This window comes from Trinickia sp. EG282A (assembly GCF_040965455.1).
In the GTDB taxonomy this organism is placed as follows: domain Bacteria; phylum Pseudomonadota; class Gammaproteobacteria; order Burkholderiales; family Burkholderiaceae; genus Trinickia; species Trinickia symbiotica.
In genome coordinates this window covers 1-57,315 of sequence record NZ_JBFRCC010000006.1, presented here as the reverse complement: position 1 = coordinate 57,315, position 57,315 = coordinate 1, and the positions used below count along the sequence as shown (strand labels likewise).

The window sequence follows — 57,315 nt, the reverse complement described above, 5'->3', positions numbered from 1 at the left end:
CAGCAAGTCCGCGATGACGTCGTAGCCGACGCCGAGCGTGCGCGGCTGACAATATCCTCCGATACCGACGACGATGGCCCCCAACGCCGGCCACCACATCCAATGGATCGGCAGCTTGTTGAAGGCATCCTCGACCTTGTAGAGCCACGACGACAATCCCCAGGAGAGCGCGCCGGCAATCAGTCCCGCGAACGCCGACGACACGAGGCCGATCGGGCCGAGCGGCATCGTATGCAGCGGAAACAAGGGGCCGCTGCCGAGCAGCATCGGCCGCGTGAATCCCGCAACGGAACAAGCAATGGCAACCGGCAAGAGGCTGCGGGGCCGCAACTCGAATAGCAAAAGCTCGATGGCGAGCAGCACCGCCGCGACTGGCGTTCCGAAGACCGCCGTCATACCGGCCACCGCCCCGGCAACCAGCAGCGTCTTCCTTTCCGCGCTCGACAAATGAAAGTATTGAGCGACGAGCGAACCGATCGCTCCACCCGTCATGATGATCGGGCCTTCAGCGCCGAACGGTCCGCCGCTGCCGATCGCGATCGCCGATGCGAGCGGCTTGAGCACCGCGACTTTCGGCGACATCTTGCTCTTTCCGAACAGAATCGCCTCGATGGCCTCGGGTATCCCGTGCCCCCGAATTTGCTCGGAGCCGAAGCGCGCGATCAATCCCACCAGCAGGCCGCCGATCACGGGCGCCAAAACGACGAGTTGCCCGAGCGTGTTCTCCGCCGGCGAATGGTTCGCCGTGGAAAACGTCTGGAAGAAGAACAGATTCGTGAAGAAGCGGATGAGATGCAACAAAAAATCGGCGGCCGCCGTGCTCAGCGCGCCACCGACGGCCGCAATGACACTAATGCGCAGGAGTCGGACATCCGTCGCGAAATCGCCCTTGTGCTCGCTCATGGTTCCCCTTGATTGCAGCCAACAATCTATTGCGCCCGGGGTGTATATATATCACAACATGATGTAATGAGCGAATCCGGTACCGTTGCTCACCGCAACTTCCGCCACAACGTCGTCTTGCTGATGCCGAGCGCCTTACAGGCAGCGTCGCGATCGCCATTGCATGCGGCCAGTACCGCGCGCGCTTCCCCGGCTTCGACGCTTCGACTGCGCTCACGCAGCGTTTGGCCGCGTTGCGGAGAAGCCGCGGAGGGATCGAAGAGTTCAGGCGCGATCGAACGCATGATTTCCCAACTGATCGGCGCAAATTCCGCTCCCGTAGACTCGGCATCGGCCAATTCGACGACGATCCGCTCGATCACATTCTGCAGCTCCCGCACGTTCCCGGGCCACCGGTACGCGTGCAACGGTTCCTCGATTTCAGCGAGCAACCGCATCGCCGCCTCACTGTCGAGTATGCGTCTTGCCAAGCGAGGCTCGCGATCCATCGCCTGCAGCAACAATTCGGCGGCGAGGGGCATGACATCGGCCGGCCGATCGCGCAACGGCGGTAACGCGATGCTGAGTATGTTCAGCCGGTAATAGAGATCCGCGCGGAAGGTCCCATCCGCGATGCTGTCCGTCAAGGCTCTGTGCGTCGCCGCCATCACGCGTACGTCGATTCGCGTCGGCTGTGTCGACCCCAACCGCAGCACCTCGCGCTCCTGCAACACGCGCAGCAATCGGCTCTGCAGCGGCAACGGCATCTCGCCGATTTCATCCAGAAAGAGCGTGCCCCGATGCGCGGCTTCGAGAAGCCCTGCTTTCCCGCCTCTGCGTGCCCCGGTAAATGCGCCCTCTTCGTACCCGAACAATTCGCTCTCGAGCAGCGCTTCGGGAAACGCCCCGCAGTTGATCGCAACGAACGGAAATTTGCGCCGGGCACTCAACCGATGCATGCTCTGCGCGACCATCTCCTTGCCGGTACCGCTTTCCCCGAGCACCAATACGGTCGCATCGGATTTAGCGTATCGCCGCACGAGCGTGCGCACGCGCTCCACGGGGGCGCTGCTTCCAATCAAATCCTCGAGGCTGTAGCGCGCCGAAAACTGATGTGTAAGCTGCTTCGATCGCAGCGTTCGGTCGAGCCGCTCGACGGCGCGCGACTCCTGGAACGTCAACACAGCGCCGCCTTGGCCTTCGTGGCCCGCAAGCGGCCCGCGATGAACGACATAGCTGACGCCGCGAATCGCGACGAGCGCGTCGCCATCCGCATCGGATAACGCACCGATCAGATCGGGCGCGACCTCCACGAGGGGTCTGCCGACGGCACGGGCCGAATCGAGGCCCAACGCCTCGGCGAGACGCCGATTGATCGCTTCGACGCGACCTTGCGCGTCGAGCGCGACGACGCCATCGCGCAAATGCTGCAGCAGATTGTCGATCTGCTGCCGACGCTTCGCTTCGCCACGCATCGCCTCGGCCACCTCGAGCGCTGTCTCGAACGATGAACGGATCGAAGCATGCGAGTACAGAAATACCGCGCCCATGCCCGCCGCGGCGGCGAGATCGGTGACGAGACCCGGCCCGACGACTACGCCGACGCCGCGCTCCTTGAGCTCGAGCACGCAAGCCTCGGCGTCCTGCACCGAACGGTACGACGCAAAGACAATATCGAGCCCGTAGGCGGCGACGAAGTTGCGGATCTCAGGTGGCGTGTCTCCCGGGCTCACCAACGCGATCGATTCCGCCTGACGCCGCGCGCGAGCGAGCGAATGCATGACGTCGAGCCCGGTCGGCGCGATTTGTACGACGGGTACGGCGACGCGCGTCTTCAGATAGGCCGCGTTCGACCCGCCAGCGACCACGACATCGGGCGAATGCGCCTCGGCCGCCTCGATCTCGCGAACCGCGTCGTCGTAGGCGCGCGAAATGATGCGCAAATCGGCTCGACTGTCGTATTCGCCGGCGATTTGGAAGAAAAGGTCGCGCAAACGGCTGATGCCGAAGGCCCAAACGACGGGCCGCGCACGGACGTCACGATCAGGGGCGTTCAAGGTAGGGGCGTTCATGGTCCTAAAGACGCCTCATTATGAGCGTTACATTTCATTTTTGAAATGTGAAATTTCGGTGATGAATTGAACGACTAACGTCAGGACTCGCGTTCTGCTTCTAAATCAAAGAGTTGCGGGGCGTTTTGCAAGGTGGCCCAGCGCTTGCATACGCCGGAGCGACTTCGCTAGCCCTAAGTTGGCCGGCGGCCGCACCGGCGCACGGCCGGCCGCGGCGCCAGCGGCCGCGACAATGAAACGAGTTCGACACTTCGGAGACGGAACGATGATGGAAGCAACGAAGGAAGCCCCGGCGGCGGCCCCCACTTTCAAGCCTAAGAAATCCGTCGCGCTTTCGGGCGTGACGGCCGGCAACACCGCGCTCTGCACGGTCGGGCGCACGGGCAACGATCTGCACTATCGCGGCTACGACATCCTCGATATCGCGACCACCTGCGAGTTCGAGGAGATTGCCTATCTGCTCGTGCACGAAAAGCTGCCGACGGCCGCCGAGCTCAGCGCCTACAAGACGAAGCTCAAAGCGCTGCGCGGGCTGCCCGCGAACGTGAAAGCGGCGCTCGAATGGGTGCCGGCGAGCGCCCATCCGATGGACGTCATGCGCACGGGCGTCTCTGTGCTCGGCACGGTCCTGCCCGAGAAGGACGACCACTCGGTCGCCGGCGCACGCGCGATCGCCGATCGCCTGATGGCCTCGCTCGGCTCGATGCTGCTCTACTGGTACCACTACTCGCACAACGGCCGGCGCATCGAAGTCGAAACCGACGACGATTCGATCGGCGGCCACTTCCTGCATCTGCTGCATGGCTGGGAGCCGCCCAAGGAGTGGGTGCAAGCGATGCACACGTCGCTGATCCTTTACGCCGAGCACGAGTTCAATGCCTCGACGTTCACGGGCCGCGTAATTGCCGGCACGGGCTCGGACATCTACTCGGCCCTCACGGGCGCGATCGGCGCGCTGCGTGGGCCGAAGCACGGCGGCGCGAACGAGGCTGCGTTCGAGATCCAGTCGCGCTACGCGACCCCCGACGAAGCGGAAGCCGATATTCGCCGCCGCGTCGAGAACAAAGAGGTGGTGATCGGCTTCGGCCATCCCGTCTACACCGTTGCCGATCCGCGCAACAAGGTGATCAAGGAAGTGGCGCGCAAGCTCTCGAAAGACGCGGGCGACATGAAGCTCTTCGCCATCGCCGAGCGACTAGAATCCGTGATGTGGGACCTGAAGAAGATGTTCCCGAACCTCGACTGGTTCAGCGCCGTGTCCTATCACCTGATGGGCGTGCCGACGGCGATGTTCACGCCGCTCTTCGTGATCTCGCGCACCTCCGGCTGGAGCGCGCACATCATCGAGCAGCGGATCGACAACAAGATCATCCGGCCGAGCGCCAATTACACCGGACCGGAAGACCTCGACTTCGTGCCGATCGGAAAACGTTGAGCGGCGCGGATAGGGGCAATCAACCCGCTATTCGACATGGTAAGGAGACAGCCATGACCGCCGAAATGTACGAGACAGGCCTCGATAAGAACGCGGCGAACTACACGGCGCTTACGCCGCTGAAGTTCATCGAGCGCAGCGCGGCGGTCTATCCTTCGCGCCTTGCCGTGGTGCACGGCAGTGTCAGGCGAACGTGGGCCGAGACCTATGCGCGCACGCGCCGCCTCGCCTCGGCGTTGAGCGCCCGCGGCATCGGCTTCGGCGACACCGTGGCCGTGATGCTGCCGAACACGCCGGCGATGGTCGAGGCACATTTCGGAGTCCCGATGATCGGCGCGGTCCTCAACACGCTGAACACGCGCCTCGACGCGGCCACGCTCGCGTTCATGCTGAACCACGGCGAAGCGAAGGCCGTATTCGTCGACCGGGAGTTTTCGGCGATCATGCGTACCGTACTGGCAGCCGTGGAGCGGCCGATCCTCGTCATCGATGTCGACGACCCGATGTACGACGGCTCCGGGGAGCGAATCGGCGAGATCGAATATGAAGCGCTGCTCGAAAGCGGAAATCCGGCCTTCGAATGGCAGCCGCCATCCGACGAATGGAACGCCATCAGCCTCAATTACACGTCGGGCACGACGGGCAATCCGAAAGGCGTCGTCTACCACCATCGCGGCGCCTATACGAACGCGATCAGCAACATCCTCGAATGGGACATGCCGAAGCACGCCGTCTATTTGTGGACGTTGCCGATGTTTCACTGCAACGGCTGGTGTTTTCCGTGGACCGTGGCCGCGCGCGCGGGCGTCAACGTCTGCCTCCGCAAGGTGGAGGCGAAGACGATCTTCGATCTCATTCGCAGCGAGCGCGTCACCCACTATTGCGGCGCACCGATCGTGCACAACATGCTCGTCAACGCGCCCGCGGAACTGAAGGCCGGCATCGATCATCGCGTGAATGCGATGGTGGCCGGCGCCGCACCGCCCGCCGCGCTGATCGAGAGCCTCGAGAAGCTCGGCTTCGAGCTGACGCACGTCTACGGCCTGACCGAGGTTTACGGCCCGGCCGCCGTATGCCCGCAGCAGGACGAGTGGAAGTCGCTCGACATCGGCGAGCGCGCACGCCTCAACGCGCGGCAGGGCGTCGCCTATCACCTGCAGGACGCCGTCGTCGTGCTCGATCGCGACACGATGATGCCCGTCCCCGCCGACGGCGAAACGATCGGCGAACTGATGTTTCGCGGCAACATCACGATGAAGGGCTACCTCAAGAATCCGGCAGCGACCGACGAAGCGTTCCGCGGCGGCTGGTTTCACTCGGGCGATCTTGGCGTGGTGTACCCGGACGGCTATATCCGCATCAAGGATCGGAGCAAGGACATCATCATCTCGGGCGGCGAGAACATTTCGAGCATCGAGGTCGAGGATGTGCTCTATCGCCACCCCGACGTTCTCGCCGTGGCCGTCGTCGCGAAGCCCGACGAGCGCTGGGGCGAGACACCTTGCGCGTTCGTCGAACTGAAGGCCGGGGCGACGGCCACGGCCGCGGACCTGATCGCGCATTGCAAGGCTCACCTGGCCGGCTTCAAGGTGCCGCGCGCAGTGGAATTCTGCGAACTGCCGAAAACGGCAACCGGCAAGATCCAGAAGTTCGAATTACGTAAGCGTGCCCGCTCCGTGGCCGCCATCGACGTTTGATACGGACGCTTTCCCTCTCACCCACTCCATGAACGAACACTATCGCAAGCCCCTGCCCGGCACCCGGTTCGATTTCTTCGATGCGCGCGCAGCCATCGACGCGATCTGGCCGGGGGCCTACGAAAAATTGCCGTATACGTCGCGCGTACTGGCCGAAAACCTCGTGCGCCGCTGCGAGCCGGAAACGCTCGAAGCCTCGCTCGCCCAACTCGTGGAACGGAGGCGCGACCTGGATTTCCCCTGGTATCCCGCGCGCGTCGTCTGCCATGACATTCTCGGCCAGACCGCCCTCGTCGATCTCGCGGGACTGCGCGACGCTATTGCAGCGCGCGGCGGCGATCCCTCGATGGTGAATCCTGTCGTGCCGACCCAGCTCGTCGTCGACCACTCGCTGGCCGTCGAGTGCGGCGGCTACGACAAGGATGCATTCGCAAAGAATCGCGCAATCGAAGAGCGACGCAACGAGGACCGCTTCCATTTCATCGATTGGACGAAAAAGGCTTTCCGTAACGTCGACGTGATTCCGCCGGGCAACGGCATCCTGCATCAGATCAATCTCGAGCGGATGAGCCCCGTGATCCAGGTGCGCGACGGCGTGGCGTTTCCGGATACGCTCGTCGGCACGGATTCGCATACGCCGATGGTCGATGCACTCGGCGTCATCGCGATCGGCGTGGGCGGGCTCGAAGCAGAAAGCGTCATGCTGGGCCGCGCGTCGTGGATGCGCCTGCCCGATATCGTCGGCGTCGAGCTGACCGGCAAGCGCGAGCCCGGCATCACCGCAACCGATATCGTGCTCGCCTTGACCGAGTTCCTGCGCAAGGAAAAAGTCGTTTCGTCGTATCTCGAGTTCCATGGCGAAGGCGCCGCGCGTCTCACGCTGGGCGATCGCGCGACGATTTCCAACATGGCGCCCGAGTATGGCGCGACGGCGGCGATGTTTCATATCGACGAACAGACCCTCGCCTATCTGAAGCTCACGGGACGCGACGATGCGCTCGTGAAGCTCGTCGAGATCTATGCGAAAGAGGCGGGCCTGTGGGCCGACAGCCTCCGGCACGCCGAATACGAGCGCGTCTTGCGGTTCGATCTTTCGTCGGTGACGCGCAATATCGCAGGACCGTCGAATCCGCATCGACGCGTGCCGACGTCCGAACTCGCCGCGCGCGGCATCAGCGGTGCGGTGGACAGCGAGCCCGGAAAAATGCCCGACGGGGCGGTCATCATCGCGGCCATCACGAGCTGCACCAATACGAACAACCCGCGGAACATGATCGCGGCCGGCCTGCTCGCGCGTAATGCCAACCGGCTCGGCCTCGCGCGCAAGCCCTGGGTCAAGAGCTCGCTCGCGCCCGGATCGAAAGCTGTGACGCTCTATCTCGAGGCAGCAGGCTTGTTGCCCGAGCTCGAGCAGCTGGGGTTCGGCGTCGTCGCGTATGCCTGCACTTCGTGCAACGGCATGTCGGGCGCGCTCGACCCGGCGATTCAGCGAGAGATCGTCGAGCGCGAGCTCTATGCGACCGCCGTGCTGTCGGGCAACCGCAACTTCGACGGGCGCATCCATCCGTACGCGAACCAGGCGTTCCTGGCCTCGCCTCCGCTCGTCGTCGCGTATGCGATCGCCGGCACGATCCGCTTCGACATCGAAAACGATGTGCTAGGCATCGGCCCCGACGGTACGCCGGTGACGCTGATGGACATCTGGCCCTCCGACGAAGAGATCGACGCCATTGTCGCCACCAGTGTGAAGCCCGAGCAATTTCGTCAGGTCTACGAACCCATGTTCGCCGTCTCCGCCGACGACGGCAAAACCGTCAGCCCGCTTTACGACTGGCGCGAGCGCAGCACTTATATCCGCCGCCCGCCGTACTGGGAGGGTGCGCTGGCCGGCGAGCGCACGCTTGCGGGCCTGCGTGCGCTCGCCGTGCTCGGCGACAACATCACGACCGATCATCTGTCTCCGTCGAATGCGATCCTCCCCGACAGCGCCGCCGGCGAGTACCTGGCGAAGATGGGCCTACCCGAAGAGGACTTCAACTCGTATGCGACGCACCGCGGTGACCACCTGACCGCGCAACGCGCCACGTTCGCCAACCCGACGCTGAAGAACGAGATGGTCGTCGAAGACGGCAAGGTGAAGGCCGGCTCGCTGGCTCGCATCGAGCCGGAAGGCAAAATCACCCGGATGTGGGAAGCGATCGAAACCTACATGTCGCGCAAGCAGCCGCTCATCGTCATCGCGGGCGCCGATTATGGCCAGGGCTCGTCGCGCGACTGGGCCGCGAAGGGCGTGCGGCTCGCGGGCGTCGAAGCGATCGTCGCCGAAGGGTTCGAGCGCATTCACCGGACCAATCTGGTCGGCATGGGCGTATTGCCGCTCGAGTTCAAGCCCGGCGTTAACCGCATCACACTCGGCATCGATGGCACCGAGACGTTCGATGTCGTCGGCGAGCGCCGCGCAAGAAGTGAAATGACGCTGGTTATCCGCCGCCGAAATGGCGAGCGCGTGGATGTTCCCGTCACCTGCCGACTCGATACGGCCGAAGAGGTGTCGATCTACGAAGCCGGCGGTGTGTTGCAACGCTTTGCCCAGGACTTTCTCGAATCGTCGCTTGCCGACCGGGACGCTGTCGGCTCGGCTTGAGGACCGCTCGCGGCGAGACAGTTTGCGGCTATAGGAGGCCTATCGCCGCTGTTTCCTAAGGACTACCGAATAATGACGTACCTTCCGCAGATCAGGATTCCCGCCACCTATATGCGCGGCGGCACCAGCAAAGGTGTCTTCTTCCGACTCGAGGATCTGCCTGAAAACGCGCGCATGCCCGGCGCCGCGCGCGACGCCCTCTTGCTGCGCGTCATCGGCAGCCCCGATCCGTATGGCAAGCACATCGACGGAATGGGAGGCGCCACGTCGAGCACGAGCAAGACCGTCATCGTCGGCAAGAGCAGCCGGCCCGATCACGATGTCGATTACTTGTTCGGCCAGGTATCGATCGACCGGCCGTTCGTGGATTGGAGCGGAAACTGCGGCAATCTGTCTGCGGCCGTCGGTCCGTTCGCGATCAGCGCTGGGCTCCTTGACGCCAGCCGCATTCAGCGCAACGGCACCGCCATCGTCAGGATCTGGCAGGCCAATATCGGCAAGACGATCGTCGCGCACGTGCCCATCGTGGACGGGAACGTGCAGGAGACGGGCGATTTCGAGCTCGACGGCGTCACGTTTCCAGCGGCGGAGATCCAGCTGGAGTTCATGGACCCCGCCGCCGACGAGGAAGGCGCGGGCGGCGCCATGTTCCCGACGGGAAACCTCGTCGACGATCTGGACGTACCGGGCATCGGCACCCTGAAGGCAACGATGATCAATGCGGGCATTCCGACGATTTTCGTGGACGCCGAGGCAATCGGGTATCGAGGCACTGAACTGCAGGACGCCATCAACGGCGATGCCGGGGCGCTGTTGAGGCTCGAGACGATCCGCGCCCACGGTGCGCTGCGAATGGGGCTCATCACTCAGCTCGATGAAATCGCGACGCGGCAGCACACGCCGAAAGTCGCGTTCGTCGCGCCGCCGGCCGATTATGTCGCATCGAGCGGCAAGGCGGTCCAAGCCGCCGATGTCGACCTGCTGGTACGAGCAGTCTCGATGGGCAAGCTCCATCACGCGATGATGGGTACGGCTGCCGTCGCGATCGCGACCGCGGCGGCGATTCCTGGCACCCTCGTCAATCTGGCGGCCGGCGGCGGAAAACGCGACGCAGTCCGCTTCGGCCACCCGTCGGGCACGCTGCGCGTCGGCGCCGAAGCTATGCTGCGCGACGGCGAATGGCTCGTCACGAAAGCGATCATGAGTCGCAGCGCACGCGTGCTAATGGAAGGCTGGGTACGGGTGCCCGACGTTCATCAGAACTCCTGACGACGATGAAGCTGGCTGCCGGCGCCGCATTCCTTGCCGGCAAGCGGATGAATGACGCATCGCGTCAACGTGGATAGGCGATGACCGCGCCTTCGACAGTGAGGCGCACTCTAACGCCCGTTGCCGGCACCTGATGGCCGGGCACGCGCGCACGCACCGTGGCTTCCATCGACGGATCCGAACGCTGGGCCAACCGCAAGCTCAGCGTGGCGTCGTGTCCATAGAAGGTGATTTCCTCGACGGTCGCTTCCACCGCGTCGCGATCCGCCTGGCCTTGCGAACTGACCGGTTCGACCTTGATCTGCTCGGGGCGCACCATGACGTCGACCGTCCCTGTTTCGACAGGCGCCATCAATCTGAGTCGGCCGAGATCGCACGCTACCTCCGCGCCGCTCGCCGTTCCCTGAAGCAGCACCGCCTCGCCGATGAACGAGGCAAGCTCGCGCGTGACAGGCCGCCGATACAGTTCGTCGGGTACCGCCGTCTGAATCATTCGACCGTTCCACAGCACGGCGACCTCGTGCCCCATCGAAAGCGCCTCCGATTGATCATGCGTGACAAGTACGGCCGTCGCCCCCGCGTGCGCAAGCGCGGCGGCGACGGCCTGCCTCGTTTCCGCGCGCAACGCCGCATCGAGCGACGAAAACGGCTCATCGAGCATGACGATTCTGGGCGACGGCGCCAGCGCGCGTGCAAGCGCGACGCGTTGTTGCTGCCCGCCTGACAACGCCTGGGGTGGTCTGGCGGCATACGAAGCCGGCAAGCCCACCAATTCGAGCAGCTCCGCAACGCGATCGCGCGTTCGACGTCTGGCATAGGGCAGGCCGAACACGATGTTTTCCGCCACCGAGAGATGCGGAAACAAAGAGCCCTCCTGCGAGACGTAACCGACGCGCCGCGCTTCGGGTCGCATGTGCATGCCCTCGCCCGCCACCCGCCGGTCGTCGATCGCGATGGTGCCGCTGTCCGCGCGCTCGAAACCGCAGACCGTGCGAAGCAGCGTCGTCTTTCCGCTGCCCGACGGGCCGAGAAGCGCCAACAACGCGCCGCTCCTCACGGACAGATCGACGCCGCGCAGCACGGCATGGCCCTCGAACGTCTTCCAGAGGCCCTGTATGGATAGATTGCTCATATTGTGTCGACGGCGTCGCGCGTCGCAAAGAGATGCCGCCGCCGCTGCCTGCCGATTATTGATCCCCGGTACGGACGCGCAGGGCTGAACGGCCGAGCGTCACGAACAGAAATGCCGAAGCGCCGAGCGAAATGATCACGAGCAGTGCCGCATAAGGTGCCGCGGCGGCGAAAGCCAGCGTCGACGTATCGCTCCAGACCTGCGTCGCGAGCGTATGCGTATCGAGCGGAGAAAGCAACAGTGTCGCGTTGAGCTCCGTGGAAACGGCGATGAACACCATCGTCGCGGCCGCGCCGAGGCCCGGGCTCGTCAGTGGGAACAACACTCGGCGCAACGTTCCCATCCACCCGAGCCCCAACGAGCGCGCCGTTTCTTCGAGTCTCGGCGGTAGCTGAGCGAGTGCCGCGCGCACGCTGACGAGCGCGAGCGGCAGGCACAGAATCGCATAGGCCACGATGAGCAGCGCCGTGCTCTGGTAGAGAGGCCTCAAGGCACGCACCGCAACCGATACGAGTGCGAGCGCGATGACGAGGCCCGGCACGCCCTGCGCGACGAAGACGATCCGCTCCAGCACGATCGCGAGCCGGCCGGGATATCGCACGAGCAGAAACGACAGCGGCAGCGCAAGCGCGGTCGTGACCAATGCCGCTGTCAGTCCGAAGCCGATCGACGCGCTCGCCGCGTCGAAAAGCAGTTGCGGCGACACGTCGACCGGCGTGATCGCCGCGTCGCCATGCTGCGTCAGCCAGTACCCTATCATGCCAAGCGGCACGCCGAGCGTGACGATACTGAGGAGTGCCAAGCAAGCGGCGACGAGCCACCGCCAACCTCGCAACGGATCTCGCGGCACCGCGCGCCGCGTGCCGCGGTCGATACGCGCATACCGCGCTTCGCCTCGCACGCGGAATTCGAGCGCAACGCACACGAGGCACAGCGCGATCAGCAGGCAGGCCAGCAATGCCGCTCCACTGCCGTCGAAGCTGGTTCGGTATTCCGCATAGATCTGTGTCGTAAACGTCCGAAAACGAAGCAGCGAGAAGGCGCCGAATTCGGACATCACGTTGAGCGCGACGAGCAGCATGCCGCCGAGCAAGGCCGGGCGAAGCTGCGGCAGCACCACGCGCGCGAACGTCGCGAAGCGTCCGCAGCCGAGCGAGCGTGCGGTCTCCTCGAGCGCCGGATCCATGCCGCGAAGCGCCGCGGCGACGGGCAAATAGACGAGCGGAAAGTAAGTCGACGTCACGACGAGCAGCGCGCCGGCGAAGTCCTGCAAATCGAGACTCAACGAGACCCAGGCGTAGCTCGTGATGAACGGCGGCATCGCGAGCGGCGCGACCATCAGTACGGCCCAGACCCGGCGGGCCGGCAGCGCCGTGCGCTCGACGAACCATGCCGCCGCGGTTCCGACGAGCGCCGCCGCGACGGTCGCCGTCACCGTGATCAACAGCGTGTTCGCGAGCAGTTCGCCGACGAGCGGCCTGAAGATCAGTTCGACCGCGTTGTCGAATCCGAAACTCGCCGCCCGCCAAACCGTGAACGCGAGCGGCAACAGCACGAGCAGCGCGGCGAATGCCGCGGCGAGCGTCACGAGGCGCGGCGCGTTCGGGCGCCCGCCGCGCGCGGCAGGGGGCGAAGGTGGCTCGACTAACGAAACCACGGTGTGCTCATCCAGACGAGGGCTACAGCAGACCCGCCTCTCGCAGCAGCTTGGCAGCCTGACTATCGTCGCCGAGCTGCTCGATCGTCAGCGCCGGCGGATCGAGTTCGTTGAACGGCTTCAGCATCGGATCGGGGGCGACGCCGGCGCGCAACGGATACTCGTAGCCGACGTGGCTTTGCGCCATCAATGTCTGGGCCTTCTGGCCGACGAGATACGCGAGGAAACGCTGGGCGCCGTCGGGATTGTGCGCCGTTTTGAGGACGGCGGCACCCGACACGTTCACGAGCGCGCCGATGTCGCCATGGCCGAAGTGATAGATCGCACTGCGCATCTTGCTTGCGCCCAGTTCCGTGTTCAACCGATCCCAATAATAGTTGTTGATCACGCCGGTCGCGACTGCGCCGCGATTGACCGCGGCCACCACGCCTTCCTCGTCGTCGAAAATCTGCGCGTTCGCCTTCAGACCCTTGAGCCATGCCAGCGTCGCGTCGTGCCCTTTGGATGCGAGAACGCCGCTCACGAGCGGCAGAAAATCCGCGTCGGTCGGCGCGATGCCGACTTTTCCTTTCCACTCGGGCTTCGCAAGGTCCATCAGCGAGGCAGGGAGTTGCCCCGGCTGCACTTTGCCGGTGTTATAGGCCAGCACGTTTTCACGTGCGAACACGCCGACCCACTTTCCGGTCGGCGAGCTGTACCGCTTCGGCACCGTGGCGAGCGTTTGCGCGTCGACCGCGCCGAGCAAGCCCTTTTCCTCGAGCAGCATCAACTCGGGCGAGTTCTCCGTGAAATAAACATCAGCCGGCGCCGCCGAGCCCTCGGCGACGATCTGCGCGGCAAGCGCGGGCCCTTCACCGTTGCGAATCTTGACCGTGATCCCCGTTTCCTTCTCGAAATCCTTGGCGAGCCGGCCGACGAGTTGCTCGTGTTGCGCGTTGTAAAGCGTGATCGATGCGGCATGCGCAAGGTTCGGCAGTGTGCCGAGCGCGGCGAGTGCAAGCGCCGCGATACGTGCCGCGGCGGCCGCCCGCTTGCCGAATTGGAATTGCTTCATGATCGAATTTCCCGTGAAACTATTGCTGCATTAATTGTTGAGTAGTCCGAACGAGTCGATGTCGGCCCGCGATCGCGTCAAGCGTCGAAGAGCGCCGCTCCGATGAACGAGCCGGGCCTCGCGCCCGGCGGGCAAGCGAATATCGCGCTGCCTATGTGCGTCGTGAACTGGTTCATCATGTCGAACTTCGCGAGCCTCTCGTTGATTGGAATGAAACCCGTGCGCGGATCGCGTTGATGTGCGATGAAGATCAGCCCCGCATCGTACTCGGTTTCCTGCCGCCACGGCGGCCAGCGTTCGATATAGAAGTTGGTGCCGTCGTTGTACGAGTAGGAGCGGCGAAGAATCTGCGCGCCGTTGTTCGTGGCGCGATTCGACAAGCGCACGTGCGAATTGTCCGGAATCAGCGGGTTGCCGTCCTTGTCCGCGGCCTCCAGATCGAGGGCATCGAACTCTTTCGCCTTGCCGAGCGGTGCGCCACTCTTCTTCTGCCGGCCGAAGACCGACTCCTGAAAGCCGCGCTCCATCTGATCCCAATGCTCGAGCGTGATGCGGATCCGGCGCACGACCGTATAGGTTCCGCCTTGCATCCAGGCCGGTCCTTCCGATCCGGCCCAGACGAACTCGTTCATGAGCTGTGGATCTTTGATGGAAGGATTGTTGGTGCCGTCCTTGAAACCCATCAGATTGCGCGGCGTCTCGTCACGCGGACCGGAGAGGAAACCGGCCTGCCCCCATCGAATATGTGCGATGCCGCTGCCGATCCGCGCCAGCTGGCGGACGGCGTGGAAAGCCACTTGCGCGTCGTTCGCGCAGGCTTGGATGAACAAGTCGCCGCCTGTCTTTTCGGGCACCAGTTGGTCGCCGTTGAAGCGTGGCAGATCGACGAGCGCGGCGGGACGACGATTCGCGAGACCGTAGCGGTCCTTTCCTTCCCGCGCGAACAAACCGGGACCGAAGCCGAACGTGATCGTCAGTCGAGCCGCACCGAGGCCGAGCGCCTCGCCCGAGTCTCCGGCCGGCCGATCGTCCGGGCCGTCGATCGACGCGGCGGGCTCGCCGCGCGTGAGCCGGGACGCCGCGTCGGTCCACGCGCGCAGAAGGCCCATGACATCGGCGCGCTTGTCCGTCGTCAGCTCGAGTGCGGCGACGTAGGTATGGCTCTGTTGCGGCGTCACGATTCCGCCCTGGTGCGGGCCGAAAAACGGCTCGACAGCCCGGTATGGATCGTCGTTCGCGGCGGCCGGCACCGCCTGCGCGGCGGCGGCCTTGCCCAGCCCGGTAGCCGCGACGGCGGCCGCGCCGCCCGCCTTCAGAAAACCGCGCCTGGCGGGCTGAAATGGACCGTTCCGATCGTTTTCCATGGTCACTTGGCCAGCACGAGCGTATTGACGTCGTCCTCGACGTAATAGAAGCCGTCGCCCTCAGGCGTCATCGCGATGCCGAACAGGTCGCCGTTTCCGGGCGGCGTTTGCGCGCGATCGGTATCGATCCATCGCGCGTAGATTTGCTTGCCGCTCAGAGGATCGATCTCGACGACCTGGCCGTTGAGCGCATTCGTCACGAGCAGGTGACCGTTCGGCGCAGTCGTCATCGCAAGCGGCCGGTGCAGCAGACCGTCCGCGGTCAGCTGGCGGCCGACGCCCGCGCTCGTGTCGCGCGTCAAAGGATCGTCGATCTCGGTGATCCGGTTGCCGATCGCGTCGGACACGTAGAGCAGCTTCTTGTCGGCCGAGAGCGCGAGGCCGGTCGGCCCGACGAGGAACACGCCTTTGTCGGCCTGCGCACCGAAGCCGCTGCCGATGACCGTCTCATGCTTGATGACGGGCGGCTTGCCGTCAGCGATCTCGAGGTCGAGCCGCAGAACGGTGGCCTGCTTATAGACCGGCGGCGTGCCCTTGGCGGAGCCGACACCGAAACCCGCGTTGCTGACGAAGAGCGTCGCCGTGCCGCCGTTGTCGACGACGGCCATATTGCCCCACGGATCGTTGATATTCGGACTCGCGAACGTCGACACGATCTTGCCCTGGCTGTCGAGCACGACGAGGCAGCCCGCGCCCTTCGTATCGGTCGTGCCGTCGTTGCTCGGCGTGCTGCCGACGATGATCCAGCCCGACCTCAGCATCGTCATCGCCGTCGAAAGACCGATTCCGCCCGGGCAGTCCTTCAGTTCGCGGGGAATCGACGCGAACAACGTCATTTGCTTGGTGTCCGGGCGATAGTCGATGATCGTGCTGCCCGTCCCCTGGAGATTCGCGGCGTTGTTGAAGTTGTCGACGAGCACGTCGCCCTGCTTCACGGCTCCCGCCGAAACCGGTGCGATCGCGATCGCATAGGGATTCTGGTCGCCGTTGTCGGGCGCCGTGTTGATGAGCGTCGTATGACGATGGATAGTTTCCAGAAACCCGATCGGATCGGCGAATGCCGTGCTTGGTCCGATCGATCCGCCGAGCACGACTGCCACGGTAATCGCGGCCGCCACCGCGAACCTTGCGGTATCGCGCTTCGCAAAGGGCTCGACGAATGTTCGCACCGCGGAAACGACCGAACGAACGCAGCGTGCGCAGCTGTTGTCAGGGTTCCTAAATAGTTGGGCCATGATGGGAAATCAGCCTAGAAGATAATGTTGGTCCGCACGCCGACGACGAACGTATTGCGTAGGGCCTTCGTCGGATCGTTCGGGTTTTGCCCGGCACCCGCGTTGAACGTGTATTGCATATCGGCTTGCAACTGCCACCATGGCGTGACCTGGTACTGATAGGTCGCTTCGACGGCCGTCTCGCTGCCACGCACGATGTTGCCGCTATCGAGGTCGAGCCCCCTTGCATGGTTGCCGATCTGAATGAATGCGAGGCCGAGGCCGACGCTATCGTTGTCGCGCCCCTTGAACGGCGCTTTCATCACGATCCCGGCATTCGCGCTGAAACTGACGAGATTGCGATCGCCGGGCGCGCCCATCACGCGAGCGAAGACACCGATGCTCCTCGCCTCGTCGGGATCGGGGCGCCATATCATCTGATCCGCGACGGCGTAGAAGCTGTAGTCGCCGTGATGCCGCTGAGCGCTGCCGGTCGACGCGGGGCTCGCGAGCGAAAGCCCCGTATTGTCGAAGCGCTGGTCGTCGAATCGCTCGTTGTTGTACCAAACGCCGATCTTGTAGGTCCCGGGCAGGCCGCGCGATTTGCCGAAGTCCATCTCGCCCTCGGCAGGCTGATTGATCGAATACTGCAGCTCGCCGATGAAGAGCGCGCCGCTATGCAGGTTGAAGTTCGTGCCGCTCAGGTTGCCCGGATCGTTACCGAGCGGATCGCCGTCGAATACGCCGGCAAGCGCCGTCAGGGAAGGCGTGATCTGTCCGCGCACGCGAACGCCGAGCGACGACAGCGGATAGGCAGGGCCGCCGTTCGGCATGTCGTACGAAGGCAATCCTGGCCAACCGAACATCGTATTGATGAAGGTCGCCGCGTACTGGCTGACCATGAACTCCTGGTCGAGGCTCTGCTGGCCGATCTTCACGTCGACGCGCTTACCGAGAAACGCCTGCTGATACCAGAGTTCCCATAGGCGCGTGGTGTCCTGAGCCTCGATGCCGCTTGCCGTGTTGTAGGTGCCGAGGTTTTCCTGGCTCAGGTTGCGCCCATGGATCTGGAGCGCGCTGGCGTTGAAGGTGCCGCCCGGCAGGCCGAACGCTTTTTGCGTATCGACGTTGAGCGTCATCGTCGTCAAGCCGTCATACGTGCCGCCGCGCGCGAGACCGCCACGCAGGTTCGCGAGGTATTCGCTCGTTTCGGTGATGCCGAGCGTTACGCCATACTTGCCGAGCCACGGCCGAAGCCCGCCGATGTCGCCCAGCAGGTTCTGCCGCGTCCAGATGCCCGTCCACGGGCTGATCGGCTGCGCCTGGATATTCAGATCCTCTTCCGAGGATTGCGGCAATGCATCGGGAGTCGCGGCGGCGAAAGAGGCCGAAGAGAATAGTGCGCTCCATAGCAAGGCGGTGGACCACGCCAAACGGCGACGCGAAGGTGCCTGTCGAGCGCATCGAGCGTGTGACGCAAGCGTCATCGAACTTCCTTTCTTGTTGGATTGAATGAGGGCGCCCATCGTCGCAGCGGCAATCGTTCGGACTCCTGCGCAATTCGACGTCGACGTTCGGCGCAATTGTACGCAGTGGTAACGAAAACATCAACGACAATGCGAATCGTTCGCATTACTATTAACGGTGATTGCCATTTACGATTTGCTTACTGCCTCGATCAGCGAACAGGGATGAATTCCGCGTGGATCGTCATGTGGATGTCGTCGCCGATTGTCGAAGACCAGGCGGACAAGCCGAAGGCAGCTCGGCTGAAGTGGCCGTCGGCCGCGAACGAGAGCGACTCGTCCTCGCGCAACGGATGGCCATCGCTTCGTTCGAAGGTGACGAAGAGCGTAACGGGTCGTGTGGTGCCGCGAATGGTGAGGTTTCCCGTCAAAAACCCCGTACCGTTTGCGGTCCTGACAAACCGCGTGCTCGAAAACCGGATGCTCGGATAGTGCTCGACGTCGAGCACCGCCCGGCTCTTGACGATGGGTGTCGCGAAGGGTTTGTTGGCATCGACGCTGGCCGCGTCGATCGTAACGGTAACGAGTGGATCATCGGCGCGGCCGGGCGGCCGATCCAGCTCGGCGTCGATGCGTCGAAAACGCATTCTCAAATGGGTGTGCCCGATGATCTGAACAGACAATGCAACGCTGGAGCGCTCCGGAACCAGCCGGTAATGCTCGGGCAAGCGTGTCGCCGCACCGAACGTCGCAGACCATGCCATCTGCGACATAAAACCCAGCATGAGGGCAAACGCGAATCGCCTTGCGCGAATCCTCGCCATTGCACGCCGTGCTCGAGCAAGGTCGTTGGGCACGACGCAAACGCAAGACGCACCCGCACATCGAGTCGTGCAAACCTCACTTGAAGAATCTCGCGCCAAGAACCGATCAATTGCGCCGCATGCCACCTCCGCCCCATGCATGCATTCCGCCGCCCCATGAGTGGGTTCCGGACGAACGGCTGGCTGCAGGCGTGTGGTTCCACTCATGAAAATGGTGGCCGAAGCCGTGATCGAAATCGTGGTCGAAATCGTGATCGAAATGATGGAAGTGGTGGAACCGATGGAAGCGATCGACGAACACCACCGTGGAGCCGAAGAAATAAGGCGACTCCCCGTACCACCACGGCGACGGGTAATACGTGTAGCCGTCGGCCGGCGCCACCCAGGAACCGTACTCGCTCACGAAAACCCAGATGCCGTTCGACTGCAGACAGGCTCGACCGACGAACGGCTGCATCGTGCCTTCGATCTGAGTCTGCCCGGAGACGATTTGGCATCGGGACGTATCGATGTACGAATTGTCGACGTTCGACCCGTCGTACGTCTGCGCGCCGGCACACGCGGCGCATAGCAGGCCGGCCGCGCACACGGGCCCGCACCGAAGAATGTTTCCCATGATGTGGCTCGAGAGGATGGCCGGTCACGCCCGGCCCCAACGACTAAACGTTCGCAGGTGGTGGTTTATTCCTGTCGCGGCCCTTCTCGCTCGCCCCGCTCACCGGATGCAAGCCATTTGACGAACCACTGCGCGGCGAGCTGCGCCACCTGTTCGAGCGCGCCCGGCTCTTCAAAGAGATGCGTGGCACCGGGGACGATCTCGATTCGGTGTTCGCAAACGAATTGCTCAGCGGCGAACTGATTGAGGCGCACGACTTCGTTATCCATCTCGCCGACGATCAGCAGCGTGGGCGCCTTGACAAGCTCCAGCGCCTCGCGCGCGAGATCGGGGCGACCGCCGCGCGAGACGACTGCACGCACGGTATCGTCGCGCGCCGCTGCGCTCAGCGCGGCAGCAGCGCCGGTGCTGGCGCCGAAGAGGCCGACTGGCAGCGACGACAAGACGGCGTGGCTGCGCACCCAGTCGAGCGCGCCGCCCAATCTTCGCGCGAGCAACGGGATGTCGAAGCGATATTCGGCCGAAAACAGGTCCTGTCGATACTCCTCGGCGCTCAGCAAATCGAAAAGCAGTGTCGCGAGGCCCGCGTTCTCGAGGACGCTCGCCACGTCGCGGTTGCGGGGGCTGAGCCGACTGCTGCCGCTGCCATGGGCGAATACGACGATGCCGCGGGCAGCATCCGGTACCGTCAACGTCCCGTCGAGAAGGAGGGCATCGCTGGGGATTCGTACATCAGCCGTTTGCATCGTCGTTGCTCCGGGCGCGGATACTTCACTGCGCGCATAGACGATGCCGCAGACGGAAGTCGAGCCCCGTCAATGACTTACGCGCGGTACCCCACGAGATATCCACAGAGACGTTCACAGAAACTGTGGACAACTGAACGTTTCCTCAGCCGCCTTACAGGTTGCCGACCAAAGCGCTTGCGTCAGCACGCATTTGCAATTTTCTTACGCAAACCCTTCAATCAGCGTCAACAGACACCCACTGCAAATCCCGCAACCTTTTATCGCGCAGCGCTGTAAAGCGTACGCGTAACCGGTACAGGTCGAGGCGGCTCGTGCGCGTGCAACGCGCGCGGCGCGACGCGGGCGGCGACGGGCATGCCTCGTGCGGCTCGCCCGGAGCGCCACTCGATATGTGTGATGAAACGCTTACGCGGAACCCTCGTCATCGTCTGCGCGGCGATGCTTGCGAGTGCATGCTCGCTCATCGGCCCGGGACACCTGAAAGCGGACCAGGTCGATTACGCACGCGCGCTCGGAGAAGCGAACAAGCGCGCGATCCTCGCATCGATCGTGCAGTTGCGCTACGCCGACGCTCCTTCGTTCGTCAGCGTCAGCCAGATCATCGCCTCGTATTCGTTCGATGCGCGCGGCGGACCGACGCTCAATCTCGGCTCGGGTGCTCAAGCGAGCTACGCCTCGGCGACCGGTTCGGTGTCCTATTCGAATCACCCGACCTTCACTTTCGTGCCGACCACCGGGGATGCATTCGCAACGGCCTTCATCCGCCCTCTGGCGCCGGCGCTCGTGCTGCCGCTCGCGCAAGGCGGCATTCCCGTGGACCTGCTGCTCCGGATCGTCGCCCAATCGATCGGCGATCTACGTAACGGGACGGCCCTCGGCGGCCCCGGCAGCGCGGGATCGCCCGCGTTTTTCGAATTGCTGCGCGCCGCAAGGCGGCTTCAACTCGAAGGCGATCTCAACGTCGAATCGCGCAATGGCAATGGGGCCAGCCGCGTATTCCTCGCCATCAGGAACAGCCCCGACGATCCGCCGGGTGCGGCAGCCGATCGCGACGCGCTGAAACGGCTGCTGCACTTGCCCGCCGACACCGGCAGTTTCGAAGTCGTCTACGGGCAATGGGCGCCGCCAGGTCAGATCGCGATACTGACGCGCTCCGTGCTCGCCGTGCTGAGCGATCTTGGTGCGCAGATCGCCGTTCCCGACGCCGAAGTCGCGAAGGGCGCAACGAAATCGACAGTCCCGTTGATCGGCGGCGAGACACGACCCACCATCGTCGTTCGGAGCGGGCGCGGCGCGCCATCGAACGCCTACGTGACGGTAAGCTACAACGGCACGAACTACTGGATCGAGCACGACGATTTCGATTCCAAATATGCGTTCACCGTCGTCCAGGACCTGATGGCGCTCGCGCAAGTCGATACGAGCGCCAAGGCGCCGATCGTCACCATTCCTGCCGACTGAGCAAGACTCCCAACTTCAGGATCGATCGCGCCAATAGCTGTCATCTCGCCCTGAACGCTTCCGATACGGTTTGATGTAGCGTGCGAGCCCTCAACGGCGCTACACTCATATCGACTGATCGCGCCGGAGAGCCACCATGACCGACCTCGACCCGAACCGGACGTTTCGCGGGCTCCCGTTGACGCCGGAGCAGGACGCGGAAATCAGGCATTACATCAAGGTTCGCAAGCAACAGGGCAAGCCATGGGATACGCCGGAGCTTGCGGCGATGCTGCGCGACATGCTCGAGCCGCCTGGCGACGACAGCGACGACTTCGGCCCCGATTTCGACGGGACGCGGCTTGCGGCCGAACGCGCTCAGGGTTTCATCGAAGACGAAATGGATCCGATAGAAGCATCGGAAGAGTGGCACGCCGCTTTGGAGTCCGAAGTCATGAAAAGGCTCAATCACTGAATCGACTTCTCGGGCGCGCCGGTATGCCGACCGAACCGGCCGGCATATCGTTATCGCGATTAATTATTTAGGCTGCGCCACGGTCCGCAAATACGGCTTGAGCGTTTTGAAACCCTGCGGATATTTCTTTTGCGCATCCTCATTCGAAACTGACGTCGGAATGATCACGTCATCGCCGGGCCGCCAGTTGACCGGCGTGGCGACCGAGTGCTTGGCATTGAGCTGCAGCGCATCCAGCAAGCGCAGCACTTCGTCGAAGTTGCGGCCCGCGCTCATCGGGTAGATGAGCATTGCCTTCACCTTCTTGTCCGGCCCGATGATGAAGACGGAGCGAATGGTCGCATTGTCGTTCGCCGTGCGGGGGCCCGCGCTCGCGTTCGGATGGATCATGTCGTAGAGCTTGGCGACCTTGAGGTCGTCGTCGCCGATCATCGGATAGTTGACTGCGTGTCCCTGCGTCTCGGCGATGTCGCCCACCCATTTCTTGTGATCGCTGACGGGATCGATCGACAGGCCGATGATCTTCGTATTGCGCTTCTCGAATTCCGGATTGAGACCCGCCATGTAGCCAAGCTCAGTCGTGCAGACGGGTGTGAAGTCCTTCGGATGCGAGAAGAGAATCGCCCAGCCATTGCCGATCCATTCATGAAACTTGATCGGTCCTTCGGTCGTCTCGGCGGTGAAATCAGGTGCTTCGTCACCGATGCGGATGGTCATATCAAATCTCCTTTGCTATGTGCGTTGGCAAGCCCGGATCCTCACGATATGCGACGCGAATAAATCGCGCGAGGCGCCGCAAGAGATGAGGCTAGGAATTATAGACGCCGAATGGACGCGCGCTACGCAATGCGACGCACCGAAGAAGACATCACAGCGCAAAACAAGTGCGACAGCATAGGGCGCCTGCACTGCTGCGGTGCAACAGCTGCCCTTGAACAGTTCGCGCCGCTTTGCCCCAATCTGGCGAAACCCGCGTCGTGGCTGGGTTTGAGGTCGTTGGCACAGCCCTTGCGTAAAGCGGCCCGTGCCCGACAACGGCGTCGGGATGCATGCAGCAAGATGCGATGCGGCGATGAAACGCCCGCTCGCCATCGCTTTGAGGACAACGGCGTCCCCTCGTGCTTTCGGACACGAGCGGACGCCGTTTCGTTTTGGCTCATGCGGAATAAGCATTTTCGGTCGAGCAACGATGCTGCGACGCCCGCTTCAAGGAGTGACCATCGATGAACAGGCCCCGACTCGTCGTCATCGGCAACGGCATGGCCGGCATCCGGACGATCGAAGAGCTGCTCGCGCTCGCCCCGGATCACTATGACATCACCGTCTTCGGCGCCGAGCCGCACCCGAACTACAATCGGATCCTGCTCTCCCCCGTGCTCGCCGGCGAGCAAACGTTCGACGACATCGTCCTGAATCCGCTCGATTGGTACGAGCGCAATGGCATCAACCTGCATCTCGGCGAGGCCATCGCGCGCATCGATCGCAAGCGCCGTTGCGTCGTCGCCGAAGACGGCACCGAGGCGCCCTACGATCGCCTGCTCATTGCGACGGGCTCCCAACCGTTCATTCTTCCAGTGCCCGGTGCCACGTTAAAGGGCGTCATCACCTATCGCGACATTCACGATACGCAAGCGATGATCGATGCGGCGCAAGTGAAGCGCCGCGCGGTCGTGATCGGCGGCGGCTTGCTCGGGCTGGAAGCGGCCAACGGGCTCATGCTGCGCTGCATGGATGTGACGGTCGTCCATCTGGCCACGACGCTGCTCGAGCGCCAGCTCGACGCGAGCGCCGGAAAGCTGCTGCAACGCTCGCTCGAAGAACGTGGACTCTCTTTCCTGCTCTCGAAGGCAACGACTGAAATCGTCGGCAATGAAGCCGGCGAAGTGGCCGCGGTTCGCTTCGCGGACGGCGACGAAATTGCCGCCGACGTCGTCGTCATGGCCGCCGGCATTCGTCCGAACACGACGCTCGCCGAAGCGGCCGGCCTGCACTGCAATCGCGGCATCGTCGTCAACGACACGCTGCAGACGTACGACCCGCGCATCTATGCCGTCGGCGAATGCGTGAGCCACCGCGGCATCGCCTACGGCCTCGTCGCGCCGCTCTTCGAGCAGGCGAAAGTATGCGCGAATCACCTCGCGTTGATGGGCATCGGCAGCTACAAGGGGTCCGTGCTCTCGACGAAACTGAAGGTGACGGGCATCGACCTCTTCTCCGCGGGCGATTTCATCGGCGGCGACAACACCGAGCAGATCGTGCTGTCGGACCCGGCAAGCGGCGTCTACAAAAAGCTCGTCATCCAGGACGATCGTCTCGTCGGCGCCTGTCTTTATGGCGATACGGCCGACGGCGCCTGGTACTTCAAGCTGTTGCGCGAGGGCCGCAAGCTCGGCGAGCTGCGCGACCGCCTCATGTTCGGCGAATCGAGCATCGGCGACGCGGGCGTGCAAGGGCACAACCGCGCCGCGGCGATGGCGGACGGCGACGAAGTCTGCGGCTGCAACGGCGTGTGCAAAGGCACGATCGTGAAGGCGATCACGGAGAAGGGCCTCTTCACGCTCGACGACGTCAAGAAGCATACGAAGGCGGCGAGCTCGTGCGGCTCGTGCTCGGGCCTCGTCGAGCAGATTCTGATGAGCACGGTCGGCACGAGCTTCCAGGAAACGCCGAAGACGAAGGCGATCTGCGCCTGCACCGACCACAACCATGACGACGTGCGCAAGGCGATTCGCGAGAACAAGCTGCTCACGCACAAGGAGGTCTACGACTTCCTCGAGTGGCGCTCGCCGAACGGCTGCGCGACATGCCGCCCGGCCATCAACTATTACATGATCTCGACGTGGCCGCATGAAGCCGTCGACGATCCGCAAAGCCGCTTCGTCAACGAGCGTGTGCACGCCAATATCCAGAAGGACAACACGTTCTCCGTCGTGCCGCAGATGAAGGGCGGCGTGACGACGCCCGACGAGTTGCGCCGAATCGCCGACGTGGCCGATAAATACAACATCCCGATGGTGAAGGTGACGGGGGGCCAGCGCATCGACCTGCTCGGGGTAAAGAAGGAAGATCTCGTCGACGTCTGGCGCGATCTCGGCATGCAGTCCGGTCATGCCTACGGCAAATCGATCCGCACGGTGAAAACCTGCGTCGGCAGCGAGTTCTGCCGGTTCGGCACGCAAAACAGCACGCAAATGGGCATCGACCTCGAGACGATGCTCGCCAACATGTGGTCGCCGCACAAGGTCAAGCTCGCGGTCTCGGGCTGCCCGCGCAATTGCGCGGAAGCGGGCATCAAAGACGTCGGCGTGATCGCCGTCGACAGCGGCTGGGAACTCTACGTGGGCGGCAACGGCGGCATCAAGACCGAGGTCGCGCAATTCCTCGCCAAGGTCAAGACGCCCGACGAGGTCAAGGAGTACACCGGCGCATTCCTTCAGCTCTACCGCGAAGAAGCGCATTACCTCGATCGCACGGTTCATTACATCGCGCGTGTCGGCCTCGACTATGTGAAGCGCAAGATCGTCGAGGACGCCGCAAGCCGCAAGGCGCTCTACGACCGCCTGCTCTACTCGCTCGAAGGCCTGCCCGATCCGTGGCAGGAACGCATCGAAGGCGCGCAGCAACGTGAATACATTCCGCTTACGGTAATCGAGTGAGGACTTGACCATGGATCGATCGAACCTGCCCAACTGGACTCACGTCTGCCAGCTGTCCGACATCCCGCGGCTCGGCAGCCGCGTGCTCAAACATGCCGACGGCGACGTCGCCATTTTTCGCACGGCCGAAGATGAAGTGTTCGCGCTGCTCGATCGCTGCCCGCACAAAGGCGGTGCGCTTTCGCAAGGCATTGTCCACGGCAAGACCGTCACGTGCCCGCTTCACAGCTGGAACATCGAGTTGGCGTCGGGCGAGGCCCGCGCACCCGACCAGGGATGCGCGCGCCGGTTTCCCGTGAAAGTCGAGGGTGTCGCGGTCTACGTCTGCCTCTCGTGATGGAGGGCACGTCTCGATGAAAACCGTCACGCGCTCGACTTGCTGCTATTGCGGCGTCGGCTGCGGAGTGCTGATCGAAGCCGAGCACGGCCGCATCACGGGCATCGCCGGCGATCCCGATCATCCCGCGAATTTCGGACGCCTCTGCACGAAAGGCCGCTCGCTGCCGCTCACGGCGGCCAGCACCGCCGGGCGCGCGCTTCAGCCCGAGCTGCGCGCGACGCGTGAGGCGAAGCGCGAGCCGACCGACTGGGCGAGCGCGCTCGATCACGTCGCCGCTCGCTTCGCCGAAATCGTCGAGCAACACGGGCCCGACTCCGTCGCGTTTTATATATCGGGCCAACTGCTGACCGAGGACTACTACGTCTTCAATAAGCTCGCAAAGGGATTGATTCGTACGAACAACATCGACACGAATTCGCGGCTTTGCATGTCGAGCGCCGTGACGGCGTACAAGAAGGCGTTCGGCGCCGATGGGCCGCCAACCTGTTACGAAGACCTCGAGCTTGCTCGGACGGTGCTCTTCGCGGGCAGCAACATGCCCTATGCGCACCCCGTGCTGTTTCGTCGCCTCGAGGATGCCAAAGCAAAGAATCCCGACATCCGTTGGATCGTCGTCGATCCGCGCCGCACCGACGTTGCCGCACTGGCCGATCTCCACCTCGCGATCCAACCGGGCACCGATGTCGCGCTCTTCAACGGCATGCTTCACCATCTGATATGGGAAGGCATGCTCGAGCGCGACTTCATCGACGCGCGTACGCACGGGTTCCTCGATCTCAAGGCGCTGGTGCGCGAATATTCGCCGCGCACGGCAGCGGGGATCTGCGGCATTGCGGAGCAAGACCTGATCCGCGCGGCCGAATGGTTCGCCGAGAGCCCGGCGACGCTGTCGCTCTACTGCATGGGGCTCAACCAGTCGAGTCACGGCACGGACAAGAACCTCTCGTTGATCAACCTCCATCTCGCGACGAGGCAGATCGGCAAGCCGGGTGCAGGGCCGTTTTCGCTGACGGGCCAGCCGAATGCGATGGGCGGCCGCGAGGTCGGCGGAATGGCGACGATGCTCGCGGCGCATCGCGATATCGGCAATGCCGACGATCGGGCCGAAGTCGAGGCGTTCTGGGGCGTCCAGGGTCTGTCCGAGAAGATCGGACTGCCGGCCGTCGATATGTTCGATGCGATCGCCGACGGCAAGATCAAGGCAGTCTGGATCGCCTGCACGAACCCGGTTCATTCGATGCCCGACATTGCACGCGTTCGCAAGGCGCTGGCCCGGGCCGAGTTCGTCGTCGTTCAGGAGGCTTTTCTCGAGACCGATACCGTTCCCTATGCCGACGTAGTGCTTCCCGCGACGACATGGGGCGAGAAATCCGGCACGGTCACGAATTCGGAGAGACGTATTTCGCGCGTCCGGGCCGCCGTCGAGGCGCCGGGCGACGCACGCGCCGACTGGTGGATCGTCGCGGAAGTCGCAAGGCGCCTGGAGCGGCGACTGATGCCTCGACACGAGAACGCGCACGATGTCGTCGCTTCGGAGTCCAAACTATTCCCCTATGCCTCGCCCAACGAGATCTTCGACGAGCACCGCGCGTTGACGGTCGGTCGCGATCTCGACATCGGCGGGCTCTCGTATGCCGTGCTCGAAGACGAGGGCCCGAAGCAATGGCCGTTCGTCGCCGGTGCGGCGCGCGGCGATGAGCGCCGCTACACCGATGGGGTATTCGCCACGGCCGACGGCCGCGCCCGGTTTCACAAGACGCCCTATCTGCCCGTCGCCGAATCGACCGATGCGCGCTACCCGTTCCGGCTCGTGACAGGGCGCCTGCGCGACCAATGGCATGGCATGAGCCGCACGGGCCGCGCCGACGCGCTCTTTGCGCACGCGCCCGAAGCGACCGTCGTCATGCATCGCGGCGATGCTGCCCGCCGCGGCCTCGCGGACGGCGATCTCGTGACCATTGCGAGCCGCCGGGGAAAGATGGTGCTCCCGCTCGAAACATCGGACGATCTCCGTTCCGGCACGCTCTTCGCCGCCATGCATTGGAGTGGACAGTATCTGAACAACGGGGGCGTGAACGAAGCGACCATCGGCGCCGTCGATCCCTACTCGGCGCAGCCTGAGCTCAAGCATGCCGCCGTGAGAATCGAGGTGCCCGACTTGCCGTGGCGACTCGTAGCCGCGAAGCGCGGCGACACCCTGGCGCTGCGGGCGGCCGTGCAGCCGTTGCTCGGCGAGCGGCGCTATGCGTCCATCCGGATCGAGGACGAAGACCTGCTCGTCGTTTCGGCCGCGGACGCGATCGCGCACCCCGAATGGGCCGACCGGCTCCACGATGCGCTTGGATTGCCGCGCGGCGACGATCTGCTCGAGTATCGCGACGCGCGCCGCGGCCGCGAGCAGCGCGTGGCATGGAACGGCAAGCTGATCGACGGGTTTTTGCTGACAGGCGATACCAGCGGCGCGCGCTCGCTGATCGAGCAGATCCGGGCGGCGACGCCATGGACAGGCCCGCGCCATACGATTTTTCTGCCCGGCGGCGAAGACGCGCTGCGCGCCCTTGCGCCGCGCGCCCGAATCGTCTGCAATTGCAAACAGGTGACGCAGACACAGATCGAAGAAGCCATCGCGGCGAACGCCGGCCTCGACGAATTGAAATCGACACTCGGCTGCGGTACTGTGTGCGGCTCCTGCGTACCCGAAATCAAGCGATTGTTGAACGCCACGGCCGTTGCATGACCTCATCGAAGCTGCGCATCCTGCTCGTCACCGATACCGAAAAACCGATCGGCGAAATGCGCGAGGCGCTCGCGCGTCTCGGCTACGAGATGCTCGCCGAAGCGGCGACGCCGCAGGCGCTGCCGAAGGTGGTCGAGCGCGAGAGGCCCGACGTCGTCATCATCGATACCGAATCGCCTTCGCGCGACACGCTCGAGCACCTCGCCGTCATGAACGAGACGGCGCCACGGCCCGTGCTCATGTTCAGCCACGATGCGAACCAGCGCCTGATCCGCGAGGCCGTCGATGCGGGCGTCACGGCCTACGTAGCGGAAGGCCTCGCGCCCGAGCGGCTTGCGCCGATTCTCGAAGTCGCGCTCGCGCGCTTCGCTCATGAAGAGAAACTGCGGCAACGTCTCGCCAGAGTCGAGGGCGAGCTCGCCGAGCGCAAGACGATCGACCGGGCGAAGCGGCTCTTGATGGAGCGCGGCAAGATGTCCGAGCACGAAGCCTACGCCACGTTGCGCAAGCGCGCGATGGATGCCGGCGTGCGGCTTGCCGAAATCGCGCGGCGGCTCGTCGACGCGGCCGATTCATCGAGGTAGGTCATGGATACCGAAATGCTCCCCGTCGCCGAAACGGCCCTTGAAAAGACCCATCTGCGCGTCGGTTTCGTCGCACTGTCGGATGCGGCCCCGCTCATCGCCGCGAAAGTGCTCGAATTCGGGCATCGGCACGGGCTCACGCTCGAGCTCTGCCGGCAGCCGTCATGGGCGGCCGTGCGAGACAAGCTGCTGGCCGGCGAGCTCGACGCGGCCCACGCGCTCTACGGCCTCGTCTACGGCGTGCAGCTCGGCATCGGCGGGCCGCAGGCGGACATGGCCGTCCTCATGGTATTGAATCGGAACGGCCAGGCCATCACGCTCTCGACCCGCCTCGCTCGCGCGCTCGATGAATCGGGAAATCTCAAGACCGCACTCGCCACGCTCGGGCGGCCCGCCGTATTCGCACAGACCTTTCCGACCGGCACGCATGCGATGTGGCTCTATTACTGGCTCGCAGCGCAAGGCGTGCATCCACTCGAAGACATCGAAAGCGTCGTCATTCCGCCGCCGCGTATGGTCGACGCGCTCGAGCGCGACACGCTCGACGGTTTTTGCGCGGGCGAACCCTGGCACGCGGTCGCCGAAGCGCGCGGCGTGGGTGAAACGGTCGCCGCGACGAGCGAAATATGGCCGGGCCACCCCGAGAAGGTGCTCGCCTGCCGGCGCGACTTCGTCGCCCAATACCCGAATACCGCGCGGGCATTGATCCAGACGATGCTCGAGGCATGCCGATGGGTCGACGCGCCTTCGCATCGCGAGGAAATCGCGCGCTGGCTCGCCAAGCCCGAAGCGCTCGACGTTCCGTTCGAACTCATCGCAGCTAGACTCGCGGGCCGCGAGGGAGGCAAGCGTTTCCCGCAGCCGCCGCTCACCGTCTCGTTCTTCGATGGGGGGACCGTCAACTATCCGCGCGTTTCGGAGGGACGGTGGTTCATCGAGCAGTATCGGCGTTGGCACCTGCTTCGCACACGGTCGGGCGGCGAAGGCAATGAAACCGCGAGCGATGCCGCCATCGCCGCCGCCATCAATCAGACCGCGCTCTATCGCGATGCCGCGACGCTGAGCGAAGTTCCTATCCCTGGCGACACGCAGACCGTTTTGCTTTGCGATGGCGCCGCATGGAGTTGACTCTCTATTTGGCACCGCCTTCTTCCGTGAGCTGCTTCTCGAGCTTCGCAAAAATGCGCTTGGTCTGACCTTTGGCATGAAGCGCGAACAGCAGCAGTGAGCGGCCCGTGACCTGATAGACGTCTCCCGATTCGAAATCCGGCAATTCCTCACGGACAGGGACGTTGGTATCGATGAGACAGCTCCATTGATCGCTGCCGGGTATCTCGGGAAGCGTGAAGTCAACCACGTCGTGATGCGCGTTGAGCACGAGCAACAGCGTGGCGTCGGATGCCGGTCGGCGAATGCCGCTCACCTGCGCGCGACCATCGATCACAAGGCCGAAGCATTTCATCAGGGAATCGTCCCAATGCTGCGCCGTCAGTTCCGTACCCGCCGGACTCATCCATTTCACTTCGGATAATTGAAGCGTTTCGTTGAACGCACCTGTCAGGAACCGGCCCCGTCGCAATACAGGAAGCGTATGACGCAGCGTCGTCAGCTTGATGACGAATTCCATCAGCGCGCGTCCGTCATCACCCATGCCCTCCCAGTCGAGCCAGCTGATTTCGTTGTCCTGGCAGTAGGCGTTGTTGTTGCCTTGTTGCGTGCGGCCGAATTCATCGCCGGCAACGAGCATCGGAGTGCCTTGCGCAAGCAGCAACGTCGCGAGCAGATTGCGCTTTTGGCGCTCACGCAGCGCGCGCACTTGCGCATCATCGGTCGGTCCTTCGACGCCACAATTCCAAGACTTGTTGTCCGAGTGTCCGTCCTTGTTGTCTTCGCCGTTGGCGTCGTTGTGCTTGTCGTTGTACGAAACGAGGTCATTGAGCGTGAATCCATCGTGTGCGGTGACGAAGTTCACGCTGGCCCAGGGGCGCCTGCCACGGCGATTGAACTTGTCACCCGAGCCGGTGATGCGGCTGGCGAGCTCGGGCGCGGCACCGTCCTCGCCACGCCAGAACGCGCGCACGGTGTCCCGAAAGCGATCGTTCCATTCCGCCCACCCTGGTGGAAAACCGCCCACCTGGTAGCCCCCCGGGCCGCAATCCCATGGCTCCGCGATCAGCTTGACGCTCGAGAGCACGGGATCCTGGCGGCAACTGTGGAGAAAACCGCCGCCTTCGTCGAAGCCGTACGGCTCGCGGCCGAGAATCGTCGCGAGATCGAAGCGAAAGCCGTCGACCTGCATTTCGGTGACCCAGTAGCGCAGGCTATCCATGACCATCTGCAACACGCGCGGATGCGAAAGATTCAGCGTGTTGCCCGTGCCGGTATCGTTGATGTAGTAGCGCGGCTCGTCGGGCATCAAGCGGTAGTAAGAAGCGTTGTCGATCCCCCGAAATGACAGCGTCGGGCCGAGCTCGTTGCCTTCGGCGGTGTGGTTGTAGACGACATCGAGTATCACTTCGAGATCGGCTTCGTGAAAGCGGTCGATCATCTGCTTGAACTCGTCGATGATGCCGGAGCTGCGCGCGAAATAGCGAGGGTCGGCCGCAAAGAAGCCGATCGTGTTGTAGCCCCAGTAGTTCGTGAGGCCTTTGTCGAGCAAATGACTGTCGTTGACGAACGCGTGAATGGGCATCAATTCGATGCAGGTGACGCCAAGGCTTTTCACGTAGTCGACGATCTGTTTCTGACCCAGACCTTCGAATGTGCCGCGCAGCTCGGGCGCCAGGGCAGGATGCCGCTTCGAGTATCCCCGCACATGTGTTTCATAGATGATCGTGCGGTCCCACGGCACGCGTATGCGCGTGGGGTGGGTCCAGGAAAAATTCTGATCGACGACGACGCACTTGGGGACGAATGGCGCACTGTCGCGCTTGTCGAGCGCCAGATCGCCGTCCTTGGCTCCGAGTCTGTAGCCGAATACCGCGGCGTCCCATTTCAGGCTCCCGACGTGGGCTTTCGCGTAGGGATCGAGTAGCAGCTTGCTCGAATTGAAGCGATGGCCGGCCTCCGGTTCGAAGGGGCCATGCACGCGGTACCCGTAAACCGCGCCCGGCCGCAAGCCGGGTACATAAACGTGCCAGATCTCGTCCGTAAACTCAGGCAATTCGATGCGCCCAAGCTCGCGTTTGCCGTTTTCATCGAAAAGGCAGAGATCGACCCGCGTGGCGTTGGCGGAAAAGAGCGCAAAGTTGACGCCTTGGCCGTCCCATGTCGCACCCAACGGGAACGGGAGGCCTTCGGCGATAGGCATTGTGGTTGACATGGGTGCTCACATCGAGAGTCGTCCGTGACGGGACAGTGGAGCAAGCTTCGTTCCGCATCGACGCATGAAACGGCCCGGGCGGTCCGCTTCATTTGCATCGATACAACGCGCCGCGCGCGCGGGCGCGCCGATACATCACGTTGAGATATAATCGCACCCCGTTTGCTTGCTCCTGCCCTCTGAAAGTGCACCTTCGGAGCAGAGTGAGCGAACGTGGGCGCGGGTCGTGCAACAGCGCAGGCCCGGTGCGCTCATCACCCCTGTTCGGACATCCCACTCGTTTCATCGGATTAAACCGTGTCGCGCCTCGCCGTTGCCCGCTGGTTTCAGAGCTTTGCCCCGCATCCCATCGCCGTTGCATGGCGCGAACGGGTTCGCGCCTGTCTCGGCGCACTGATCGGCATCGGAGCAACGGGCGTGACGATGTATTGGCTCCTCGGCTCGCAGGCGGACATCCCCCTTCTCGTCGCGCCGATGGGTGCCTCGGCCGTGCTGCTCTTCGCCGTGCCCGGGAGCCCGCTGGCACAACCTTGGTCATTCGTGGGCGGCAATCTCGTGGCGGCAACGCTCGGTGTGCTCTCGTCGCACTGGCTCACGAATCCGATTGCGGCAGCGGCGCTGGCGATCGCCATGGCCACTTGCGCGATGTTCGCGCTGCGTTGCGTGCACCCCCCTTCAGGCGCCGTCGCTTTGACCGCGGTGCTCGGCGGCCCGACTATCCATGCGCTCGGCTTTCGTTTCGTATTGGAGCCGATCGGATTGCAATCGATCGTTCTGCTCGGTGCGGCCATCGTCTATCACGGATTGACAGGACATCGCTATCCGCACGCACATGTTGGCCGAGCCGGCGCGAACGCCGCCTCTGGACGGGACGATATGCGTGCCGGCGTGACGCGCGCCGATATCGAGGCGATCGTTCGGCATCGCGGCGAATGGATCGACGTGGCGGCCGACGACCTGCAGTCTCTCGTGCATGAAGCGCAATTGCTCGCCTACGCACGGAGCTTCAGCGATATGACCTGTGATCAGATCATGTCGCGCAACGTCGTGACGGTATCGCGCGAAGCAACAGCGGCAGCCGCCTGGCGCCTGCTCGAGCGACATCGCATCAAGGCCTTGCCCGTCATCGACGATGCACGCCGCGTCGTCGGCATCGTGACGCGAACCGATTTCGTCGGCCGTACGCCGTTCGGCCTGCGCCGCATTCGCACCGGGCTCGCCGCCTTCAGGCGTGATGGCGCCGCCACCCGACGTATCGGCGAATTGATGACACCGGCTGTTTGCACTGTCGATGCGTCGATGCCCGTCGCGGAGCTGATCCCGCTCTTCGCGCATTACGGCCATCACCATATTCCTGTGCTCCATGGCGATCGGCGGCTTGCCGGCATGATCACGCAATCGGACCTGATCGGCGGCCTGCATCGGCAAACTCAAACGCAAACGCAACGCCTAAAGCTGGCCCGCGCCTGATCTCATGTGCAGAGCATTGCGCCTCGATGGCCACGCCAGGGTCAAAATATCACAATGTGATATAATTTCCGGCCCTTTTGAACAGTCTCCGGCCGAAAATGAGAAACCCTGCTTCGCGCGCGCTCGACAAAGAAGATTTCGAGCAGCTTTCAGAGTTCCGTTATCAGATGCGCCGATTCGAACGCTTTTCGGAGCGTGCGGCACAAAGCGAAGGTATCACGCCATTGCAGTACCTGCTGCTGCTCCATGTGAAAGGCTATCCGGGCCGCGCGTGGGCGACGATCGGCGAGTTGGCGGAGCGCCTGCAGGCACAGCATCATGGTGTCGTGGCGCTGGTCTCCCGCTGCGAAGCCATCGGTCTCGTCGAGCGCAGGCAGAGCGAGGTCGATCGGCGGCAGATGGAAGTCCATTTGCTGAAGGCCGGCGAATCCATCCTCGCGCGCCTCGCGGCGCTACACCGCGCCGAATTGAATTCACTGAAGGACACGTTCAACGTGCCGCAAATCGATCTTTAACCGGTATACGAACAGAGAAGCAATGAACGTCGATATTCACAAACGAGACTTTTCCGCGAATGCGCGCTTGCCTGCCATCTGCGCGCTGGCCGCGGTCATCGGCGTGCTCGGCACGGTAGCGGCTTACGTGCTGCTTCATCTGATCCATTTGTTCACGAACCTGTTTTTTTACGGGACGTTCTCGTTCGACGATCATTCGCCGGCGTACAACGCGCTCGGGCCCTGGGTCATCGTCGTGCCCGCCGCCGGCGGTCTCGTCGTCGGCCTCATGGCGCGCTTCGGCTCGGAAAAGATTCGCGGTCACGGCATTCCGGAAGCGATAGAAGCGATCCTTTTCGGCAAGAGCCGCATGTCGCCCAAAGTGGCCGTATTGAAGCCGCTCTCCTCGGGCATCGTCATCGGCAGCGGCGGGCCGTTCGGCGCCGAAGGTCCGATCATCATGACCGGCGGCGCGCTCGGCTCGCTGCTCGCGCAATGCTTCAAGGTGACGGCGGCCGAACGCAAGACGCTGCTCGTCGCGGGCGCGGCGGCGGGCATGACGGCCGTGTTCGGCACGCCGGTCGCGGCCGTGCTGCTCGCCGTCGAATTGCTGCTCTTCGAATGGCGCCCGCGCAGCTTCTTGCCGGTGGCACTCGCGTGCGCCGTGGCAGGCTTCGTGCGCGCCGCATGGTTCGGCGCCGGGCCGCTTTTTCCGCTGCAGACGGCCGCGCCTCATGCGATCTCGCTCGCGTCGTGCGCGATTCTCGGGCTCGGCAGCGGCGCACTCGCTTGCGGCCTGTCGGTATCGCTCTACAAGACGGAAGACCTCTTTGGCAAGCTGCCGCTGCATTGGATGTGGTGGCCCGCACTCGGCGGCCTCATCATCGGCATCGGCGGGTTTATCGAGCCGCGCGTCCTGGGCGTCGGTTACGATGTCATCGGCGATCTGCTGCATCAAAACCTGTCGATTCAAATCGCTGTCGCGATCCTCGTCGTCAAGGCGATCGTATGGGTCATCGCGCTCGGCTCCGGGACGTCGGGCGGTGTGCTCGCGCCGCTGCTCATGCTCGGCGCGGGGCTCGGCGTCGTCCTCGGCCATATTCTGCCGGGCGGTGAGCCGACACTGTGGCCACTCGTCTCGATGGCCGCGACGCTCGGCGCCACGCTTGGCGCGCCGCTGACCGCCATTCTCTTTGCGTTCGGATTGACGCACGACAGCAACGCGCTCTTGCCGCTCCTCACGGCAACGCTCGTCGCCCACGGCTTTACCACCGTCGTCATGCGGCGCTCCATCATGACCGAGAAGATCGCGCGGCGCGGATATCACATCTATCGCGAATATGGCGTCGACCCGCTGGAACGTCACTACGTCGAGGAAGTGATGACACGCAGCGTTGAAACCATCGATGCGTCGCTCACGACGCACGAAGCGCTGAAGACGTTCTTCGGCGCGAGTCAGTCGCATCGCGCTTACCCGGTCGTACGTGGCAATAAACTCGTCGGCGTAGTCGATCGCGGCACGGTCGTGGCCTTGAACGCGGAGCACGGCGAGCGAACGGCCGATCTGACGCTCGGCGATGCACTGGCTGGCCGCTCGACACCGGTCGCGCTCGCCGACGAAACCTGCAGGCTCGTTGCAACGCGCCTTGCCGTGCATGGCCTCGAACGGCTACCCGTCGTCGCGAATCGCGACTCGCTCGAACTCGTGGGCATCGTCGCACGAAGCGACCTCGTCAAGCCGGCTCGCGCTCACTTCGAGGAAGAACACAAGAGAGAGCGATTTCGCGGGCTGACTCTGCTGCGCCCCTCTCGGCTCCCACGGAGGAAAACGTCGTAGGACGGCGCGCGAATGAAGCCGGAACCATGACGACGGGACGCGCTGCTCGTCCTGGGTGGGTGAACGCACCGATCAGACGCGATTCAGTGGGTAAGCGGACGATTGCCGTTAGCCATCGCACATTCGCCGTACCCGGCAAGTCTGACAATTGGCTCAAGCGCGGTCGAGAAAGAGGCCAAAGCGCCCGCGCTCACGCGGTGCCGGCTGCAAACGGGGAGGCCGAATATGAACATTCTGGAACTGGCGACACAATCAGGCTTGCAGGTGTTGCTCGACGCACGCATCGGCAGCCAGACCTACCACAGCATCAGCGGTTCGATCTCCGCTCTGCAACGATTCGCCGATTCGATCAAGGCGGCAACGCTGGCGGAATCGGCGAAGCGCGAGGACGCTGAGCGCGCAACGAAGCAACCAGTCCCGCGTAGCGCGGCGGTGCGTGCACGACGCGCGCACCGCCGTGCATTGCTGTGTCGCCGCGTGTCGGTAGTCGTGCGGCCCGCTGCCGCGACGTTTCGCTCCCGGGCAGGCTAAGCTCGCCCGCGCCTGGAGCGGCGGACGAGCGCACCCGGGCACAAGGCCGATCAAGGAGCACGCCGCGCACAGAGGTTCAGCTTGCGGCGCCCTCCTCCTCTTCGGTAATGTCGCGCAGCAATAGCAACGGGATGGTGGTACCGCGCAGCAACGATTCGGCGACGCTGCCGGCAAGGAGCCGCCTGAATCCCCGGCGACCATGCGAATACATCACAACGAGATCGGCCGAAAACTCGTCGATGCCTCGCCTCAAGACAGCGACGATGCTGTCTCCGTACGAATCGATCGCTCGGACTGTCCCCACCACGCCCGCGCGCGCGAAGCGTTCGCGCGCCTCATCGAGAACAGACGTTGCCGTGCGGCTCGTCGTATCGGTGGGGGGCATTTCCTCGACATACGCACCGCCGATATCGACGAGCTGCGCCGGATGCACGAGCACGAACACCGCCTGCACTTCCGCATGCAGCGACCGCGCAAGCTCGATGGCTCTATCGAGTGCATGCAACGCGCCTTCGCTGCCATCGACTGGCACCAAGATTCGCTTGTACATGAGACGCCTCCATTAGAGAACGGCGTCCGCCAGGCGCAACGCTACGCTTCGCGAACGTCCGGTGCATGAGGCAGTATGGTTGGGATCCCGCCCGGGAACAACTGCCGCCATGCTCGACTCGACGGGCCGAGCGTGTGCGTGCGCACGCTCGCTCAATGCCCCTCTGCATGGGCGGCCACGCCCTCGGCGCCGAGGATCCGCTCGGACAGCTTTTGGTCGTAGCTCGAATGCACATGCACGCGCTTTTTGTCGGGGAACGCATAGGTATAGGCCTTGCGCAGCGCGAGCGAGGCTTCGTGAAAGCCCGAGAGGATCAGTTTCTGCTTGTTAGGATAGACGGCAATATCGCCGACGGCGAAGATCCCGGGCTTCGACGATTCGTAGTTCGACGTATCGACGGCCACGCGCCCGCCAAGCGTCTCCAACCCCCATCGCGCGATCGGACCGAGCTCCGCGACGAGGCCAAAAAGCGCGATCAGATGATCGGCGTCGATGACGACCGGCCCACCGATCCGCTTTACTTCGACGGATCGCAATTTGCCGCCCGGCGCATCGAGGGCAGCTATCGTGCCGATGATCAGATCGAGCTCGCCCGCCGCCGCGGCGTTCTTTACTTCCTGCACCGTCGCGGCAGCCGCACGAAACGTCTCGCGTCGATGAACGAGCGTGACGCGCTTCGCCACGCCACGCAATGCCAAGGCCCAATCGAGCGCCGAATCGCCGCCGCCGGCGACGACGACGCGTTGATCGGCAAACGTCGAGCGTTGCCGCACAGCATAGTGAACGTGCCGCCCTTCCAGCGCCTCGGCTTGTTCGAGTGCCACGCGTTGCGGAACGAATGCACCATTCCCCGCGGAAAGTAATATTGCCGCCGCGTCGAATCTCAGACCTTGCTCCGTGCTGACGAGCCAGCGCTTGTCTTCCCCGCGTTGCTCGACATGCAGGACGCGCTGACCGAGATGAATCGGCGGTGCGAACGGCTTGCATTGCTCCATCAGCCGCTCGACGAGCTCACGCGCCGTGCAGACAGGAACAGCCGGAATATCGAAGATCGGCTTTTCCGGATAGAGCTCGATACATTGGCCGCCGACTTCACCGAGCGCATCGACGAGGTGGCACGACAATCCGATCACGCCGGCTTCAAACGCGGCGAACAGGCCGACGGGCCCCGCTCCGACGATGACGACATCGGTTCGTATCGGATTGCCGGTTTCGGGGGACTTTGCCTCGTTCACGCTCGATTCTCCACGGTTCTCGACAAAATGCGACGATGCATGCGCTCCCGCACGACGCGTGCCTTGCCGCGCATGGACTACTCGCCCTCGCACAGCCGATACATGGCGATGAGCGCGATACGGCGATATCGTCGCGAATGAACGCAGTATACGAGGCAGCGGCCGCCGTTCATGCAGTGGCCCATTCCCCAGTAGGGAGAAACGTCAAACAAAAAGGCGCCGCAAGCGGCGCCTTTGTCTACGATCGAGCGATCGGATGCATCTTAGAAGCGGTGACGCAAGCCGACGGTTGCGGCCGTCTGGTTGATCGAGCTCGAGAAGCCGCTACCCGTGGTCGGGTTGTAGATGAAAGCCGTCGTGCCAGCCGGGCCCGAAGCGCGCTGATAGACGACCTGCGCGTAGACATCGGTGCGCTTCGACAGCGAGTAGTCAGCCTGAGCGCCGACTTGATGGAAGTGCTGGCTCACGCCCGACACGTTCTGGTTCGTGTAGGTATAAGCCACGCCGAGACCCAGCGCCGGCGTCAAGTTGTACTTGGCGTTGGCTTCATAGTTGTTTTGACGAAGCGAGAGCGGGATCGCGGTAGCGTTGTCGACACGCGCTTGCGTCCAAACGACGCCGACCTGTGCCGGGCCGAACGCATAGCTCGCGCCCGCACCGTACGTGCGCAGACGGAAGTTGCCAAGGCTCGAGAGGCCGAAGGCCGAGTTTGCGAACGAGCTATCCGTCGCGCCGCCGGTCGTGCTGAACGGATTGATCTCTTGCGCATACGACGCTGCGATGCGCAGGCCCTGGAATTGATAGGCCGCGCCGACGCTGTACTCGCGGTTGTTGTTGAAACCGGTCTGATTCGAGAAACCGTAAGTGCCGCCGAACTGCAAGCCGGAGTAGTTCGCGCTCGTGAACTTGATCGAGTTGTTCACGGCCGAGCCGCCGTTCGTGTTGAGGTTGTCGAGATTTCCGAAGTGTGCGAACGACGTGCCGCCCCAGCTGCCCGTTGCCGTCAGCGGCGCGAGGAAGTCCTGTTCCGCATCGTACTGACGGCCGAGCGTCACGGTGCCGTAGTTGCTCGACAGGCCGACGAACGCCTGGCGATTGAACATGCCGTTGTTGTTGGCGAACTTGCCGTTGCCGAGGTTGAAGCCGCTTTCGAGGGTGAAGATCGCCTTCAGACCGTTACCGAGATCCTCCGCGCCGCGCAAACCGAAGCGGCTTTGGTCGATGCCGCCGCTCGTCTGCTGCCAGTTCGAGTGACCGCCGACATTGCTCGTATACGTGATGCCCGCATCGAGCACGCCGTAGAGCGTGACGCTGCTTTGTGCATGTGCGGCAACCGCGAACGACGAGGAGACCGCGGCAACAATGAGGGTTTTTTTCATGAGAGTGCCTTTCTATGACAACTGGCCTGGAGCCAGACTTCCGACAGACGGCCGCATTGCCTCGCCGCCCTTGGGCGAGCGAAGTGAATCCCCTGCGGAAACCGTCCTACGAGCCGCGAGTCTACGGGCTGACCCTAGTTAGGGTATACGTGTAGAACGCAATACATTATTTCGCTAGCTGAAAGGAACTTGTCTGGGGCGCCCGCTATGTCAATGATTCTATTGAATTATGCAAATATACCCAGCGCGCCGATTTAATCGATCCCCGTTTGTCGGCGCGCCCAGCGACGAGCAAAAGGTTGCAAAACTGCAACAGGTGCTTAATACGGCTGTCACGCCGGAGGATGTGACCGGTTCTGTCTCGAACGGCAAGGGGCGCCGCGAATTGGCGGATGGTGACGATACTCTCTCGCGCGCCATGCCGATCCTATGGGTATGCTCAGAAGAGACGTCGAATGTCGGCACCGCCGGTTGGCGGCACTGGGTATCCCTCAATCGAACGAAGATCACAAACCAATGAGCGTCCGTTTTCGGGTTGGCATTGCACTCCTGGTGACTATCGCGCCCGCGATTTCGTGGGCGCAAAGACCGGTCACGTATCCGATGCGAAGCCAGACGCCATCCCAGCAAGCCATCGACCAGGCGCTGTGCTATGCGCAGGCGAAAAAGGAAACGAACGTGGACATCGCGCGGCAACCGCAGACGCCGACGCGCACGACACCGATCACATTCGCGTCCGATGCAGGCCGCGGCACATCGGCGCCACCTTTGCCTGCGAGTACCGGCGTGGCCAGCGCGGCGGCTCCCAATGCGGCTGCACCGACCGCTGCTTCCGGCGCGAGCGCCGGCATAGGCGCAAGCCAGTCGGGAACAGCGGCATCGGCGGCACCCATGGCATCGGCTCCAGGAGCGGCGTCTGGGCCGTCGATGGCAACAGGGAACGCAAGTGAAACCAAAATGCCTCCGTTGCCTCCCCCCGAGCCACCGATGACGACTTACTGGCGCTCATGGGGCAACTGCATGCAAAGCCGGGGTTACGGCGTTCAGTAGACCGGACGCTCGCACTCGAGGCACCGATGATCGGGACTCCGAAATATCTGTTCCCCTCATGAGTGGAGCACGTTAGTCATTAGCGTCACCCATCGACGCTGGAGCGCCGCCTGCAGCGCTCATCGTCGCCGCAACAGACTTTACAGTCTGTTACCCGCACGCTGCATACAGTCAAAACGGCTTTCCCTATACTCCGTTGCGCAACAGGCCCTACCCGCGCTCCGCGAGCGTTACTTCTTATCGAAAACCGATGACGCGCCTCGTCTTCACTAAAACCGCCCTGCTCGTTCCTCTCGTTGCCGGCGCCGCCTTGTCCCTTTCCGCCTGCGTCGTACCTGGCTCCTACGGAACGTATGGCGCGCAGCCACAGTATGCGCAGCCTGCCTACGCGCAACCGCAGTACGCTGAACCCGCTTACGTGCAACAACCCGCCTATGGGCAACCGCAATATGCGCAGCCTCAGTACGGGCAACCTCAATATGGGCAACCCGGATACTCCGATCCCTCCTACGCTCAGCCCGGCAGCGGCTACAGCACGCAGTACGGCACGATCGCGGCGATTCGCCCGATCGGCGGCGCGACGAGCCCCTCGGGCGTAGCCGGAACGCTCGTGGGAGCGCTCGTCGGCGGCGTGCTCGGCAATCAGATCGGGCGAGGTCACGGCCGTGATGCGGCGACCGTCGTCGGCGCGCTGGGCGGCGCGGTAGCGGGCAACCAGATCGGGCAACAGATGGGGCAACCCGCCGGCTATCGCGTCGACGTTCGATTGAGCGACGGCTCGGGACGCTCATTCGACATGCAGACGCCGGGCGATCTGCGCCCCGGCGATCGCGTAAGGATCGACGGCAATCAGCTTTCGCGGTATTGAGCGATCGTAAAGCGGGCCTGCGCGGGCAGGTGCGCTTGATACCCGCCGCCCCGCGCTCGGGGCAGGCGGACCTTCCGTGATCCCGAAGAAAAGAAGAACCGAAGAGCGGAAAACGTCTCAATGAAAATTCCTGCTGGACGCAGGCAATTCCCCGAGCCAATGCGAGAGATCGATCAACCTGTGCGCCACGAGATGTCGCACTTCGCCTTCGCATTGCCATACCCCCAGCACACCGAGCAGCGAAGCGCCGAGCGCTTCCTTCCTTTGCCGTTCGAGCACTTTCGGCCAGATGATGACATTGACGTTGCCGGTTTCGTCTTCGATGGTGATGAAGATGACGCCCTTGGCCGTATCGGGCCGCTGGCGAACCGTCACGATGCCGCATCCGCGAGCGAGACGCCCGTTCGGGTAGCGCTGCAAGACCGCGGCCGGCATCAGCCGTTTTTCCTGCAAGCGCGGCCGTAGCAACGCCAGGGGATGACGTCCTAGCGTCAATCCCATCGACCGGTAATCGCCGACTATATCGTCGGCTTCCGACGGCGTACCGAGTTCCGGTGTGCCGTCGTCCACCGCGGCGCGCTCGAGCATGTCCTTGTCGGGCACGGCGGCGACCGACTGCCACAATGCCTGCCGACGATTGCCGGCAAGCGAGGAAAGTGCATTGGCTGCCGCGAGCACTTGCAGATCGTGACGATCGAGCTGCGCCCGCCGCGCCATATCGTGCACGCTCTCGAACGGACGGACCGCCCGAGCGGCCTCGATTCGTTCGGCGGCGCCGTCGCGCATGCCCTTCAGCAAAGAGAGACCGAGCCGGACCGCCGGTTTCACGGTGCCGTCGATTCGCTCGAGCTTCGAATCCCAATCGCTGATGGCGACATCGACAGGCAGAACCGCGACGCCGTGACGTCGCGCATCCTGCACGAGCTGCGATGGGGAATAGAACCCCATGGGCTGGCTGTTGAGCATCGCGGCGAGAAAAGCTTCGGGCTCGTGGCGCTTCAACCAGCTGCTCGCATAGACGAGCAGCGCAAAGCTCGCGGCATGGCTTTCGGGAAAACCGTACTCGCCGAAGCCTTTGATCTGCTCGAAGATGCTGTCGGCAAACGCCTTGTCGTAGCCACGCGACGTCATGCCGCCCACGATGCGATCGTAGTATTTCCCAAGATCCCCCTTGCGCTTCCAGGCTGCCATCGCTCGGCGCAGTTGATCGGCCTCGCCGGGGGAAAAACCCGCGGCGAGAATCGCGATCTGCATCACCTGCTCCTGAAAAATCGGCACGCCCAACGTGCGCGCAAGCGCGCGCCTCAAGGCGTCGCTCGGATAAGACACGGGCTCGAGCCCTTGACGCCGCCGCAAATAGGGATGAACGGCCCCACCCTGAATGGGCCCTGGACGCACGATGGCGACCTCGATGACGAGATCGTAGAACTTGCGCGGCTGAAGCCTCGGCAGCATCGACATTTGAGCGCGCGACTCGATCTGGAATACGCCGACCGTGTCAGCGCGCGAGATCATCTCGTAGGTTGCGGCGTCCTCAGGGGGGATGTCCTGCATTTCGAACCGCTCGCAGCGCTTCTCGGAGACGAAATCGAGCGTGCGGCGGATCGCCGACAGCATGCCGAGCGCGAGCACGTCGACCTTCAGGAGACCTAACGATTCCAGATCGTCCTTGTCCCATTCGATGACGGACCTTTCCGGCATCGCGGCATTCTCGATGGGCACGAGACGCGACAGCTTGCCCTTGCTGATGACGAAGCCGCCCGTATGCTGCGACAAATGGCGAGGAAAGCCGAGCAATTGAATCGCGAGCGTCGCCCAGGTTTGTATCAGCGGCGTTTCGGGATTCAATCCACACTCCTCGAAACGCTTGAGCAAATCGTGTCTGCCGTCGAACCATTGATGCGACTTGGCGACCATATCGACGATCTGCGGATCGACGCCAAGCGCCTTGCCCGTGTCGCGCAGCGCACCGCGCAGCCGGTAGCACGATACCGCGGCCGCGATCGCGGCACGATCCCGGCCATATTTCGAATAGATGTACTGAATGACCTCCTCGCGACGCTGATGCTCGAAATCCACGTCGATATCGGGCGGCTCGCCACGCTCCTTGCTGATGAAGCGCTCGAAAAGCATATTGCCGCGTTCCGGATCGACTTCCGTCACGCCGAGGCAATAACAGACCGCCGAGTTGGCCGCGGAACCTCTTCCCTGGCAAAGAATGCCCTGGCTTCTCGCAAAGCGGACGATGTCGTAAACAGTCAGGAAGTACGGCTCGTACCGGAGCTCGCCAATCAGCTCGAGCTCGTGCTCGAGTTGGAGCTGGACCTCGTGCGGAATGCCTTGCCCAAATCGCCGATGCGCGCCGATGTAGGTTTCTTGCCGCAAATACGCGGCGGGTGTCATTCCGTCGGGCACCAGCTCGTCAGGGTATTCGTAGCGAAGCTCGTCGAGCGAAAACGCGCAGCGCGCGAGGATATTCGTCGTCTCCTCGAGCGTGCGTGCCGGATACAGATTGGCGAGACGCAGACGCGGACGCAGATGCTGCTCGGCATTGGGCGCGAGATCGTAGCCGCACTCGTGCACGGGCTTGCCGAGACGAGCCGCCGTCAACGTGTCTTGCAGCAGCTTGCGCGAACGCACATGCATCACCACATGCCCGAGCGCGACGACGGGCACCCCGCACTCGTCGGCGACGAATTCGATCACGCCACGATGGATATCGTCCATCGCGCGCTGGTGTAGTACGAGCCCGCACCAGGCTCTCGTGGGAAAAGCCTCCTCGAGCCATCGAAGCTGCTCGTGCAGCGCGGCTTCCTTCGCCGGAAAATCCGGCACGAGAATCGCGAGGCAGTCCGGCATGCCGCGCAAATGACCGTATTGCTTGTCCGGCCGGGCGAGGTCTTGCGGCGTCAGACGGTACTCGCCCTTCGGCGCACGCGTTCGAGCGAGCGTGATGAGCTCGCAGAGGTTGCCGTAGCCTTCGCGGTTCTGCGCAAGCAGGATGAGACCGAATGCCGGCGACCCGTCGGCGTTGACGAGCTTGAAGTACGAACCGATGACGAGTGGCAGATTGGCCGCTTTCGCCGCGTCGTGCGCGCGCACGACGCCTGCGAGCGAACATTCGTCGGTGATCGCGAGACCCGCGTAGCCCAGTTGCGCGGCACGCTCAGCGAGCTCCTCGGCATGCGAGGCACCGTGCAGGAACGTGAAATTGGAAAAGCAAAAGAGCTCGGCGTAGGCCGGCAGCGCGGTGAAAACGGTATCCATCGCGCGTCATCCGAACAACCCATGAAGGAACCCGCATGAGCACCGCCGGATCGCCCGCCTCACGGCGCGATCGCGGCCTCGTGCATGCAGCGAGGCTCGCCGCAACGGCGAGCGAATGACTTCGAGGGGCATCAAAAAAGCGAAAGAAGAAGCTGTATATCCGTACAGTATCGTACACCTCAAAAGGCCTGAGGTGAATTGGAATTTTTAGGGTCAACCGTTCCCCGGGAATCGCGCTTCCGGTGTCTCTGAGCCCCACACCACCGATCTTTGGCGGCTGCAAGCCGTTGTAAAAGCACGGAACTTGCTCATTGTTTAACGCAGACGAAACAATCGGTGAAGCGCGCGCTGCCTCTCCAGACGAGAAAAAAGCGCACACCGTTCGCCAAAGCAGCAAAGACCAATCAGACCAGGGAGGAACATCATGCAAAGGCAATTCGCCATTCGAGCCGTCGCAGCCGGAGTCGGCTTGCTGGTGCTATCCGGCACTGCGCCTGCACAAACGCAGGCCTATACGAACGCTCCGATCGACATCTACGCCGCTCCGGACTACCCCATCGTCGCTGAGGTGCAGGAGGGCTCGGAGCTGACGGTGCTGGGCTGCGTCGAGGATTACAGCTGGTGCGACGTCGCCGCGCCCGGCCTGCGCGGATGGGCCTATGGTGGGTACCTCAGCTATCCGTACCAGGGTACGGAAGTTCCGGTCATGACTTACGGCGCGACGATCGGAATGCCTATCGTCGCGTTCTCGATCGATTCCTATTGGGGCCGTCATTACCGCGATCGGCCCTGGTACCACGATGAAGAGCGCTGGGCCAACCATCCACGGCCGGAGCGCGGTGTCCGGCCACCCGAGCGCCGGGACATCGACCGACCGCCGGTGCCGCGGCCCGAGGAGCGTGAGGCGCCGACATATGGACGTGCTCCTGGAGTGGCCCCGCCTCCGGTGCGCGGCGGTCCGCCCCAGGGTGAACCTCAGCCCAGATATGCGCGCCCCATGGAGCAGCCGTCGCCACGCGCTGTCGAGCCACAACCACAGCCCCGACCCCAGGTTCAACCTCAGCCTCCGGTTGGGCGCGGCGTTCAGGCCGGAGAACCGCCCTCGCGTGCGACGGGCGGCCCGCAAATGCGGCCCGGCCCTGCCCCGGGTGTCATGGCGGCGCCCGGCGGCCGCTTCGAAGAGCGAGGCGTCCAAGCTGGCGGCCGTGGCGGGGAACGCCAGGAAGCTCCGGGGCAGTCGAATCACTAGCGCTCTTTCGCTGTCGTTCTGAAGGGATGGGCAGCCGCGGACCGACGGCGCCCAATAGCGAAATCGCGCGCGCGATCGAATCGATCTGTCCGGCAGATCGCGAGCTTTGGCATCGCAAAATCAGTTGACGGGCCCGGACTATCCGCGTATCGTGCGTGGCTGAAGTATTCAGGAAGTTCAATTGGTGCTCGTCTCATGTCCGCCATTTGCGCGGAGTTCGTTGTCCTCTTTCTCCCTCTTGAAGCTTCCCCGTCGCAAAGCTGGACGGGATTGATCAATTTTATTTTTTGAGGGATTCATCATGGATACCGGTACCGTCAAATGGTTCAACGAAACCAAGGGCTTTGGCTTCATCACTCCTGACGCGGGCGGCCCCGACCTGTTTGCGCATTTTTCCGAGATCTCGGGTAACGGATTCAAGACGTTGGCTGAGAACCAGAAGGTCAGCTTCGAGACGAAGCGTGGCCCGAAGGGTCTTCAGGCATCGAACATCAAGCCGCTTTAATTCGTTCAGGCGTCCGCAGCTCCGGCAGCGGACGCTCCCCGCCGCATCGGCGCCCCGGCCGGTTTTTTGGTCGAGCAAGGCGCTTCGCAGTCTGCATCCTCCCCTCTCGAGGCTTGTCCTCCGATCCGAACAGATCAGCGTCCCTTTTCGGGAAGGCGCAGTCCTACACTCATGCTCAATTCCTTCAGTCTCAATGCAAGTTTCTGCCACCAGACAATACCGCGGCTATGCCGTCTCGCCGTCTGCTCACTGTCTGCCTGACGGCTGCTTCTCCTCGAACGTAACGCTGACACGGTCCGATGCCCGTTGCGGTTCGCCGCTCTACGAGTTTTATTCGCTCGGATATTTCAGCAGCGAAGCAGATGCACTCGGTTATTCAGACCGATGGGCACGGGACTGGATCGATACGCGCGGCTGATCAGACGCCATCGGTCCGTGCAGCTAACGATACGGGTTCGTCTTTCGATGCAGTGAGCCGTTCAGCCGAAGCGCGCGGCCAGCCACTCCTGTGCCCAGCTTTTTGCATAGGCAATCGCGTCTTCGCGTACGTCGAATCCCGCCAAATCACCGCTTAGTTCGATGTCATAGAGGATGCCGTCCGCACGGTTGGCGCTGATGCGGGCGTGGGCAATGTACTCGCCGTCGGCCCGACGGGGCGTAGGATCGATGATAAATCGCGTTGAATGGGCGTGCATCTGCTTTCCTTGCCTGTTGCCCTGCGGTCGCGATCGTTGCCGAGTGTCTCGAACAATCGAATTACAACTCGAGATCGAGGACGTTCGTGTCCTGAGGGCAGGTGTCGATGAGGCGCTCCGCATATGCGGTCGATGCACGTCGCGCGTCGCCTGCGTTCTGAAAAGGTTGCGCAACCGCAAGCCTGAATACCCGGCTACGCGACATCCCTTCCGAACTTCCTGGCTCCTGAATGCGTACGGCGGCGTCGAATCCTTCATCGTAGTTATGCGCGCACCCGGGCTCGGTGGCCCGATGCGGATAGACCAGCGGATATATCTCCAGCCCCCGGTAGAGACGAAAACCTGTTGTCATACGGCACCTCTAAGGCCGCATCACCAGCGGCGGAACGGAGACGGAGTGTGAGCGACTGAAGTCAGTCTGCACACGATTGGTTAAGTCGTTTTGCCTGCGATGAAAGTAAGCGGCCCGGGTTCTATTGGAAAGGCGACTCGGGAGGCACCAGGAACGGCCGGAGGCGATCAACGAGTTCATGCTACGCCCATGGCCGGATTTGTACAGCAAAAGTTCTTCGACCCTTCGGGCGCCAATAGAGCGCGGACATGCGCGTAGCACGATGGCGCCCGCGACGCGGGCAGGCCGCTTCGTACTGCCACTCAACGACGGCGAAATGCGGTCCTTTGTGTAGCCCCGCCGCTACGCTCGTCCTTGTGGCGAAAATTGATTCGCCCTTTCGTCAGGTCGTACACCGAGAGTTCCAGCGTTACCCGATCGCCCGCAAGAATGCGGATGTGGTTCTTGCGCATACGGCCGGACGCATACGCGCCCACCGCAACGCCGTTGTCGAGCGTGACGCGGTAGCGGTTATCCGGCAGCACTTCGTCAACGATACCGTCGAGTTCGAGCAATTCTTCTTTTGCCATTGAAGGTTCCTGTTCAAATGGCGGGACATCGGTTTAGATGCCTCGCTGGGGAAGAAGCCGCGAGCGATGATCGACACACTCGCGATAGTGGAAAAGATGGGGCTTGATGGGCGGCCCCGTCGTTCTGGAAGTGCCGAACACCGCCATGATCAGCGGCGAACCATGCGCGAGGGGATGGGCAATCGTGGCGACCGCGATCCAGTTCGATTGGAAGCGGCGCGTGCACTCCAGACGTCGCTGCTATCGCCGGCCTCACTGGGCGATATCAGTCAAAGGAGGATTCGCGACCAACCGACGCGTGTCTTATTTGCGCCGTAGGCAGCGAGCCAAGGCTGTATTGTAACCGAACGCAGCCATGCGTGCCGACGATGAGGCGACGCCCCGATGAGCCGTGGTTTCGCTTATGGTGTTGGCGTCGGTTGAACTGGGCGCGGCCTTTTCGTATCGATGCCGACCGACGGTCATCCAAAAAGCCCATGAAGGAACCAACTTGGCTCCTTTTCCGGATCGCGACTGCTGACCCGTTCTCGATAAATCCAGTAGCAACTCCGGTCTTCCGCCTGAGCAACGAAGTAATCGCGCGTCACGAGCTCGCCGTCGAACCATCCCGCTTCGATGCGCTCGCCCGGTGACACGATCCTCAGCGGCGACCCATAAAACGGGCGATGCTGGCGCATGAGCAAGCGCACCGGTTTTTCGAGCAGCCATATGGGGCGCGGCAATACATTGGGCATGGACGCCGCTTTGATATTCTCGTGAACCGATAGCCAGCGATTCGCGACTTCCGGTCGATAGTCGGCCACGGGTGCCGCTCGCAGCACGTTCTCGTTCCCAAGACGAGCAACGAGCAGTTCGAGAAGTCGCGCATGGTCTTGCGCGGAGCCTCCAGGTTCGGGAAACAGCGTTTCGGATGCCGGTGCGGCGGGAGCCACGTCAGTCGCTTCGAGGCGAAGTGCAATCACCGATGCGGCCAATTCCAACCGCCCAAGCCGCTCCTTGAGCAGCCGGATCAAATGATCCTCTCGCCACGTCGGCTCGCCAAGGGCGATATCGAGCATCGTTGGAGGAATCGCCGTCCGGCCTCGTTCGTGCTCGAGGAAAAATGTCGCCGCCGATAGCGAGAGTTGCCGGGCGACGAGCCAGCCGCACAACTGTGCGACAAGACGGCGCGCGGCGAACAGTATGCCGTCGGCATGCTCGACGCGATCGGGTAACTCGAGACGCGCGGCAAATGTCGGCGGTGGCACCAGCCAGTCGAAAATCTCGGGAGCGATGCCGAACGCACGATCGAGCGACTCGAGCACGCTGGCGCCGCAACGACGTTGAAGGCCGGCGCGCGGCAGACGGCGCACGTCGGCAATCGTGTCGCAACCAAGCCCGATGAACCAGTCGGCGAATGGCTGCAACTCAGGCACCATGATGAACGGCAGTGCGGAAAGCGCCCGTTCCAGCGAGCGCATTTTCAGAAAACGCCGCCTGCCCTGCTGAGCAAGCAGCCATGCGCTTTGCCCCGTGGGCGCGGCGCTCACGCGCGCACTGAGCCCCAGATCGCCGAGGACGCCGCGCACTTGCCGGCACAACCGCAAGATACCGCCGAAAAGCCGCAGACTCGCGCTCACGTCGAGCACGATCGTCGCATCCCGGGTCATGCCGACTTCCGGCGAGAACCGCATCAATGCCGTTGCGACTTCGTGCTGCGCCGATGCTTCCTTCATCATATCGCGCTCGTAGAGTTCGGCGCCGGGTGCGAGCGTCAGCACGCCGCCGCGCCGCATCCCGGAACGCACGCCCGCCGCGCGCGCCGCATCGTCAGCGACGGCGACTTTCTCCTTCTCGAACACGACCGCACCCGATGCCGGCTCAGGCCACCACTTCGGCCGGAACACTTCCAATTCGAGCCGGTGCAGCTTGACGGCGAGAAATACGCGCATGACGGCTGAACAAAATGGGACTGGGTTGCAGAGGAATCGATACGGGCTCGGCACGCGTCGGTCCTCGTCGTTTCACGATTTCGACGCTGATGCCCTCCCCTTGCGGCCGTACCGCCAGCCGCAGCAGAGCCGGTGAAGCGCCTTCGGCGGTCGTAAGCGGCCTCATCATGACGAACAATGTCTCGGACGACTGGGCCGCGAGATGCAGCCGCCGTAAGGAGGCCGTCGGCACGTGCGACGCCCAGAGCAAAAGCGCCCCACAAGTGCCCGCTCGCAATATCTGCTCGGCCGACCAGAGCGCGTCCGCCGTTTTCGGCGCGCGCACTTGAAACAGCTGTTCGAGCGGCACGCCCAGATAAGCGAATGCAGGTGCATTGACGAGATGGGGCGGCTGCACGAGCGCAAGCGGGCGCTTGGCAAGCGCGATGAGCGCCGGACGCAAAAGCCTCATCTCGCCCACTCCCGGCTGCTGGATCAGCAAATCCACGAGCGCCCCGAGCGGCCAACCGCCGCCGGGCAACTCGGCCGAAAGCGCGGCGTAGCCCGTATCGATCGTGCGCATACCGCCCCGAGCCAGCTGGGAAGCGCGCCAAAGGGACGGATGCACGTCCTCAGGATGAATGATCGCGACAGACATCGGGGGATAGGTGAAGTATGATAAACCTGTATGCATATACAGTATCCTACACGCTTTCGCGGCGATCCGAACAGTCACTTTTTAGCTGCCTCGGAGAGGAGACCCTGTGCAACGCCAGCGGCTCATTGCAGGGATAGCCAAGTACATTGGCCGTCCATCCATGAATCGTTAGCTCTACTAATGAAATTGATGACGCGAACTTCGCTCAGCGTCCCTCCTCGCTTCACTCCATTTTTTACTTCGGACTCCTAATTACTATCCGCGTTCTTCAAGCCTAGCCGGTCCTTCCGGCTGCTGCGTCAAAGAGCCGCATCGCACGGGAAATGAGAACGCGCATGATCAGCAATGCGACACCCAACCAGGTACGAGCAGGCCACGAGGGAACACCCTAGGCACCAGATAGTGGCATCCGCGGTGGAAGTTGCCTAAAGTGGTATCTCTCACCTTGCAATCAGCGGACCGCATAAAAGCAGGCAAGGCGAACACAAACAGCAGAGCGAGGAGTCCAGCAGTACCATCCCTCTGGAGCGAAATTCAATGAGACTCACGATTCTGATAAACGGCCCCGATCCTACCGTCAATCACGATTACGCCGTGTTGTGGCTCGATACAGAAGAACATGTCTGGTCAAGAGAATCCCACGACGGGATCGACCTCCCCGCTTGGGGGGACGTCCGTGACGAAAATGGCGTCATCAAACTTTTCCCGCATAGCGTGGATACTCCGGTATGCACATTGAGCGGCCTGCGTGTCGACCGTGATCGAGGAGTGGCTGCCGCGCAAGGCGCTGCCGAATGGTCGTGCACAAGCAAGCATTCGCCGATGGGCGGGCTATGGCGGCTGCAAGCCGTCGAGAGGAAAACGACTCGGCCCGAAAACAGCGTATTTCCGTTTCAGCGTTGAAGCGTTCGGGTTGGGTCGCCGACGAGGCAGCCTTGCCCCGTCGACGCGCCGAAGGCGGAAATCTTTTTACGGTTCGTTACGAAACGCCCCACGGCGCGTTGCGATTGGTATAGTCGGCCTTGGCTATCTCGAGGCCAACCCTCTTAGGCCCGCTCGACACTGCGTCGGCGGGCCGCTTTCTTTTGTAGCGCGGCAACCGCGCGAACAGCCCTTCATCCTCGCGCTCGTTATGCGCATAAACTTCTTATAATTTTTCTAAGAAATTCGCGCTGCCGCGGGCGAACGGCGCGGAACGGGCCGGCCGACTCGATCGCTCAGCGCGGCGTGACGAATCGGAACGTCAAATTGATCCTTTCGCCGACGAGACCCGGCGCCTTCGGCACTCTGTGCCGCCACTCCGCCTGCGTGCGCCCGCGCATGACGAGAAGACTGCCGCTCGTCAGCTGGAAACTGCGCATCGCCCCTGTTGCGTTATGTCGCAGATCGAACCGGCGCGCCGCACCGAGACTGACTGAAGCAATGACCGGCTCTTCCCCGAGCTCCGGCTCTCGATCGGCGTGCCAGCCCATGCTGTCGTCTCCGCTCCGGTATCGGTTCAGGAGCACACTGTTGAAGATCGCGGACGTTACCGCCTCAGCCGCGGCTTTCAGCTCGAGCACGGTCGGCGTCCACTCGAGCGGCTCATTGCGAATGCCCGAATAGACGTAAACGGCGCCCGGATCGCCCTGCCAGCCTGTCAGGCGCGGCAAACGCTTGATGCCGCCAGGCGTGCCGATCGTGTCCTGTTTCCATGCAATCTCGTCGACCAAATCCAGGAGCGCGCGCGCCGCGTCTTCGGGCTTCAGCCAATGCGGATACCAGTCCACGGCGGGCTCGGGAGCGCCGCCGAACATGTCTTCAATCATCTGAATGAAACCAGTGGCACGACCGGGTGCCGGTCGAATCGCAACAAACTTTATACCTTGGCGCGTGGATGCGCCTCCCGCAGCTTGCGGAGAAACAGCCCCTTCCCGCAGCGACTACCTGGAACGCTTCGAGCGAAGATAGCGCGATGCCCAAAAGGACCCGAACTATGCGAATAGCGCGATGTAAAAGACCACCGCGCCGATCAGCGCACCGATGAAGCAAAACCCTTCGCTTTCCTCGTCGGCGCCATAGCGCAGCCAAGCGCCCACCACCCCGAAAAGCCCCGCGATCCCGAGCGCCACGAACACCATTGCGACGTAGAACAAGGTAGTGCGGCTGATGTCGAGCAAGTCGGTGTGGCGCACCAGGTAGTAAAGGCCGACGGCCATGGCGGAAAGCCCGACGAGCGGCAACCTGACATGGCTACCCTCGTAGCCCAGGTGGTGCGGCGGATGCGGGCGATGCGACGTATGCATCCAATGCGGCAATTTGTTGATTTTCATCATTCGCCTCCTCCCGCGCGCGGCTGACAGCCACGCTGGATTCGAATCACGAATGCGTCTCCAACCATCGATCGTTAGATCGACGCGCAGGACAAAGAATTCCGCGCACCCACCGGGTGTAGCCCGCGATGAAACTGGTTCCACTGGGCCCGGGGCGCGACCGGCAAACAACGGATGCCGTCTGTACAATTCCAAGTCCCATTGATATGTTTCGGCGGTACCGCGCTGTTGTCACTGCGTAGTTCCCCTGCCCTCTATGCGCCGCTCCTCTTTCTTAGTCCGCGTGATCGTTATCGGGGTCTTGCTGCACGTCTATGTCGGGTTCCGGCTCATCCCCGAATGGCCGATCGGCCTGCCCGTCAAGATGCTCGCCGCGATATGGCTCGTGTCGTCATGCTTTTTGATTCCGCTGGGCATGCTCGCTCGTCGCCTCGAGCGCCAACCGCTTGCCGACAGGCTTGCGTGGGTCGGCCTTCTTGCGATGGGCTTCTTTTCGTCGCTGCTCGTCATCACGATCGTGCGCGACCTCACGATTGCATCGCTGCTGACCGTCGACACACTGTTGCCTCGAACGATATCGCTCGACAGGTGGCGCATCGATACGGCCGTCGCAGTGCCTGCGCTGGCGCTGCTGTCTACCGCGATTGGCTTCGTCAATGCGCGGCGACGCGCAAAGGTCGTGACCATCGAAGTGCCGATCGCCGATCTTCCTGCCTCGCTCGATGGCCTCACCATTGTGCAGATCAGCGATATTCACGTGGGACCGACCATCAAGCAACGCTATGTTCAGGCGATCGTCGATGAGGTCAATCGCCTCGAGCCCGATCTCGTGGCGATTACCGGCGACGTAGTCGACGGCAGCGTCGAGCAGCTTGCCGAGCATGCGCAGCCGCTCGCGAGTCTGCGCGCGCGGTATGGCGCTTACCTGGTAACGGGCAACCACGAGTACTACTCGGGTGCCGACGAGTGGATTGCCGAGTTCCGGCGTATGGGCTTAAAAGTCCTGCTGAACGAACATGTCGTCTTGAAGCACAACGAAACGCCATTCGTCGTCGCGGGCGTGACCGACTATTCGACGGGACATTTGAATGGGACGCATCGCAGCGATCCGGCGGCCGCCATCGAGAACGCACCCGAGCAAGCCTGCGTCAAGGTTCTGCTTGCGCATCAGCCGCGCACGGCGTTAGCCGCCGCGGATCTCGGCTATACGTTGCAGTTGTCCGGACATACGCACGGAGGGCAGTTCTTCCCATGGAACTTCTTTGTACGATTGCAGCAGCCGTTCACCGCGGGTCTTGCACGGATCGATAATCTCTGGGTTTATACGAGTCGCGGAACGGGTTACTGGGGACCGCCCAAGCGGTTGGGGGCGCCTTCCGAAATCACGCGTATCCGACTCGTGGCCGAGCCGGCGATATCGCTTGCTCAAACGGCTTAGAGCCCAGCGCTCCGAGAAAGACACCGCGAGTCTATGCGAGGAGACCTTTGCTACGGCTTTGGGAACCCGAGGGTATCGGCCCTGGCCCGCAACTCGACCATGCTACCGGGCATCGCGCTGACGGCCGACTGCGATTTGTCGATCGCTGACGGCGAGCTCGATGACGAGGGCTGCGTCGCTCCCGCGCACAATCCGCCGAATGTGCCCTGCGTCACAGCGATGGGAGGCGCGTCCGAGCGGGGCAAGACGCCGAACTCGAGCGCGTACGCGAGGTTGAACGTCGCCGGATCGCTACCGCGGACGCCTAACGGCTGCAGCCCGAAGCGCCATTGCAGCAGTGCGTGGATCGAGCTTGGATCGAACGGATATCGCGAGACCGTGCCCGCCGCAACGCGTGGGCCGAGCAATGCGCACGGGACACGAAAGCCGAGCCGTCCGTCGTTGCCGAGCGCCAGCTCGGCGTTGCTGATGGGCCGGATGGGCGGGACCACGTGCTCAAAAAATCCGCCGTATTCGTCGTAGACGATAATCATCAACGTACGGTTCCAGTTCGGTCCTGTGCGTAATGCATCGTAGATCTGACCCAAGAGCACCTCACCATTGCGGATATCGGCAAACGGGTGGTCGTCGTCGGCGGTGCCTTCATCTTCGCCGATAAAGCTCGGGTCGACCATGCAGAATGAAGGCAACGTTCCGGCCTTGGCGTCGGAAAGGAAGTCGGAGAACAACCGCGAGATGCCGACGTATCGGTCGCCATAGAGCGCAACGATCGGCACGTCATGGAAGTAGTACTTCGCGCTGATTTTCGCATCCGCAAAACGATCCCAGATCGTCGGCAACGTGCACTTGTCGGTACTGTCGGTCAGGCGATCGGTCGCACCGCTATGGAGGTAGATGCGGTTCGGGAACGTAGGGCCTAGGAGTCCGCTGAAATAGAAGTCGCAGACCGCATAGCTGCTTGCTTCGCCGCGGAAGAAATCGAGGTCGGACTGACCGTAGAAGCCGATCGGGTAGAGATCGCCACGCGTCTTGTTCGTGTCGGGCGTGAGGAGCCAGCCATTCATCGCGCCTGATGCAAGCTGAGTTCGCGCGCCTTGATATGAGTGGTCCGGCTGCGCATGCCCGCACGCCTGGTAGCCATATGACTGATTCGCCGAAAGCAGAAACGGCGTTTGCGGGCTACCGAATGCGTCGTTGTATTGCAGGTTGGCCGGCATTCCCTCAGCTCCGCTCACCCATCCAACAAAATGGTCGAACGAACGATTCTCCATTGTCACGAGTACGACGAAGTCGACGTTCGACGCGGCAGGATCGGGGAGCGACGGCCGCGGCAGGCTGTAGCGGTCACCTGCATTGGGCGACGGCACATCGCCGATCGAAGGAGCCGGCGCGCTACCGTTCGGCGTGTTTTGCTTGCCGCCTCCGCAGCCCGGAAGCACGATGCCACCGGCCATTGCGGCCATACCGGCAAGGAAGCTGCGGCGATCGAAACCGCGATGCGCTGAGACATTGTTCATCTCTTTGCCTCCATTCAGCCGGTCAGCTAGCCGTCGTGCGGCGCTGGCGACCGGCTACGCCGGAATCGACCGCAAACGGCCCGGCAGCGAAGGATATTTCCGCTGTCGGCACGGGAAGGCGGCGCAAAAATCATTCCGCTTGCCGCGAGAGGATGCAAATAGACGGCTCCCGAAGGTGCGGAGCCAATGTCGAATAGGACGGCTGCTAAATCGAGCTCGCGCTGCTGACGTCACATCGCGCCACGCCGACGGCAAACCGCGGAAATTTGCTGAATCGCGAAGTCGTCTCTGACTCCCGGCAGCGCTTGAATCATGCACTCGTGGAACGCGCGCTCACGGGGTAACAGCAGCGCGCCATTGCGGTACAGCGTGTCGCAGGACTGTTGTATCAACATGGATGCGGCGCTGTTCCAACTATCGCGCAACGACTGCAGCACGCACTGATCGTAGGCGGAGTTGCCGCCGTATGCGGCGGCGACGGAGGGCAGCGACAACATCGCGACGACCAAAAATACTTTACGCAACGTAAGTCTCCGAGAGCTGACTGGGCCCCAGTCTAGCGCGGGGCCCTTATGCCATTCTCGATCGGCGCTGATATCAAGACTTTTCCCAACGGCTATTCGTGTCGTGATGTGCATTGAACGACGCCCCAAAGCACAAACCCCCGCGAGCAAGAGCTGGCGGGGGTTTGATGGGGTTGGGGAGCCTGACGATTACCTACTTTCACACGGGGATCCGCACTATCATCGGCGTGGAGTCGTTTCACGGTCCTGTTCGGGATGGGAAGGGGTGGTACCAAC

General features: G+C 63.0%; 50 protein-coding genes (1 of these 50 only partly in view). 23 read left to right on the top strand and 27 right to left on the bottom strand.

The features are described from left to right. Window positions 1-903: the 5' end (the start) of a chloride channel protein gene (locus AB4Y31_RS26730; protein WP_368676643.1), read on the bottom strand. Its footprint begins 909 nt before the window's first position; 903 of the gene's 1,812 nt are visible here — the first part of the coding sequence; it begins with the start codon at window positions 901-903; its stop codon lies beyond the left edge, outside the window. 89 nt (window positions 904-992) lie between these two features. Next, window positions 993-2,954, bottom strand: coding sequence for a propionate catabolism operon regulatory protein PrpR (prpR, locus tag AB4Y31_RS26725; protein WP_368676642.1), 1,962 nt, complete (start codon window positions 2,952-2,954; stop codon window positions 993-995). A 268-nt stretch (window positions 2,955-3,222) separates the two neighbouring features. On the opposite strand from prpR, the gene prpC reads away from it, so the two are divergent. From prpC to prpF, 4 genes are all read left to right on the top strand, one after another. Then, on the top strand, window positions 3,223-4,389 hold the full coding sequence (gene prpC, locus AB4Y31_RS26720; protein ID WP_368676807.1) for a 2-methylcitrate synthase: 1,167 nt from the start codon (window positions 3,223-3,225) through the stop codon (window positions 4,387-4,389). Window positions 4,390-4,442: 53 nt separating this feature from the next. After that, entirely contained in the window at window positions 4,443-6,086 is a 1,644-nt protein-coding gene (locus tag AB4Y31_RS26715; protein WP_368676641.1) for an acyl-CoA synthetase, read from the top strand. A gap of 28 nt (window positions 6,087-6,114) precedes the next feature. Next, window positions 6,115-8,730, top strand: a complete 2,616-nt coding sequence (gene acnD, locus AB4Y31_RS26710; protein ID WP_368676640.1) for a Fe/S-dependent 2-methylisocitrate dehydratase AcnD — start codon at window positions 6,115-6,117, stop codon at window positions 8,728-8,730. 72 nt (window positions 8,731-8,802) lie between these two features. Next, entirely contained in the window at window positions 8,803-9,999 is a 1,197-nt protein-coding gene (gene prpF, locus AB4Y31_RS26705) for a 2-methylaconitate cis-trans isomerase PrpF (RefSeq protein WP_368676639.1), read from the top strand. A 64-nt stretch (window positions 10,000-10,063) separates the two neighbouring features. Here the strand turns inward: prpF and AB4Y31_RS26700 are convergent, their stop codons facing one another. From AB4Y31_RS26700 to AB4Y31_RS26660, 9 genes are all read right to left on the bottom strand, one after another. Next, a complete protein-coding gene (locus tag AB4Y31_RS26700; RefSeq protein ID WP_368676638.1) occupies window positions 10,064-11,131 on the bottom strand; it encodes an ABC transporter ATP-binding protein in 1,068 nt (355 codons plus the stop codon). Window positions 11,132-11,186: 55 nt separating this feature from the next. Next, complete coding sequence (locus tag AB4Y31_RS26695; RefSeq protein WP_368676637.1) at window positions 11,187-12,788, bottom strand: ABC transporter permease; 1,602 nt, start codon at window positions 12,786-12,788, stop codon at window positions 11,187-11,189. A 22-nt stretch (window positions 12,789-12,810) separates the two neighbouring features. Next, entirely contained in the window at window positions 12,811-13,842 is a 1,032-nt protein-coding gene (locus AB4Y31_RS26690; RefSeq protein ID WP_368676636.1) for an iron ABC transporter substrate-binding protein, read from the bottom strand. Window positions 13,843-13,919: 77 nt separating this feature from the next. Next, window positions 13,920-15,206, bottom strand: coding sequence for an iron uptake transporter deferrochelatase/peroxidase subunit (gene efeB / locus AB4Y31_RS26685; protein ID WP_368676635.1), 1,287 nt, complete (start codon window positions 15,204-15,206; stop codon window positions 13,920-13,922). A gap of 2 nt (window positions 15,207-15,208) precedes the next feature. Further along, window positions 15,209-16,375 carry a hypothetical protein gene (locus AB4Y31_RS26680; RefSeq protein ID WP_368676806.1) on the bottom strand — a complete coding sequence of 389 codons (1,167 nt, stop codon included), beginning with the start codon at window positions 16,373-16,375 and terminating at the stop codon, window positions 15,209-15,211. Window positions 16,376-16,455: 80 nt separating this feature from the next. Beyond that, on the bottom strand, window positions 16,456-17,946 hold the full coding sequence (locus tag AB4Y31_RS26675; RefSeq protein ID WP_368676634.1) for a carbohydrate porin: 1,491 nt from the start codon (window positions 17,944-17,946) through the stop codon (window positions 16,456-16,458). Between the two features lie 152 nt (window positions 17,947-18,098). Beyond that, entirely contained in the window at window positions 18,099-18,710 is a 612-nt protein-coding gene (locus AB4Y31_RS26670) for a YceI family protein (protein ID WP_368676633.1), read from the bottom strand. A gap of 106 nt (window positions 18,711-18,816) precedes the next feature. Then, window positions 18,817-19,326: a hypothetical protein gene (locus tag AB4Y31_RS26665; protein WP_083925714.1), complete on the bottom strand. Its 510-nt coding sequence runs from the start codon at window positions 19,324-19,326 to the stop codon at window positions 18,817-18,819. A 65-nt stretch (window positions 19,327-19,391) separates the two neighbouring features. Continuing rightward, window positions 19,392-20,072, bottom strand: coding sequence for a dienelactone hydrolase family protein (locus AB4Y31_RS26660; RefSeq protein WP_368676632.1), 681 nt, complete (start codon window positions 20,070-20,072; stop codon window positions 19,392-19,394). A gap of 399 nt (window positions 20,073-20,471) precedes the next feature. Here AB4Y31_RS26660 and AB4Y31_RS26655 point away from each other — a divergent pair, with 399 nt between their 5' ends. Beyond that, window positions 20,472-21,536, top strand: a complete 1,065-nt coding sequence (locus AB4Y31_RS26655; protein ID WP_368676631.1) for a hypothetical protein — start codon at window positions 20,472-20,474, stop codon at window positions 21,534-21,536. A gap of 136 nt (window positions 21,537-21,672) precedes the next feature. Next, the gene (locus AB4Y31_RS26650; RefSeq protein ID WP_018442260.1) at window positions 21,673-21,990 is read left to right on the top strand and encodes a hypothetical protein; all 318 of its coding nucleotides are present in this window, start codon (window positions 21,673-21,675) and stop codon (window positions 21,988-21,990) included. A gap of 63 nt (window positions 21,991-22,053) precedes the next feature. Here AB4Y31_RS26650 and AB4Y31_RS26645 read toward each other — a convergent pair whose 3' ends face one another. Continuing rightward, entirely contained in the window at window positions 22,054-22,707 is a 654-nt protein-coding gene (locus tag AB4Y31_RS26645) for a peroxiredoxin (RefSeq protein WP_018442261.1), read from the bottom strand. 506 nt (window positions 22,708-23,213) lie between these two features. On the opposite strand from AB4Y31_RS26645, the gene nirB reads away from it, so the two are divergent. From nirB to AB4Y31_RS26620, 5 genes are read left to right on the top strand one after another with little or no spacing between them, the layout of a single operon-like run. Beyond that, a complete protein-coding gene (nirB, locus tag AB4Y31_RS26640) occupies window positions 23,214-25,646 on the top strand; it encodes a nitrite reductase large subunit NirB (RefSeq protein WP_368676630.1) in 2,433 nt (810 codons plus the stop codon). 10 nt (window positions 25,647-25,656) lie between these two features. Next, the gene (gene nirD / locus AB4Y31_RS26635; protein WP_018442263.1) at window positions 25,657-25,983 is read left to right on the top strand and encodes a nitrite reductase small subunit NirD; all 327 of its coding nucleotides are present in this window, start codon (window positions 25,657-25,659) and stop codon (window positions 25,981-25,983) included. Between the two features lie 16 nt (window positions 25,984-25,999). Then, complete coding sequence (locus tag AB4Y31_RS26630; RefSeq protein WP_368676629.1) at window positions 26,000-28,723, top strand: molybdopterin-dependent oxidoreductase; 2,724 nt, start codon at window positions 26,000-26,002, stop codon at window positions 28,721-28,723. Then, the gene (locus AB4Y31_RS26625; protein WP_368676628.1) at window positions 28,720-29,307 is read left to right on the top strand and encodes an ANTAR domain-containing response regulator; all 588 of its coding nucleotides are present in this window, start codon (window positions 28,720-28,722) and stop codon (window positions 29,305-29,307) included. Before AB4Y31_RS26630 ends, AB4Y31_RS26625 begins: the two co-directional genes overlap by 4 nt. A gap of 3 nt (window positions 29,308-29,310) precedes the next feature. Next, the gene (locus AB4Y31_RS26620) at window positions 29,311-30,435 is read left to right on the top strand and encodes a CmpA/NrtA family ABC transporter substrate-binding protein (protein WP_368676627.1); all 1,125 of its coding nucleotides are present in this window, start codon (window positions 29,311-29,313) and stop codon (window positions 30,433-30,435) included. 4 nt (window positions 30,436-30,439) lie between these two features. Here the strand turns inward: AB4Y31_RS26620 and glgX are convergent, their stop codons facing one another. Continuing rightward, window positions 30,440-32,629 (bottom strand): glycogen debranching protein GlgX, encoded by a 2,190-nt coding sequence (gene glgX / locus AB4Y31_RS26615; RefSeq protein WP_368676626.1) that lies wholly within the window; start codon window positions 32,627-32,629, stop codon window positions 30,440-30,442. Window positions 32,630-32,926: 297 nt separating this feature from the next. Between glgX and AB4Y31_RS26610 the strand changes: the two genes are divergently transcribed. The 4 genes from AB4Y31_RS26610 (at window position 32,927) to AB4Y31_RS26595 (ending at window position 36,961) form a co-directional block, all read left to right on the top strand. Then, window positions 32,927-34,099, top strand: a complete 1,173-nt coding sequence (locus AB4Y31_RS26610) for an HPP family protein (protein WP_368676625.1) — start codon at window positions 32,927-32,929, stop codon at window positions 34,097-34,099. 98 nt (window positions 34,100-34,197) lie between these two features. Then, window positions 34,198-34,614 (top strand): MarR family winged helix-turn-helix transcriptional regulator, encoded by a 417-nt coding sequence (locus AB4Y31_RS26605; RefSeq protein ID WP_018442270.1) that lies wholly within the window; start codon window positions 34,198-34,200, stop codon window positions 34,612-34,614. 22 nt (window positions 34,615-34,636) lie between these two features. Then, window positions 34,637-36,430 (top strand): chloride channel protein, encoded by a 1,794-nt coding sequence (locus AB4Y31_RS26600; RefSeq protein ID WP_368676624.1) that lies wholly within the window; start codon window positions 34,637-34,639, stop codon window positions 36,428-36,430. 225 nt (window positions 36,431-36,655) lie between these two features. Then, a complete protein-coding gene (locus AB4Y31_RS26595; RefSeq protein ID WP_018442272.1) occupies window positions 36,656-36,961 on the top strand; it encodes a hypothetical protein in 306 nt (101 codons plus the stop codon). 76 nt (window positions 36,962-37,037) lie between these two features. On the opposite strand, the gene AB4Y31_RS26590 is transcribed toward AB4Y31_RS26595, so the two are convergent. The 3 genes from AB4Y31_RS26590 to AB4Y31_RS26580 form a co-directional block, all read right to left on the bottom strand. Further along, a complete protein-coding gene (locus AB4Y31_RS26590; RefSeq protein ID WP_368676623.1) occupies window positions 37,038-37,511 on the bottom strand; it encodes a universal stress protein in 474 nt (157 codons plus the stop codon). A 152-nt stretch (window positions 37,512-37,663) separates the two neighbouring features. After that, window positions 37,664-38,746 (bottom strand): NAD(P)/FAD-dependent oxidoreductase, encoded by a 1,083-nt coding sequence (locus AB4Y31_RS26585; protein ID WP_368676622.1) that lies wholly within the window; start codon window positions 38,744-38,746, stop codon window positions 37,664-37,666. Window positions 38,747-39,009: 263 nt separating this feature from the next. After that, window positions 39,010-40,125 carry a porin gene (locus AB4Y31_RS26580; RefSeq protein WP_368676621.1) on the bottom strand — a complete coding sequence of 372 codons (1,116 nt, stop codon included), beginning with the start codon at window positions 40,123-40,125 and terminating at the stop codon, window positions 39,010-39,012. A 229-nt stretch (window positions 40,126-40,354) separates the two neighbouring features. On the opposite strand from AB4Y31_RS26580, the gene AB4Y31_RS26575 reads away from it, so the two are divergent. Next, the gene (locus AB4Y31_RS26575) at window positions 40,355-40,645 is read left to right on the top strand and encodes a hypothetical protein (RefSeq protein ID WP_368676620.1); all 291 of its coding nucleotides are present in this window, start codon (window positions 40,355-40,357) and stop codon (window positions 40,643-40,645) included. Window positions 40,646-40,775: 130 nt separating this feature from the next. Here the strand turns inward: AB4Y31_RS26575 and AB4Y31_RS26570 are convergent, their stop codons facing one another. Then, entirely contained in the window at window positions 40,776-41,018 is a 243-nt protein-coding gene (locus AB4Y31_RS26570; RefSeq protein WP_018442276.1) for a hypothetical protein, read from the bottom strand. A gap of 407 nt (window positions 41,019-41,425) precedes the next feature. Between AB4Y31_RS26570 and AB4Y31_RS26565 the strand changes: the two genes are divergently transcribed. Further along, window positions 41,426-42,043, top strand: a complete 618-nt coding sequence (locus AB4Y31_RS26565; protein ID WP_368676619.1) for a glycine zipper 2TM domain-containing protein — start codon at window positions 41,426-41,428, stop codon at window positions 42,041-42,043. A gap of 117 nt (window positions 42,044-42,160) precedes the next feature. Here AB4Y31_RS26565 and AB4Y31_RS26560 read toward each other — a convergent pair whose 3' ends face one another. After that, the gene (locus tag AB4Y31_RS26560) at window positions 42,161-45,310 is read right to left on the bottom strand and encodes an error-prone DNA polymerase (protein ID WP_368676618.1); all 3,150 of its coding nucleotides are present in this window, start codon (window positions 45,308-45,310) and stop codon (window positions 42,161-42,163) included. A 424-nt stretch (window positions 45,311-45,734) separates the two neighbouring features. On the opposite strand from AB4Y31_RS26560, the gene AB4Y31_RS26555 reads away from it, so the two are divergent. The 3 genes from AB4Y31_RS26555 to AB4Y31_RS26545 all read left to right on the top strand — a co-directional run bounded on the left by AB4Y31_RS26555 (window position 45,735) and on the right by AB4Y31_RS26545 (window position 47,482). After that, the gene (locus tag AB4Y31_RS26555; protein ID WP_368676617.1) at window positions 45,735-46,559 is read left to right on the top strand and encodes an SH3 domain-containing protein; all 825 of its coding nucleotides are present in this window, start codon (window positions 45,735-45,737) and stop codon (window positions 46,557-46,559) included. A 301-nt stretch (window positions 46,560-46,860) separates the two neighbouring features. Further along, complete coding sequence (locus AB4Y31_RS26550; RefSeq protein WP_018442283.1) at window positions 46,861-47,064, top strand: cold-shock protein; 204 nt, start codon at window positions 46,861-46,863, stop codon at window positions 47,062-47,064. A gap of 193 nt (window positions 47,065-47,257) precedes the next feature. Beyond that, a complete protein-coding gene (locus AB4Y31_RS26545; protein ID WP_083925718.1) occupies window positions 47,258-47,482 on the top strand; it encodes a hypothetical protein in 225 nt (74 codons plus the stop codon). Window positions 47,483-47,543: 61 nt separating this feature from the next. On the opposite strand, the gene AB4Y31_RS26540 is transcribed toward AB4Y31_RS26545, so the two are convergent. The 3 genes from AB4Y31_RS26540 to infA form a co-directional block, all read right to left on the bottom strand. Further along, complete coding sequence (locus tag AB4Y31_RS26540; RefSeq protein WP_368676616.1) at window positions 47,544-47,759, bottom strand: hypothetical protein; 216 nt, start codon at window positions 47,757-47,759, stop codon at window positions 47,544-47,546. Between the two features lie 61 nt (window positions 47,760-47,820). Next, window positions 47,821-48,111, bottom strand: a complete 291-nt coding sequence (locus AB4Y31_RS26535; RefSeq protein ID WP_018442285.1) for a hypothetical protein — start codon at window positions 48,109-48,111, stop codon at window positions 47,821-47,823. Between the two features lie 302 nt (window positions 48,112-48,413). Continuing rightward, complete coding sequence (infA, locus tag AB4Y31_RS26530; protein ID WP_018442286.1) at window positions 48,414-48,680, bottom strand: translation initiation factor IF-1; 267 nt, start codon at window positions 48,678-48,680, stop codon at window positions 48,414-48,416. Window positions 48,681-48,746: 66 nt separating this feature from the next. On the opposite strand from infA, the gene AB4Y31_RS26525 reads away from it, so the two are divergent. Further along, entirely contained in the window at window positions 48,747-48,998 is a 252-nt protein-coding gene (locus AB4Y31_RS26525; RefSeq protein WP_368676615.1) for a hypothetical protein, read from the top strand. Window positions 48,999-49,141: 143 nt separating this feature from the next. On the opposite strand, the gene AB4Y31_RS26520 is transcribed toward AB4Y31_RS26525, so the two are convergent. Together AB4Y31_RS26520 and imuA are read right to left on the bottom strand one after the other, a co-directional pair. Further along, window positions 49,142-50,611 (bottom strand): DNA polymerase Y family protein, encoded by a 1,470-nt coding sequence (locus tag AB4Y31_RS26520; RefSeq protein WP_368676614.1) that lies wholly within the window; start codon window positions 50,609-50,611, stop codon window positions 49,142-49,144. Next, window positions 50,541-51,248 (bottom strand): translesion DNA synthesis-associated protein ImuA, encoded by a 708-nt coding sequence (imuA, locus tag AB4Y31_RS26515; RefSeq protein WP_368676805.1) that lies wholly within the window; start codon window positions 51,246-51,248, stop codon window positions 50,541-50,543. Before imuA ends, AB4Y31_RS26520 begins: the two co-directional genes overlap by 71 nt. Window positions 51,249-51,785: 537 nt before the next feature. Here imuA and AB4Y31_RS26510 point away from each other — a divergent pair. After that, the gene (locus tag AB4Y31_RS26510; RefSeq protein WP_020566378.1) at window positions 51,786-52,151 is read left to right on the top strand and encodes a DUF3564 family protein; all 366 of its coding nucleotides are present in this window, start codon (window positions 51,786-51,788) and stop codon (window positions 52,149-52,151) included. Window positions 52,152-52,465: 314 nt separating this feature from the next. Here the strand turns inward: AB4Y31_RS26510 and AB4Y31_RS26505 are convergent, their stop codons facing one another. Together AB4Y31_RS26505 and AB4Y31_RS26500 are read right to left on the bottom strand one after the other, a co-directional pair. Further along, complete coding sequence (locus tag AB4Y31_RS26505) at window positions 52,466-53,056, bottom strand: alpha-ketoglutarate-dependent dioxygenase AlkB (RefSeq protein WP_368676613.1); 591 nt, start codon at window positions 53,054-53,056, stop codon at window positions 52,466-52,468. A 165-nt stretch (window positions 53,057-53,221) separates the two neighbouring features. Next, on the bottom strand, window positions 53,222-53,563 hold the full coding sequence (locus AB4Y31_RS26500) for a hypothetical protein (protein WP_368676612.1): 342 nt from the start codon (window positions 53,561-53,563) through the stop codon (window positions 53,222-53,224). A gap of 253 nt (window positions 53,564-53,816) precedes the next feature. Here AB4Y31_RS26500 and AB4Y31_RS26495 point away from each other — a divergent pair, with 253 nt between their 5' ends. Further along, window positions 53,817-54,998 carry a metallophosphoesterase gene (locus AB4Y31_RS26495; protein WP_368676611.1) on the top strand — a complete coding sequence of 394 codons (1,182 nt, stop codon included), beginning with the start codon at window positions 53,817-53,819 and terminating at the stop codon, window positions 54,996-54,998. A gap of 50 nt (window positions 54,999-55,048) precedes the next feature. On the opposite strand, the gene AB4Y31_RS26490 is transcribed toward AB4Y31_RS26495, so the two are convergent. Together AB4Y31_RS26490 and AB4Y31_RS26485 are read right to left on the bottom strand one after the other, a co-directional pair. After that, window positions 55,049-56,515, bottom strand: a complete 1,467-nt coding sequence (locus AB4Y31_RS26490; RefSeq protein ID WP_368676610.1) for an alkaline phosphatase family protein — start codon at window positions 56,513-56,515, stop codon at window positions 55,049-55,051. A 230-nt stretch (window positions 56,516-56,745) separates the two neighbouring features. Further along, window positions 56,746-57,012, bottom strand: coding sequence for a VF_A0006 family four-cysteine protein (locus tag AB4Y31_RS26485; protein WP_368676609.1), 267 nt, complete (start codon window positions 57,010-57,012; stop codon window positions 56,746-56,748). Between the last annotated feature and the right edge of the window lie 303 nt (window positions 57,013-57,315).

What these genes read in the sequence shown, in the direction of transcription:
- AB4Y31_RS26690 (WP_368676636.1), bottom strand. Translation starts at nt 13,842, where the DNA reads ATGAAGCAATTCCAATTCGGCAAGCGGGCGGCCGCCGCGGCACGTATC.
- glgX (WP_368676626.1), bottom strand. Translation starts at nt 32,629, where the DNA reads ATGTCAACCACAATGCCTATCGCCGAAGGCCTCCCGTTCCCGTTGGGT.
- AB4Y31_RS26625 (WP_368676628.1), top strand. Translation starts at nt 28,720, where the DNA reads ATGACCTCATCGAAGCTGCGCATCCTGCTCGTCACCGATACCGAAAAA.
- nirB (WP_368676630.1), top strand. Translation starts at nt 23,214, where the DNA reads ATGAACAGGCCCCGACTCGTCGTCATCGGCAACGGCATGGCCGGCATC.
- AB4Y31_RS26665 (WP_083925714.1), bottom strand. Translation starts at nt 19,326, where the DNA reads ATGGGAAACATTCTTCGGTGCGGGCCCGTGTGCGCGGCCGGCCTGCTA.
- AB4Y31_RS26525 (WP_368676615.1), top strand. Translation starts at nt 48,747, where the DNA reads ATGATCGACACACTCGCGATAGTGGAAAAGATGGGGCTTGATGGGCGG.
- AB4Y31_RS26650 (WP_018442260.1), top strand. Translation starts at nt 21,673, where the DNA reads ATGACCGACCTCGACCCGAACCGGACGTTTCGCGGGCTCCCGTTGACG.
- AB4Y31_RS26520 (WP_368676614.1), bottom strand. Translation starts at nt 50,611, where the DNA reads ATGCGCGTATTTCTCGCCGTCAAGCTGCACCGGCTCGAATTGGAAGTG.
- AB4Y31_RS26675 (WP_368676634.1), bottom strand. Translation starts at nt 17,946, where the DNA reads ATGGGCGCCCTCATTCAATCCAACAAGAAAGGAAGTTCGATGACGCTT.
- AB4Y31_RS26490 (WP_368676610.1), bottom strand. Translation starts at nt 56,515, where the DNA reads ATGAACAATGTCTCAGCGCATCGCGGTTTCGATCGCCGCAGCTTCCTT.
- AB4Y31_RS26715 (WP_368676641.1), top strand. Translation starts at nt 4,443, where the DNA reads ATGACCGCCGAAATGTACGAGACAGGCCTCGATAAGAACGCGGCGAAC.
- AB4Y31_RS26535 (WP_018442285.1), bottom strand. Translation starts at nt 48,111, where the DNA reads ATGACAACAGGTTTTCGTCTCTACCGGGGGCTGGAGATATATCCGCTG.
- AB4Y31_RS26485 (WP_368676609.1), bottom strand. Translation starts at nt 57,012, where the DNA reads ATGTTGTCGCTGCCCTCCGTCGCCGCCGCATACGGCGGCAACTCCGCC.
- AB4Y31_RS26580 (WP_368676621.1), bottom strand. Translation starts at nt 40,125, where the DNA reads ATGAAAAAAACCCTCATTGTTGCCGCGGTCTCCTCGTCGTTCGCGGTT.
- AB4Y31_RS26660 (WP_368676632.1), bottom strand. Translation starts at nt 20,072, where the DNA reads ATGCAAACGGCTGATGTACGAATCCCCAGCGATGCCCTCCTTCTCGAC.
- acnD (WP_368676640.1), top strand. Translation starts at nt 6,115, where the DNA reads ATGAACGAACACTATCGCAAGCCCCTGCCCGGCACCCGGTTCGATTTC.
- AB4Y31_RS26645 (WP_018442261.1), bottom strand. Translation starts at nt 22,707, where the DNA reads ATGACCATCCGCATCGGTGACGAAGCACCTGATTTCACCGCCGAGACG.
- AB4Y31_RS26605 (WP_018442270.1), top strand. Translation starts at nt 34,198, where the DNA reads ATGAGAAACCCTGCTTCGCGCGCGCTCGACAAAGAAGATTTCGAGCAG.
- prpC (WP_368676807.1), top strand. Translation starts at nt 3,223, where the DNA reads ATGGAAGCAACGAAGGAAGCCCCGGCGGCGGCCCCCACTTTCAAGCCT.
- imuA (WP_368676805.1), bottom strand. Translation starts at nt 51,248, where the DNA reads ATGTCTGTCGCGATCATTCATCCTGAGGACGTGCATCCGTCCCTTTGG.
- AB4Y31_RS26600 (WP_368676624.1), top strand. Translation starts at nt 34,637, where the DNA reads ATGAACGTCGATATTCACAAACGAGACTTTTCCGCGAATGCGCGCTTG.
- AB4Y31_RS26655 (WP_368676631.1), top strand. Translation starts at nt 20,472, where the DNA reads ATGAAACGCTTACGCGGAACCCTCGTCATCGTCTGCGCGGCGATGCTT.
- AB4Y31_RS26545 (WP_083925718.1), top strand. Translation starts at nt 47,258, where the DNA reads ATGCAAGTTTCTGCCACCAGACAATACCGCGGCTATGCCGTCTCGCCG.
- AB4Y31_RS26505 (WP_368676613.1), bottom strand. Translation starts at nt 53,056, where the DNA reads ATGATTGAAGACATGTTCGGCGGCGCTCCCGAGCCCGCCGTGGACTGG.
- AB4Y31_RS26560 (WP_368676618.1), bottom strand. Translation starts at nt 45,310, where the DNA reads ATGGATACCGTTTTCACCGCGCTGCCGGCCTACGCCGAGCTCTTTTGC.
- AB4Y31_RS26500 (WP_368676612.1), bottom strand. Translation starts at nt 53,563, where the DNA reads ATGATGAAAATCAACAAATTGCCGCATTGGATGCATACGTCGCATCGC.
- AB4Y31_RS26590 (WP_368676623.1), bottom strand. Translation starts at nt 37,511, where the DNA reads ATGTACAAGCGAATCTTGGTGCCAGTCGATGGCAGCGAAGGCGCGTTG.
- AB4Y31_RS26555 (WP_368676617.1), top strand. Translation starts at nt 45,735, where the DNA reads ATGCAAAGGCAATTCGCCATTCGAGCCGTCGCAGCCGGAGTCGGCTTG.
- AB4Y31_RS26565 (WP_368676619.1), top strand. Translation starts at nt 41,426, where the DNA reads ATGACGCGCCTCGTCTTCACTAAAACCGCCCTGCTCGTTCCTCTCGTT.
- AB4Y31_RS26670 (WP_368676633.1), bottom strand. Translation starts at nt 18,710, where the DNA reads ATGGCGAGGATTCGCGCAAGGCGATTCGCGTTTGCCCTCATGCTGGGT.
- AB4Y31_RS26550 (WP_018442283.1), top strand. Translation starts at nt 46,861, where the DNA reads ATGGATACCGGTACCGTCAAATGGTTCAACGAAACCAAGGGCTTTGGC.
- AB4Y31_RS26620 (WP_368676627.1), top strand. Translation starts at nt 29,311, where the DNA reads ATGGATACCGAAATGCTCCCCGTCGCCGAAACGGCCCTTGAAAAGACC.
- AB4Y31_RS26575 (WP_368676620.1), top strand. Translation starts at nt 40,355, where the DNA reads ATGCAAATATACCCAGCGCGCCGATTTAATCGATCCCCGTTTGTCGGC.
- prpR (WP_368676642.1), bottom strand. Translation starts at nt 2,954, where the DNA reads ATGAACGCCCCTACCTTGAACGCCCCTGATCGTGACGTCCGTGCGCGG.
- AB4Y31_RS26495 (WP_368676611.1), top strand. Translation starts at nt 53,817, where the DNA reads ATGCGCCGCTCCTCTTTCTTAGTCCGCGTGATCGTTATCGGGGTCTTG.
- AB4Y31_RS26595 (WP_018442272.1), top strand. Translation starts at nt 36,656, where the DNA reads ATGAACATTCTGGAACTGGCGACACAATCAGGCTTGCAGGTGTTGCTC.
- AB4Y31_RS26510 (WP_020566378.1), top strand. Translation starts at nt 51,786, where the DNA reads ATGAGACTCACGATTCTGATAAACGGCCCCGATCCTACCGTCAATCAC.
- AB4Y31_RS26570 (WP_018442276.1), bottom strand. Translation starts at nt 41,018, where the DNA reads ATGGGTGCCGCCGATGCCGCTGTTCCCGACTGGCTTGCGCCTATGCCG.
- efeB (WP_368676635.1), bottom strand. Translation starts at nt 15,206, where the DNA reads ATGGAAAACGATCGGAACGGTCCATTTCAGCCCGCCAGGCGCGGTTTT.
- AB4Y31_RS26700 (WP_368676638.1), bottom strand. Translation starts at nt 11,131, where the DNA reads ATGAGCAATCTATCCATACAGGGCCTCTGGAAGACGTTCGAGGGCCAT.
- infA (WP_018442286.1), bottom strand. Translation starts at nt 48,680, where the DNA reads ATGGCAAAAGAAGAATTGCTCGAACTCGACGGTATCGTTGACGAAGTG.
- prpF (WP_368676639.1), top strand. Translation starts at nt 8,803, where the DNA reads ATGACGTACCTTCCGCAGATCAGGATTCCCGCCACCTATATGCGCGGC.
- AB4Y31_RS26630 (WP_368676629.1), top strand. Translation starts at nt 26,000, where the DNA reads ATGAAAACCGTCACGCGCTCGACTTGCTGCTATTGCGGCGTCGGCTGC.
- nirD (WP_018442263.1), top strand. Translation starts at nt 25,657, where the DNA reads ATGGATCGATCGAACCTGCCCAACTGGACTCACGTCTGCCAGCTGTCC.
- AB4Y31_RS26540 (WP_368676616.1), bottom strand. Translation starts at nt 47,759, where the DNA reads ATGCACGCCCATTCAACGCGATTTATCATCGATCCTACGCCCCGTCGG.